The sequence below is a fragment of the uncultured Agrobacterium sp. genome (assembly GCA_913777615.1).
Taxonomy (GTDB): domain Bacteria; phylum Pseudomonadota; class Alphaproteobacteria; order Rhizobiales; family Rhizobiaceae; genus Agrobacterium.
This window is the reverse complement of the sequence record CAJYTK010000005.1, coordinates 113971-160183: the sequence shown is the minus strand read 5'-3', so window position 1 is coordinate 160183 and position 46213 is coordinate 113971. Positions and strand designations below refer to the sequence as shown.

General features: G+C 57.9%; 33 protein-coding genes and 1 pseudogene (1 of these 34 cut by a window edge). 21 read left to right on the top strand and 13 right to left on the bottom strand.

Features of this window, described 5'->3' with window-relative positions:
• Positions 1-163: 163 nt before the first annotated feature.
• The 6 genes from mnhG to QZ862_RS04440 are packed head-to-tail and all read right to left on the bottom strand — an operon-like array spanning position 164 to position 6173.
• Positions 164-517 (bottom strand): monovalent cation/H(+) antiporter subunit G, encoded by a 354-nt coding sequence (gene mnhG / locus QZ862_RS04465; protein WP_296018156.1) that lies wholly within the window; start codon positions 515-517, stop codon positions 164-166.
• Positions 514-795 carry a K+/H+ antiporter subunit F gene (locus QZ862_RS04460; RefSeq protein WP_296018158.1) on the bottom strand — a complete coding sequence of 94 codons (282 nt, stop codon included), beginning with the start codon at positions 793-795 and terminating at the stop codon, positions 514-516. Before QZ862_RS04460 ends, mnhG begins: the two co-directional genes overlap by 4 nt.
• Positions 792-1280, bottom strand: a complete 489-nt coding sequence (locus QZ862_RS04455; protein WP_296018160.1) for a Na+/H+ antiporter subunit E — start codon at positions 1278-1280, stop codon at positions 792-794. Before QZ862_RS04455 ends, QZ862_RS04460 begins: the two co-directional genes overlap by 4 nt.
• The gene (locus QZ862_RS04450; RefSeq protein ID WP_296097752.1) at positions 1277-2923 is read right to left on the bottom strand and encodes a monovalent cation/H+ antiporter subunit D; all 1647 of its coding nucleotides are present in this window, start codon (positions 2921-2923) and stop codon (positions 1277-1279) included. Before QZ862_RS04450 ends, QZ862_RS04455 begins: the two co-directional genes overlap by 4 nt.
• A complete protein-coding gene (locus QZ862_RS04445; protein ID WP_296018164.1) occupies positions 2920-3255 on the bottom strand; it encodes a Na+/H+ antiporter subunit C in 336 nt (111 codons plus the stop codon). Before QZ862_RS04445 ends, QZ862_RS04450 begins: the two co-directional genes overlap by 4 nt.
• Entirely contained in the window at positions 3255-6173 is a 2919-nt protein-coding gene (locus QZ862_RS04440) for a monovalent cation/H+ antiporter subunit A (RefSeq protein ID WP_296097750.1), read from the bottom strand. The genes QZ862_RS04445 and QZ862_RS04440 overlap by 1 nt, the downstream gene beginning before the upstream one ends.
• Positions 6174-7071: 898 nt before the next feature.
• On the opposite strand from QZ862_RS04440, the gene QZ862_RS04435 reads away from it, so the two are divergent.
• From QZ862_RS04435 to QZ862_RS04360, 16 genes are all read left to right on the top strand, one after another.
• Positions 7072-8757: a globin-coupled sensor protein gene (locus QZ862_RS04435; RefSeq protein ID WP_296097749.1), complete on the top strand. Its 1686-nt coding sequence runs from the start codon at positions 7072-7074 to the stop codon at positions 8755-8757.
• Positions 8757-9050: an STAS domain-containing protein gene (locus QZ862_RS04430; protein WP_296018169.1), complete on the top strand. Its 294-nt coding sequence runs from the start codon at positions 8757-8759 to the stop codon at positions 9048-9050. The genes QZ862_RS04435 and QZ862_RS04430 overlap by 1 nt, the downstream gene beginning before the upstream one ends.
• A 3-nt stretch (positions 9051-9053) precedes the next feature.
• Positions 9054-9419, top strand: coding sequence for a chemotaxis response regulator CheY1 (cheY1, locus tag QZ862_RS04425; RefSeq protein WP_062425087.1), 366 nt, complete (start codon positions 9054-9056; stop codon positions 9417-9419).
• A gap of 16 nt (positions 9420-9435) precedes the next feature.
• Positions 9436-11724, top strand: coding sequence for a chemotaxis protein CheA (locus QZ862_RS04420; protein WP_296097748.1), 2289 nt, complete (start codon positions 9436-9438; stop codon positions 11722-11724).
• A gap of 14 nt (positions 11725-11738) precedes the next feature.
• The gene (gene cheR, locus QZ862_RS04415) at positions 11739-12647 is read left to right on the top strand and encodes a protein-glutamate O-methyltransferase CheR (RefSeq protein WP_296097746.1); all 909 of its coding nucleotides are present in this window, start codon (positions 11739-11741) and stop codon (positions 12645-12647) included.
• The gene (cheB, locus tag QZ862_RS04410; RefSeq protein WP_296097744.1) at positions 12644-13699 is read left to right on the top strand and encodes a protein-glutamate O-methylesterase CheB; all 1056 of its coding nucleotides are present in this window, start codon (positions 12644-12646) and stop codon (positions 13697-13699) included. Before cheR ends, cheB begins: the two co-directional genes overlap by 4 nt.
• Positions 13699-14088: a chemotaxis response regulator CheY2 gene (gene cheY2, locus QZ862_RS04405; RefSeq protein ID WP_296018178.1), complete on the top strand. Its 390-nt coding sequence runs from the start codon at positions 13699-13701 to the stop codon at positions 14086-14088. Before cheB ends, cheY2 begins: the two co-directional genes overlap by 1 nt.
• Complete coding sequence (cheD, locus tag QZ862_RS04400) at positions 14085-14630, top strand: chemoreceptor glutamine deamidase CheD (protein WP_296018182.1); 546 nt, start codon at positions 14085-14087, stop codon at positions 14628-14630. Before cheY2 ends, cheD begins: the two co-directional genes overlap by 4 nt.
• A 14-nt stretch (positions 14631-14644) precedes the next feature.
• Positions 14645-15028 carry a hypothetical protein gene (locus tag QZ862_RS04395; RefSeq protein ID WP_296018184.1) on the top strand — a complete coding sequence of 128 codons (384 nt, stop codon included), beginning with the start codon at positions 14645-14647 and terminating at the stop codon, positions 15026-15028.
• Between the two features lie 349 nt (positions 15029-15377).
• Positions 15378-17429: a glycosyl transferase gene (locus QZ862_RS04390; RefSeq protein WP_296097742.1), complete on the top strand. Its 2052-nt coding sequence runs from the start codon at positions 15378-15380 to the stop codon at positions 17427-17429.
• Between the two features lie 18 nt (positions 17430-17447).
• Positions 17448-18602 carry a UDP-galactopyranose mutase gene (gene glf, locus QZ862_RS04385; protein WP_296081106.1) on the top strand — a complete coding sequence of 385 codons (1155 nt, stop codon included), beginning with the start codon at positions 17448-17450 and terminating at the stop codon, positions 18600-18602.
• A 201-nt stretch (positions 18603-18803) separates the two neighbouring features.
• Complete coding sequence (locus QZ862_RS04380) at positions 18804-26159, top strand: hypothetical protein (RefSeq protein WP_296097740.1); 7356 nt, start codon at positions 18804-18806, stop codon at positions 26157-26159.
• A 245-nt stretch (positions 26160-26404) separates the two neighbouring features.
• Positions 26405-28093 carry a flagellar basal-body MS-ring/collar protein FliF gene (gene fliF / locus QZ862_RS04375; RefSeq protein WP_296018190.1) on the top strand — a complete coding sequence of 563 codons (1689 nt, stop codon included), beginning with the start codon at positions 26405-26407 and terminating at the stop codon, positions 28091-28093.
• Positions 28094-28446: 353 nt separating this feature from the next.
• The gene (locus tag QZ862_RS04370) at positions 28447-29172 is read left to right on the top strand and encodes a helix-turn-helix transcriptional regulator (protein WP_296097763.1); all 726 of its coding nucleotides are present in this window, start codon (positions 28447-28449) and stop codon (positions 29170-29172) included.
• A gap of 55 nt (positions 29173-29227) precedes the next feature.
• Positions 29228-29929: a helix-turn-helix transcriptional regulator gene (locus QZ862_RS04365; protein WP_296097761.1), complete on the top strand. Its 702-nt coding sequence runs from the start codon at positions 29228-29230 to the stop codon at positions 29927-29929.
• 249 nt (positions 29930-30178) lie between these two features.
• Positions 30179-32032, top strand: coding sequence for a methyl-accepting chemotaxis protein (locus QZ862_RS04360; protein WP_296097738.1), 1854 nt, complete (start codon positions 30179-30181; stop codon positions 32030-32032).
• Positions 32033-32121: 89 nt separating this feature from the next.
• Here QZ862_RS04360 and QZ862_RS04355 read toward each other — a convergent pair whose 3' ends face one another.
• Positions 32122-35628 (bottom strand): PAS domain-containing hybrid sensor histidine kinase/response regulator, encoded by a 3507-nt coding sequence (locus QZ862_RS04355; RefSeq protein WP_296097736.1) that lies wholly within the window; start codon positions 35626-35628, stop codon positions 32122-32124.
• 243 nt (positions 35629-35871) lie between these two features.
• On the opposite strand from QZ862_RS04355, the gene mscL reads away from it, so the two are divergent.
• Together mscL and QZ862_RS04345 are read left to right on the top strand one after the other, a co-directional pair.
• Positions 35872-36300 carry a large conductance mechanosensitive channel protein MscL gene (gene mscL, locus QZ862_RS04350; RefSeq protein ID WP_296018198.1) on the top strand — a complete coding sequence of 143 codons (429 nt, stop codon included), beginning with the start codon at positions 35872-35874 and terminating at the stop codon, positions 36298-36300.
• Positions 36301-36423: 123 nt separating this feature from the next.
• Complete coding sequence (locus QZ862_RS04345) at positions 36424-37596, top strand: pyridoxal phosphate-dependent aminotransferase (protein WP_296097734.1); 1173 nt, start codon at positions 36424-36426, stop codon at positions 37594-37596.
• 197 nt (positions 37597-37793) lie between these two features.
• Here QZ862_RS04345 and QZ862_RS04340 read toward each other — a convergent pair whose 3' ends face one another.
• From QZ862_RS04340 to motA, 6 genes are all read right to left on the bottom strand, one after another.
• Positions 37794-38243 (bottom strand): hypothetical protein, encoded by a 450-nt coding sequence (locus QZ862_RS04340; protein WP_296018203.1) that lies wholly within the window; start codon positions 38241-38243, stop codon positions 37794-37796.
• A gap of 5 nt (positions 38244-38248) precedes the next feature.
• Positions 38249-39328, bottom strand: a complete 1080-nt coding sequence (gene flhB, locus QZ862_RS04335; RefSeq protein ID WP_296018204.1) for a flagellar biosynthesis protein FlhB — start codon at positions 39326-39328, stop codon at positions 38249-38251.
• A 331-nt stretch (positions 39329-39659) separates the two neighbouring features.
• Positions 39660-40706 (bottom strand): flagellar motor switch protein FliG, encoded by a 1047-nt coding sequence (gene fliG / locus QZ862_RS04330; RefSeq protein WP_296018207.1) that lies wholly within the window; start codon positions 40704-40706, stop codon positions 39660-39662.
• 27 nt (positions 40707-40733) lie between these two features.
• Positions 40734-41246, bottom strand: coding sequence for a flagellar motor switch protein FliN (gene fliN, locus QZ862_RS04325; RefSeq protein ID WP_296018209.1), 513 nt, complete (start codon positions 41244-41246; stop codon positions 40734-40736).
• A gap of 65 nt (positions 41247-41311) precedes the next feature.
• Complete coding sequence (locus tag QZ862_RS04320) at positions 41312-42268, bottom strand: FliM/FliN family flagellar motor switch protein (RefSeq protein WP_296097732.1); 957 nt, start codon at positions 42266-42268, stop codon at positions 41312-41314.
• Position 42269: 1 nt separating this feature from the next.
• On the bottom strand, positions 42270-43142 hold the full coding sequence (motA, locus tag QZ862_RS04315) for a flagellar motor stator protein MotA (protein WP_296018213.1): 873 nt from the start codon (positions 43140-43142) through the stop codon (positions 42270-42272).
• Positions 43143-43565: 423 nt separating this feature from the next.
• Between motA and flgF the strand changes: the two genes are divergently transcribed.
• The 3 genes and pseudogenes from flgF to QZ862_RS04300 all read left to right on the top strand — a co-directional run.
• A complete protein-coding gene (gene flgF, locus QZ862_RS04310; protein WP_296018214.1) occupies positions 43566-44300 on the top strand; it encodes a flagellar basal-body rod protein FlgF in 735 nt (244 codons plus the stop codon).
• A 102-nt stretch (positions 44301-44402) separates the two neighbouring features.
• Positions 44403-45710: pseudogene (gene fliI, locus QZ862_RS04305) on the top strand (flagellar protein export ATPase FliI); the annotation flags it as partial.
• 2 nt (positions 45711-45712) lie between these two features.
• A protein-coding gene (locus QZ862_RS04300; protein ID WP_296018216.1) for a flagellar protein crosses the window boundary here: on the top strand, positions 45713-46213 show its 5' portion. The gene runs 39 nt beyond the window's last position; 501 of the gene's 540 nt are visible here — the first part of the coding sequence; its start codon is at positions 45713-45715; its stop codon lies beyond the right edge, outside the window.

The window sequence follows — 46213 nt, the reverse complement described above, 5'->3', positions numbered from 1 at the left end:
GAAACGGGCCACCTGCTTGCCCGGACGGCTTGGCCGTATGCGTTGGCTACGGCACGCGCCGCCCGGACAATCAGTCGATCCCGTTTGAACCAACAGAACTGTTTCTATTTAACAAGGAAACGCTCTAGTTAGCTGCGTTCAACCCTGTTGCCGATCAGATGCGTCACAGCTTTTCCGGCTGGTTCGGCTTGCTTGGATTCTGCTCGGCGCGGTCGCGATAGAGAGCAGCACGACCGAGAAGCATCAATGAAACGGGCGTCGTCACTGTCATGAAGATGCCGATGAAGATTTCGTGGAAGACGAAGCGTTCGCCGGACACAGAGAAATAGATGATGGACGCCATGACGATGCCGCCCGTTCCCCAGCTCGTGCCGAGTGTGGGGGCGTGCAGTCTTTCATAGAAGCTCTGCAGCTTGGCAAAGCCGATTGTGCCGACCAGCGTCAGTGAAGAGCCGAGCAGGACGAAGAAGGCAACGAGAATGGCTGCCCAGAGCGGAAATTCTGCCGCGTCGATCATTCGATCACCTCACCACGCATCAGGAACTTGGAAAGTGCCACAGTCGACACAAAGCCGAGGATGGACATCAGAAGTGCGGCCTCGAAATAGATGTCATTGCCGGTGCGCAGACCAAAGGTCATCAAAAGCAACATGGAGCTGACATAGAGCGTGTCGACGCCAAGCACGCGATCTTGAGCCCGTGGACCGATCGCGATGCGATAAACGGAGATTGCCATGGCAATTCCCAGAAACAGTTGGGCCAGAGAAAAGGACCAGAAAAGGATAATCGAACTCATTCGAATATCTCCATCAGCATTTTTTCATATCGGTTCTTGATGAGATTGATCCATGCCGTCTCGCTGACATTGTCCAGTACGTGGATCAGCAATGTGCCTTGCGAGGAATTGTACTCCAGCCATGCGCTACCCGGCGTGGCCGTCAGAATGATGGACAGAACCGCAAGACCGAATGGATCGCGAAGGTCGAGTGGAACCGTCAGAAAGCCGGACTTGCTGTTTCTCTTCCGCCCGAAAAGAATGAGTGTAGCGACCGAGATGTTCGACCTTATGATGTCGTACAACACGATCGCGATGAGCTTGATGACCGCAGTCCAGCTACGGATGCGGGGCTTCGAAGGGCGAAGAGAGGCCATGGACCAGGAGGCAACAAGCGCCACCGCTGTTCCGAGGAGGAGATGTCCCGGCGAGAAGCTGTTGATCGTCATCCAGAAGACGATGAGCGACAAAGTCAGGACCGGGTAGGGGAGGATGCGGCTTATCATTGCGCGGACTCCCCGGCGTTACCCGCACGCGGTGCCGTCATTACGCCCTGAATATAGCTTTCCGGCAGGTCGAGGATGCGTGCGGTTTCCTGCATGTATCGCATGATCGGACCGGCCTGCACGGTCATGGCAAGCGTCATGGCCAGAAGCAGCATGACAGGTGCGATTTCGATAACGAATACACGAGGTACCGTTCCTTCGAGCGATCCCCAGAAAGTGCGAATACCAGCACGCGTCATGGAGATCAGCGCTGCAAGCCCAGAGAAAACAATAAGGAAGACGAGCCACCACGAAAGCGTCGACACCGTATTGTCGGCGCTCAATCCTTGCGGATTGAGGATGGCAGAGAGCATCGAGAACTTTGCGATGAAACCTGAGAGCGGCGGCAATCCGGCCAGCAAAATGCCGCATGCAGCAAAGCAGGTTCCAAGCACGGCCATCGTGCCGGGCATGGTGACGCCGACCTCGTCTTCCTCGTCATCGTCGTCGCCATCGCCATAGGCTTCCATGGTGACGGCAAGAACGTTGGCGCCCGCATCCTGTCCACGTTCCACCAGTTCGATCAGCATGAAGAAGGCGCTGATGGTGAGTGTGGAACTGACGAGATAATAAAGCGCGCCTGCGGCAACCATCGGGTTGCCGGTGCCCATGGCGGCCAGCAGCGTTCCCGACGAAACCAGAACCGAAAAGCCTGCAAGGCGCCCAAGTGCCTGCGAGGCAAGTACGCCGATCGTACCGAAGACGATGGTGGCGATCCCGCCGATCAACAGCGCGTCGTGGCCAAAACCGGCAGAATCTCCGGCTGTCTGGCCGAAAAGCAGGAAGGAAAGACGCGCGATCACATAGATGCCGACCTTGCTCATGATGGCGAAGATGCCGCCAATAGGTGCAGACGCCGCGCCGTAAGCGGAAGGTAGCCAGAAGTTTAGCGGCCACATGCCGGCCTTGACGAGAAAGGCGATGCCGAGCACCGCTGCACCGGTTTCCAGCAGCATGCGCTGGTCGGGATTGAGGCCTGCAATGCGCTGGGCCAGATCGCCCATGTTGAGCGTGCCGGTCACGCCGTAGATCAAGCTGACGCCGATCAGGAAGAACAATGCTGCGACGAGGTTGATCGCCACGTAGTGCAGACCGGCTTTTACCCTCAACTGCCCGGAACCGTGCAGCAGCAGACCGTAGGATGCAGCCAGCATCACTTCAAAGAAGACGAAGAGGTTAAAGAGGTCGCCGGTCAGAAACGCGCCGTTTACGCCCATCAGCATCAGATGGAAGAGGGAATGGAAATGCGCACCCGACTTGTGCCACTTGGCCAGCGAATAGACGAGCGACGGTATCGCCAATAGTGACACCAGAAGCACCATCAACCCCGAAAGACGGTCCGCCACCAGCACGATGCCGAATGGGGCGGGCCAGTTGCCGAGAAGATAGACGCCGGTGGAAATGATCGCGGCGATTTCGGTGTTCACCGTCGAATTGACCTCGATGAAGAGCCCAATGGAAACGGCGAGCAGCACCAGTGTCGAGATGAAGCTGATTGCTGCCTTGGTTTTGCGCTTGCGCTCATCGATGAAGAGCAGGATCGCGCCGGTGATCAACGGCACCAGAATGGGTGCGATGACGATGTGTGATGGGAATGAGTTCACTTGCTCTCCCTCCCGTCTACATGGTCAGTGCCGGTCAAACCACGCGCGGCAAGAAGCACCACGAGGAAGAGGGCAGTCGTGGCAAAGCCAATCACGATCGCCGTCAATACCAGTGCCTGCGGCACGGGGTCGGCCAGCTGTGAGGTTGCAACTCCGTCAAGCAGGACAGGCGGCGCGTTGGTCTTGATGCCGCCCACTCCGAAGATGAAGAGGTTGACGGCATAGGACAGCAGAGACAGGCCGACAATGACTTGATAGGTGCGCGGACGAAGGATGAGCCAGACGCCCGATCCCGTCATCACGCCGATGCCGATGGCGAGAATAAGTTCCATTACACATCCTCCGCTTTGGCGGCGTCGGGTGTGCGTAGCTTGTAGTTACGCAATGATTGGTGCGCCAGTGCTATCAAAATCAGAACCGTGGAGCCGACCACGAGTGAGAAGACACCGAGATCGAAGAGCAGGGCCGACGCCGTCGGCATTTTCCCGATGTAGGGAATTTCCGTATACTGGAAGTAGGAGGTCAGGAACGGATAGCCGAAATACCACGAGCCCATCCCTGTCGAGGCTGCCATCAGCAGGCCGAAGCCCATCCACCGCAGGGGCAAAATACGGATGCGATCTTCCGCCCAGCGCGTACCGCCTGCCAGATATTGCAGCAGGAAAGCGATCGCCATGGTGATGCCCGCGGCGAACCCGCCGCCCGGGAGATCGTGACCGCGCATAAAGAGGAAGATCGAGAAGGTAACGATGACCGGGAACATCCACTGCATGATAACCGAAGGCACGAGCAGATAGTCGCGCACCGTATCGCCCTTGCTGCGCTCCGGGCTTTCGGCATCAAAAGCATTCTGGATCAATTGCTGCTCAGGTAGCCCAACACTATCCTGCGCCGGACGGAAACGACGCAAAAGCGCGAAGACGGTCAAACCGACGATCGCTAGAACCGCGATCTCACCCATCGTGTCGAAGCCGCGGAAATCGACGAGGATGACGTTGACCACATTGGTACCGCCACCTTCGCTATAGGCTCGCTCGAGGAAATAGTTGGCGATGGTGTTCGGCACAGGCAACGTCATAACCGCATAGGCGATCACCGTCATGCCGATGCCGCAGAAGACAGCCAGCAGGAAGTCGCGCCCGCGACGGAGTTGGGCCGGCAGCTCGTTGTTGTTGTCAACCTTCACCATGCGCTTGGGTAGCCAGCGAAGACCGAGCAGGATCAGCACGAGCGTGACGATCTCGACAAGCAATTGGGTGATGGCGAGATCGGGCGCAGATAGCCAGACAAATGTCAGGCAGGTCACGAGACCGGAAACGCCCAGCATGACCAGGGCGGCGAGGCGATGATATTTTGCCTGCCAGGCAGCGCCCATGGCCGCGATCATGCCGATGCCCCAGAGAATCGCGAAGATCGGATCGAAGGACGTGACCCGCGGAAGGGTGAGTGAGAATTGCGAAGACACCAGCGGCGAAAAACCGGCAACGAGCGCGACAAAGATCAGAATGCGCAGCTGTGGCTGCAATCGTCTTGTGCCGAGCGTGCTTTCCAGCCAGCGCGCCCACTTCCACGATACGGTGACGATTATCCGCTCGAAGATACGTTGGCCCCTGAGATGCCGGAAGATCGGTGGGCCGTCGTCGCACTTGGAGAAGTAGTCTCCGAGAAGCGCGTAGATCGCAACGCCACCGATCAGTGCGACGATGCTCATGACGAGAGGCAGGTTGAAACCATGCCAGATCGCCAGGCTGTAATAAGGCGTTTGCGGACCGAGAACCGATACCACCGCCGAATGCAGGAAGGGACCGACGGATAGGCTTGGCACCACGCCGACGATCAGGCAGGCGAGCACCAAAAACTCGATCGGAAAACGCATCCAGCGCGGCGGCTCGTGCGGGTTCGGATTGGGAATGTCGCTGGGCGGCGGTCCGAAGAAGACGGTATGGATGAAGCGCAGCGAATAGGCGACTGCGAAGGCGCCGGACAGGGTCGCTACGTAGGGAAGCGCCTTGTCGAGCAGCGAGTCCGCATGGGTCTCAATCGCCTCGGCAAAGAACATTTCCTTGGAGAGAAAGCCGTTGAACAGCGGTACGCCTGCCATGGCGGCACTGGCGGCCATAGCAAGCGTCGCGGTTGCCGGTAGATAGCGATAGAGCCCGCTTAATCGCCGCATATCGCGCGTGCCCGTCTCATGGTCGATAATGCCAGCTGCCATAAAGAGCGATGCCTTGAAGGTGGCATGGTTTGCCATGTGGAAGATTGCCGCGACGGCGGCAAGCGGACTTCCAAGGCTCAACAATGTCGTGATCAGGCCGAGATGGCTGATCGTAGAATAGGCGAGCAGACCTTTCAGATCCTGCTGAAACATGGCGAAATAGGCGCCGAGCAGGAGCGTGGTAATGCCAGCGAAACCTACGAGCCAGAACCACTCCTGCGTGCCGGCTAGAACCGGCCAGAGCCTGGCCAGCAGGAACACGCCTGCCTTCACCATGGTGGCGGAGTGGAGATACGCCGAAACGGGTGTCGGGGCGGCCATTGCGTTAGGCAGCCAGAAATGGAAGGGAAACTGCGCACTCTTGGTCAGCGCGCCCATCAGGATTAGGATGAGTGTCGTCAGATAAAGCGGATGTGCCTTGACATCTGCCGCCTTCGCGATGATCGCGTCGAGATCGTAGCTTCCCGCAATGTGTCCCAAGACCAAAAGCCCAGCGAGAAGGCAGAAGCCCCCAATACCGGTGACCGTCAGTGCCATACGGGCGCCGTCTCGGGCGGTGGCATTATTGTGCCAGTAACCGATCAGCAGGAAGGAGAAGATACTGGTCATCTCCCAGAAGATCGATAAGAGAATGACGTTGCCCGACAGCACGATGCCAAGCATAGATCCCATGAACGACAGAAGAAACGCGAAGAAACGCGGGATCGGGTCTTCCGCCGACATGTAATAACGGGCGTAGAGCACGACGAGAAAACCGATCCCGGTAATCAGCATCATGAACATCCACGCAAAACCATCCAATCTCAGCGTGAAGTTCAGGCCGAGTTGCGGCAGCCATTCTACGTCATATTTGAGAACCGCGCCGTTGCGGACGTTGGGATAAAGAAAAACCGTAGCGACGAGACCGACAAGCGCAATGCCGCCTGCAAGGGCCGCTGGTCCACGCGCCGCGCCGTTGCGCGGCATCATGGCGGTCACGAGACTGCCAATAAAGGGAAGGGCGATCAAAATGGGTAGGATGACGTCAAGTCTCATAAATAATGGCAGTTTTCTCTGGCGTTAACACATTCCGTGGCTGCTTCCGCCAGAGATGCCAATCCTTTGATGGAGGAAAGGCGGTCCAGCGGACTAGGACAAATCGTTGATGGGAGGCCCGCGCGGCGCGGCCTGGCGGACGTGACGAACCGGATGGAGAAGAGTTCGCTCCGGTTCGAACCCAATCTGGGTTTTGAGATAGGGTCTTACCACCCCAGCGGCGGATAAAAATGTATCAACAAAGTCGTGAATGCTGACGGGTACGAAATGTCGGCAAGGGCTGATCTCCGGCTGGTTGAGCAACCTTTCCGGCGACGAGAAAATGCGTGCTTCATCCGAAAGGCAGGCTCGTTCCAGCCTTTGCAGCTTGACGGTCGAGCTTGAAATCGCCATTGCCGGCGTGCCGATAAATACGAGGATGCCTGCGAGGAGAAGGTTGACGAACCTGACAGGATGTCGCGGAACACCGCGATGTCGTCCCATCCATGGCAAAATCGTAACCTCCTTGTTTCTGTCGAGTCCGCTAGAGCATCACCGTAAAGCAAATATCATATTGATTATCTTAGGGTAATGGTAGAACGCTTGTCCAGCGCGTGACGTGTAAAAAAGATAAAAAACCGGCAGAGAACTCGACAGCGTCCAATGCGTGACTCGGTAACTCCCGCGTAGCTCCTGCAAATCAATGGCAAATTTTAATATTCGTTGCCTCAAACCACTATTCTTAACTTTCAGGCAAGGAATTAACCATAAAGATGTGACGTATTTCACGGCGAAATGGAGACACTCTCTCCTTTCAGGCATGATGCCGCGCTGCCGTACCGGGTCGATCCGGTATTCCGTTTGGTTGCAGAAGGCTCAGCTTACATGTGTGCGGCGTCCGTCAGAGACGTCCCATGTCGTGAACATCCCTCAAGGGTACTGGCATTCTCGAAACCGTTATCTGCCGGTCGTGCCGGCAAAGCTTTGGGGGCGTCACTTGGGGCAGGACCTGCCGACAGATCATTCGCGAAGGACCACGGGCGGTAGCCTGGGTGGCCGTTTGCGTTTCGCTGGTCTCGATCAGGACCAGTGTGATCTGTTGCGCCGCTACCGTACTATGCTCGAACCCCATCTGAAGGCTGGGCTTCGCGATCTGATGGTGCGCTTCCAGTCCATGCCGGACTGTTCACCATCTTTCGAAAGTGACAACCAGGTCGAACGGCTGCACGACATGCAGACGGCGCACTGGTCGGTACTGACCGATGCACGCTTCGATGCGGTCTATGCCGAGCGCGTCAAGGTTTTGTCCGACACTGAAAGCCGCATGGGTCTCGATCCTCGCTGGAGCGTTGCCGGACGCGCGGTCGTTCTGGAAAATCTGCTGTCGGGACTTATTGCACAACATCCGCCTCGCTCGCTGCTGCCAGGTGCGCGCAAACGTCATCAGGAACTGGCCGCGGCCGTTAAGTCGGTCGTCAGGCTGGTGATGGTCGATACTGAAATTGCGGTGTCGCTACGCTTCAACGAATTGCGCATCCGCCACAATCAGGAGCTTGCCCGTCAGCGGGAAGATGATCAGGCAGAGGTGACGAAGCTTTTTGGCGAGGCGCTGAATGCCTTCGCCGCAGGAGATCTCACCGCCCGCATTGGCGGCGAGGTGCCCGAAGCCTACCGCGAACTCGCGGACGCTTTCAATACGGCCATGGCCCGCATTGGTGGCTCCATGTCCGCCACGCGGGCGAGCGTGGAAAAGGCGCATAGCGTGGCTGAGCGTATGTCGCGCGAAAATGGCGGCCTTGCCTTCGCCTCCACGGAGCAGTTCCGTCGCCTCAGCGATGCCTCGCACCGCCTCGGTGACGTCATTCACAATGTGCGCGACAATAGCGAGCGGATTTCAGCGGCGGAGAGTGCGGTTTCGCAGGCCCGAAATGCGGCTACACAAAGCGGAATGGCTGTGGGTGAGGCGATCAGCGCCATGTCGGACATCGAACAGTCGGCTGAACAGATCGGTCGCATCATCGGATCGATCGACGAGATCGCCTTCCAGACCAATCTGCTTGCGCTGAACGCCGGTATCGAAGCGGCTCGCGCTGGTGAAAGCGGCAGGGGCTTCGCCGTCGTTGCACAGGAAGTGCGCGCCCTGGCGCAGCGTTCCGCTGACGCGGCAAGGGAAATCAAGAATCTCGTCAATGGAACGAAGACGCAGGTCGATGAAGGCGTGCGGATGGTTCATCGCACGCAGGAGGCCATAGAGGGTGTCGTGCGGCAGGTCACAGGCATCAGCGATATGATCGGTGATGTCGCCCGACGCACTGGCGAACATTCCGGCGACCTCAATCATGTTGCAGTGGAACTGGATGCCATCGGCATGGACGCCAATCGCGCCGCCGAGCGCCTTTCCTCCTCGGCTGCCGAAGCGGACGACCTGCACACAGTCATTCTCGAGCTAGGCCGCACGGTGCGCGAATTCCGTATTGCCCGGCAGGCTTATTCCGACGACGAGTTCGTCGCACAGCCGAGAAACGCCAATGCGACCGCCATGCGACCCGAGCGCATGGATTACGGCCATGCGCAGCAACAATATAAACGCCAAGGAGTCATTTGATGGCAGGCAGGACAGCAGCGCATTCGACACTGAAATTGTCACCTGTGCTGGACCTCACTCAAGCATCCGTCTTGTACGGCAAACTGAAGGAGCTCCGGGGCAAGCCGGTTACGGTAGACGCCTCCGAGGTCGAGCGCGTGGGCGCACAGTGCGTCCAGATTCTGATGGCTGGCATCAAAGCCTGGGAAGCAGATGGCAAGCAATTCACATTTTCAAAGGCCTCTGAAGCCTTCGATAAAACCCTTAAACTGATCGGCGTTGATATCGGTCATATGCTCCCGAAGGAGATATAGGAAATGAAGAAAAAGGTTCTCACAGTCGACGACTCCCGCACGATCCGCAACATGTTGCTGGTGACGCTCAACAATGCCGGTTTCGAAACCATTCAGGCCGAAGACGGCGTGGAAGGTCTGGAAGTTCTGGAAGGCTGCAATCCTGACGTCATCGTCACGGATATCAACATGCCGCGTCTCGATGGCTTCGGTTTCATCGAGGGTGTACGCCGCAACGAAAAATATCGTGCGGTTCCGATCCTGGTGCTGACCACCGAAAGCGATGCCGAGAAGAAAAACCGAGCCCGTCAGGCTGGCGCGACCGGTTGGATCGTCAAGCCGTTCGACCCCGTAAAGCTGATCGATGCCATTGAACGTGTAACTGCCTGATACGGGATCATTCACGATGGATATGAACGAAATCAAAGAAATCTTCTTCCAGGAGTGCGAGGAGCAACTTGCAGAGCTGGAATCGGGACTTCTTAAACTGAATGACGGCGACCGCGACCCGGAAACCGTAAATGCTGTCTTTCGTGCCGTTCATTCCATCAAGGGTGGAGCAGGCGCATTCGGTCTCGATGAACTTGTCGCCTTTGCGCATGTCTTCGAAACCACGCTCGATTGCGTTCGGTCCAATAAGCTCGATCCTAATCAGGATGTGTTGAAAGTCATGCTGAAGTCGGCGGACGTACTCGCCGACTTGACGAACGCTGCCCGCGACGGCGGAAGCGTCGAAGAAAGCCGCACGCGCGGTCTGGTCAAGGAACTCGAGGCTCTGGCCAACGGTGAGACGATCACGCCGTCCGCAGCCGAGCCGGCAGCCGCCAAACCGGCAGTCAAGGCAGCCGTCGTGCCGCCGCCTGCGCCTGCACCAGCGCCGACGGATGAGAGCGGCTTCCAGCCGATCGCTTTCTCCTTCGGCGACTTCGAGGACGCGGCCATTCCGCTGATGGAAACGCCGACCTACAACATTACCTTCAAGCCTTCGGAAGCCCTCTACTCCAAGGGCAATGAAGCTGCGCTTCTGCTGCGTGACCTTGCCCGCATCGGCGAGATGAGTGTCAACTGCGATATGAGCGCGCTGCCATCGCTCGACGATATCAATCCCGAAGGCTCTTATTTCGTCTGGAACATCTCGATCAAGACGGAAAAGGGCGAGGAAGGCATCCGCCAGGTTTTCGAATTTGCGGAATGGGATTGCGAACTTGATGTTACCGTAGTGGAAGACGCCTCGTCGTCCGATGAAGAACTGCCAATGATCCCGGTGCCCTTCGATCTTTCTGCTCTGGAAGAAGAGGTGCATGACGAGCCCGCCGTTCAGTCCGCGTCGAGCGATGAACCGGTGGTTGCCAAGGCCGTTGCCGCAGCATCGGTGGCATCCGAAGTTACCCAGGCCGTTGCCGCAGCCGTGGAAAAGCGCGAAGCGGCGTCTCCCGCTGCCGCATCGAACAACGCGAATGCCGCTGCTGCCGCCAACAATGCGAGCGCCGGCCAGACGATCCGCGTCGATCTCGATCGTGTCGACCGCCTGATCAACCTTGTGGGCGAGCTCGTCATCAATCAGGCGATGCTGTCGCAGAGCGTCATCGAAAACGACACGACTGGCACATCTGCCGTCAATATGGGCCTGGAAGAACTCCAGCAATTGACGCGCGAAATCCAGGATAGCGTTATGGCGATCCGTGCGCAGCCGGTTAAGCCGGTCTTCCAGCGCATGTCGCGTATCGTCCGCGAAGTCGCCGATATGATCGGCAAGCAGATCCGCCTGATCACAGAAGGTGAAAACACCGAAGTGGACAAGACGGTCATCGACAAACTGGCCGAGCCGTTAACCCACATGATCCGCAATGCCGTCGACCACGGTATCGAGACTCCGGAAAAGCGTGAAGCCGCCGGCAAGAACCCCGAAGGCACCGTCAAGCTGACGGCCAAGCACCGCTCGGGCCGCATCCTGATCGAACTGCAAGACGATGGGGCCGGTATCAACCGCGAGCGCGTTCGCCAGAAGGCGATCGACAACGATCTGATTTCCGCCGATGCAAATCTGACGGATGAGGAAATCGACAATCTGATCTTTGCGCCTGGCTTCTCCACCGCCGACAAGATTTCGGACATTTCCGGCCGTGGCGTCGGCATGGACGTGGTCAAGCGTTCGATCCAGGCACTTGGCGGTCGCATCAGCATTTCCTCGCGTCCGGGTCTTGGCTCGACCTTTACGATGAGCCTGCCGCTGACGCTGGCCGTGCTTGACGGCATGGTGGTCACCGTTGCCGGTCAGACGTTGGTCGTACCGTTGACCGCGATTGTCGAAACGCTTCAGCCGGAAGCGCAGAACATCCACTCCTTCGGAGCCAATCAGCGCCTCATCTCCATCCGCAACTCTTTCTGCCCGCTGGTGGACGTTGGTCGCATCCTAAACTTCCGTGGCACCCAGGCCAATCCTGTCGAAGGTGTAGCGCTTCTGGTGGAATCGGAAGGCGGCGGCCAGCGCGCTCTGATGGTTGATGCCATCCAGGGTCAGCGCCAAGTCGTCATCAAGTCGCTTGAGGCAAACTACACCCATGTTCCCGGTATCGCCGCCGCGACCATCCTCGGCGACGGTCGCGTGGCGCTCATTCTGGACGTGGATGCCGTTGTCGGCGCATCCCGCGGCCAGTCGCTGAAACAAGAAATGTCGCTCGCGGCAACAGGCTGAAAAGTTGGTGATGAATGACAGCGCTTAAGTTCAACGAACAGCGTGGACCACAGGATGAGGTGCTCGTCAGCGGAGAATATCCCCTGACGCGTCGCGACCTGGCCGATATCGCCGCAATGATCTATGCTGATGCGGGTATCTATCTCAACGATACCAAGGCCTCGCTCGTCTATTCGCGACTGTCCAAACATATCCGCAACCTTGGCCTCTCCGGCTTCAAGGATTATTGCGCGCTGGTGTCGTCCGAGCACGGTGCAGCCGCCCGCCGTGAGATGCTGTCGCATCTGACCACCAACTTTACGCGCTTCTTCCGTGAAAACCATCACTTCGATCATCTGCGTGATGAGGTTCTGCCAGGCCTGATCGCACGGGCAAAGAGCGGCGGACGAGTCCGCATCTGGTCCGCCGCCTGTTCGGATGGTCAGGAACCCTATTCGATTGCGCTGACCGTGCTCGGTCTCTTCCCGAACGCCACCGATTACGACTTCAAGATCTTGGCAACCGATATCGACCCCAAGATTCTCGCTCAGGCGAGGGCCGGTCTTTACGACGACGGCGCTCTCGAAACCGTATCGCCCGCCATGCGCAAGCAATGGTTCCAGGAAGTGGATGCCGGCGGACGCCGCAAGCACCAGATCAGCGACAAGGTCAAGCGTCTGATCACCTTCAACGAGCTGAACCTGATGGCGCAGTGGCCGTTCAAGGGCGGCTTCGACGTGATCTTCTGCCGCAACGTCGTCATCTATTTCGACGAGCCGACTCAGGTAAAGATTTGGTCGCGCTTTGCCGGCCTGCTGCCGCAGGGCGGTCACCTCTATATCGGTCATTCCGAACGCGTTTCCGGCGAAGCCAAGGATCAGTTCGACAATACCGGCATCACCACCTACAAATACATCGGCAAGTCCGCCGGGAGGAGAGCATGAGCATGCCCGCCCGCGTTCTCGTCGTCGATGACTCTCCCACCATGCGTGGCCTGATCTCCGCCGTCCTCCAATCCGACCCGGATGTCGAGGTCATCGGTCAGGCTGGCAACGCCATGGAAGCGCGCGCCGCGATCAAGGAGCTCAATCCGGACGTCGTGACGCTGGATATCGAGATGCCCGAGATGAACGGGCTTGAGTTTCTCGACAAGATCATGCGCCTGCGGCCGATGCCCGTCATCATGGTCTCGACGCTTACCCATCGCGGAGCCGACGCCTCTCTGGCTGCGCTGGAAATCGGTGCGTTCGATTGCGTCGGCAAGCCGGTGCCGGGCGATGCCCTTCCATTTCCCGACCTCGCGGACAAGGTGAAGGCGGCGGCTCGCTCTCAGCATCGGACATATCGCGGCGCTATTGCCGAAAAGCCTGCCGCGCCGCAGCCCACAGCGGTGACCAACTACAGCGTCGGGCGCAAGATCGTCGCCATCGGCTCCTCGACCGGTGGCGTGGAAGCGCTGATCGCCGTCTTGCAGAAGTTCCCGATCAATTGCCCACCGACGGTCATCACCCAGCACATGCCGCCGACGTTCACCAAGAGCTTTGCCGAGCGGTTGAACCGCTTATGCGCGCCGGTGGTGGAGGAGGCAACGGATGGTGCGCGCCTCCAGACCGGTAAGGTCTATCTGGCGCCTGGCGGCGACCGGCATTTGCAGGTTGTTAATCACGCCGCGCCATGCTGCAGGCTTGTCGAACGAGATCCTGTTAATGGTCATCGGCCATCGGTCGATGTTCTGTTCGATTCAGTGGCCGAACTTGCAGGTCGCAACGCCGTTGGGGCTATTCTGACCGGGATGGGCCGCGATGGAGCGGCAGGCCTTTTGAAGATGCGTCATGCGGGTGCCCGCACTGTCGGACAGAACGAGAAAACCTGTGTGGTCTATGGAATGCCGCGCGTGGCCTACGAGCTCGGCGCGGTCGAACACCAACTTCCGCTGAACGCCATCGGCGAAGAAATTCTGAAACTAACTGCTGCCCGAAAAGAAGGTTCTGACTAATGTCTCTCGCAGAAAAGATAAAAGTGTTGATCGTTGACGATCAGGTCACCAGCCGATTGTTGCTGAGCGACGCGCTCACGCAGCTCGGCTTCAAGCAGATCACTGCCGCCGGTGACGGTGAGCAGGGCATGAAGATCATGGAGCAACAGCCGCACCATCTGGTGATCTCCGACTTCAACATGCCGAAGATGGACGGTCTTGGATTCCTGCAGGCGGTTCGCACCAATCCTTCGACGAAGAAGGCAGCCTTTATCATTCTGACCGCACAGGGAGACCGTGCTCTGGTGCAGAAGGCGGCCCAGCTTGGCGCCAATAACGTGCTGGCCAAGCCATTCTCGATTGAAAAAATGAGGGCGGCTATCGAAGCCGTATTTGGATCGCTGAAATGATCGAAACCGCAGCCAAGCGCGTACATATTATTCAGGGCGAATATAAGATCGCCAATGATCCCGACGTGGTCCTGTCGACCATCCTGGGCTCGTGCGTGGCTGCGTGTCTCAGAGACCCCGTTGCGGGCGTCGGCGGCATGAATCATTTTCTGCTGCCGGGTACGGGGGGTATGGGGGGTGGTGATGCAACCCGTTACGGGGTGCATCTCATGGAACTTCTGATCAACGGTCTGCTCAAGCAGGGCGCACGCCGTGATCGTCTGGAGGCAAAGGTTTTTGGTGGCGCAAAAACCATTGCCAGCTTCTCCAATGTAGGAGAGCAGAATGCAATCTTCGCGATGCAGTTCCTGAGGGATGAAGGCATTAGGGTGGTCGGCAGCTCAACGGGCGGAGAGCATGGCCGAAAGGTGGAGTTCTGGCCGGTATCGGGCAGGGCGCGCCAGCACCCGCTCAGTGGTGCCGAAACCCAGAAAACGGTCGCGCTGGAAACACGTCCGGTTCCGGCAGCCAAGCCGGCCGCAAGCGATATCGAGTTTTTTTGACAACGGAGTTGCATATGACTATCGCTGAGCGCGCTGGAAACGACATTTTTGAAGAGGCGCTGCCAACCATCCTGATGCGGGTTGTCTCGGAGCTCCATGACGTTGCCTATCTGATCGAGCGCATCGAGCCGCAATTGCTGGAGGCCACTGATGGTGCGGTCTCCGACGATGGATTGAAGCTTTTGCAGGGAATCGACCTTGCCGTTCAGAAGGCAAGGGGTCTGGCAGAGTTCATCGACACCATCACCGGATCCATCCCGCTCGAATGGGCTGTGGATGTGACGACGGCGCTCAGCCTCGTCAAGCTTGCAGAGATGCAGAAGGCGCTGGGTGCCGGCTTGCGTCACGGTCATTCACAGCCGATCGACAAGGCATCGGGCGACTTCGATCTGTTTTAGCCTGAAAAGCCAAGAGCGCCGGACCTCCCGGCAGGATGCCCGAAGGCGATGGCGGTCTTCACGCTCGACGTGATTGACCTGCCGGAGCCGATGGTCCTCAGCGCTTCGACCCTGCCGGATCTTGACCTTTGATCTCACCCCAGGACACACGGGCCCGAAATGGGAGCGTCCGTCGGCGCTTGACCTGAAAACCGAACCCTGGTTTCGGGAAGGCACGATGCATCGCTTCGCCTGACGATCCGCACGCGTAAAGCGCCGCACAAGCTTCAATGTCTAGTCTTTCCCTCAGTCTACCACGGCCATGATGCTCGCTCCCACGCGGCGCGGCCGGCATGAGGGTTTGAATGCGATGAATGCATCGATTGGCGGCACAGTCCAGAATTCCATACTTCCAACCTTGCTGGAGCTTGCGAGAACGCAGCGCCTTGCCCTTGTCGATCTCCTGAAATTTGCAGAAAGCCTTACCGCTGAAGGCAAACCGCAGGAGGCGATCGAGCTCTATAAATCCTGGCTCGCCTTCAACGACGCCCATCCTGGCGCTCATATGGTTTATTTCAACTTCTCTGTCTTGTTGCGCCAGATGGATGACCTCGCAGGCGCGATCACTGCCATGCAGGCTGCGTTGAAAAACGATCCGCTGTTTGGGCCTGCTCATATCAATCTTGGTCGGGCCTTTGAAGACGCGGGCATGGCCCCTCTTGCGATCCAGCAATGGCAGAGCTTTGTCGGCAAGACGGCGGAAACGACACCGGACCGGCACACCTATCGGCACATGGCGTTGCAGCATATCGGTCGCGTCATGGAAAATGCCGGCTTGATGGAAGAGGCGGAGGAGGCCCTTTGGGCCGCGATGGAGCTTCGCCCCGACAAGCCGGAATCGGGTCAGCATTGGAGCGCGCTTCGCCAGCGCCAATGCAAATGGCCGATCCTGCAGCCGTCCGTTCACGTCTCCGCCCGGCAGATCATCGACGCCATGCCGCCTTTGACCCTTGGCTGCTACGCCGACGATCCGATGTTCCAACTGGCCAAAGCAAGCCAGTACGCAAAATTCCTTGCGGGACGACCGGACATCCGCAATTTCCCGCGCCCTAGCGTTCGGCGCAAAACAGGAACCGACAAACCTCTGCGCGTCGGCTACGTGTCATCGGACCTGCGCGATCACGCCGTCGGTTTTGCATTGAGAGAAGTGCTGGAACTGCACGACAAGGCGCGCGTCGAAATCTACGCCTATTACTGTGGCGATCCGGTGATTAACGACCCGACGCAAATCCGAATGAAGGCCGTGGTGGATTGCTGGCGAGAGATCGGTGCACTCCCCGATGAAGCCGCCGCACGCCAGATCGCAAGCGATGAGATCGATATACTGATCGACGTCAACGGCTACACCAAACATGCGCGCACGAAGATTTTCGCCTATCGACCGGCGCCTGTCATTGTCAATTTCTGCGGCTTTCCCGGTACCATGGGAACGCCATTCCATCACTATATGATTGCCGACGAGGTGATCGTTCCGCCGGACAGCGAAATCTATTATTCGGAAAAGGTCCTTAGGATCGCGTGCAATCAGCCGCTTGATCGAAAGAGGGTAATCGCGCCGCGTCCTACACGCCAGGAAGCCGGCCTGCCGGAAAACACCTTCGTCTTTGCCTGCTTCAACGGCATGCAGAAGATTACCGCCGCCACATTTGCGCAGTGGATGCAAATACTGAACGAAACGCCGGGAAGCATTCTTTGGCTGCTCACCGGCGGGGACAAGACCGATCAGCGATTGCGTGAGTTGGCGCAGGCAGCGGGTATCGCACCCGAGCGGCTCTTCTTTGCGCCTAAGGCCGGTAATCCCGCCCACCTTGCTCGCATTGCCCTGGCGGATCTGTTCTTGGATACCTATCCTTACGGCGCCCATTCAACGGCCGCCGACGCACTGACCGTGGGGCTGCCCGTTCTCACTTTCCCCGGCAAATCCTTTGCGGCGCGGTTCTGCAGCAGCGTGGTGGCGGCGACGGGCGTTTCGGAACTCATCTGCTCCGGCCCGGACGATTACGTCGCCAAGGCCATCGCCTTTGCGAAGAAGCCGGGTACCCTGAAAAAGCTCAGGGCAAAGCTTGAGGCCGGGCGCGAAAATAGTGTTCTGCGTGATATTCCCGGCACGGCGCGCAGGCTGGAAGATCTCTTTTGGCAGATGCAGGAAGAGGCCGAACGCGGTGAAACGCCGGTTCCCGATCTGCGCAATCTTGATGTTTATTACGAGATTGGCGCCGAACTGGTTGCGGAAAATCTGGAATATGTCGACGAGGCAGCCTACCGCAGCCGATACCGCGAGAAGTTGCAGGAATGGCACGCGTTCTCGCCCATCCAGCATGACAACCGCTTGTGGACGAAACAGGCATCCAATATCGCTTGAACCAAAGGCAAGGCGCGCGTGTCAGCACATAGGATTGCAGTTATCGGCGCTGGTCTTTCCGGCGCGGTCATTGGTCGTGAACTGGCTGAGGCCGGTCACCAGGTCGAGGTCTTCGACCGCCGCGATCATATTGCCGGCAATTGCCACACCGAGCGCGATGCCGATACCGGCGTCATGGTTCACGTTTACGGACCGCATATCTTCCACACCGACGATGTGGAAGTGTGGGATTACGTCAACCGTTTCCAGACCTTCAAGCCGTACAAGAACAGGGTCAAGACGACGAGCCGGGACCAGGTCTTTTCGCTTCCGGTCAACCTTCACACGATCAATCAGTTCTTCGGCAAGACCCTGCGTCCGGATGAGGCCAAGGCTTTCATCGAAGAGCAGGCCGACACCAGCATCACCGATCCACAGACCTTCGAGGAGCAGGCACTGCGCTTTGTCGGGCGCGATCTCTACGAGGCTTTTTTCCAAGGCTACACCCAGAAGCAGTGGGGTTGCTCGCCCAAGGATCTGCCAGCCTCCATCCTCAAGCGCCTGCCGGTCCGTTTCAACTACGACGACGATTACTTCTTCCACAAATTTCAGGGCATGCCGGAAAACGGCTACACGCAGATGGTCGAGCGTATCCTGGATCATCCGCAGATCGCGATCCGGCTGAACAGCAGTTTCGAGCGCGCGCAAAAGGACGATTACGACCACACATTCTATTCGGGCGCGCTGGATGGCTACTTCGATTACGCCAAAGGCCGTCTCGGATACCGCACACTGGATTTCGAGCGCTTTACCTATGATGGCGACTATCAGGGTTGCGCGGTGATGAATTACGGCGAACTCTCTATTCCCTATACCCGCATCACCGAACACAAGCACTTCTCTCCCTGGGAAAAGCATGAGGGTTCCGTCTGCTACCGGGAATTTGCCCGCGAATGCGGATCCGATGACATACCTTATTACCCTATTCGACTGGTGAAGGAGAAGGAACAACTGGCTGAATATGTCGCTCTCGCTAACGCCGAGACGGACATCAGCTTCGTCGGGCGGCTCGGAACCTATCGCTATCTCGACATGGACGTCACCATCCGAGAGGCACTCGATACGGCACGTCTTTTTCTGTCTTTGGAGGACGCAAACAGGCCTATGCCTTCCTTCCTCAATCCGCCTCTCTGATGGCTGTGTCGGCTTCGATCGAAGCACCGTGCTTTCCAAAAATTGCATCCGGATTGAGAGTCGTTGCTTGTGCGAAAAGCTGACAGTTTCGCACAAGCAACTACACCTAGGATTGCTAAGTCCGGACGTATCCGTCGAGTGGATACTTCCTTTGGTCGGACAGAGGCATGTCGCCCTTTTGAGCTTTGGTCAGGTTTGTAAATGACATCCATCGTATCGTCGCTGAGCGTCAACCAGATCAGAACACTCACGAACGCCGATATCGCCGCCTGGACGACGGAGGATATTCCCTTTCTGACCACGCAGCAGATCAAGGCCCTGTCGTCTGAACAGGTCGCTGCGCTGGAGGTGGAAGATTTCAAGCAGTTCAACACCAAGCAGCTTAGTGCCATTTCCACGAGCGCGGTCGTCGGTCTCACGCTCGAACAATTGGCGGTGCTCGAAAGCGTTTCGATCTCAAGCCTGACAAAGAACCAGGTCGGAGCGTTGACAACCGTCCAGGTCGAGGCTTTGACAACCGCCCAGTCTGAGGCGCTGACCTCGTCTCAGGTCAGCGCAATGACATCCGACCAGCTCGCCATGATGAGCCCGGATGATATCAGTACATTTTCGTCGGCGGACGTCGCCGCCATTTCCCGTCGCGCGATTGTCGGCCTCACGACGAGCGCGCTCGCCGCGCTTTCGTCCGATAAGATTGCCTCGATCAGCACTAGTGCCGTGTCTGCGCTGACTCCGGAGCAGGTGGCCGCTCTTTCGGACGCGCAGATCGCGGCGCTGACGAGAGCGCAGGTTTCGGCCCTCAGGGCCTCGCAAACCAGTTCTCTTGGTGTCTCAGCCGTCAAGGGGCTTACGACTGAAGCAATGAATGCGCTGAGCGTCAGCGCTCTCTCGGGCCTGAGCACGGAGGCTGTGAAGGCTTTGTCCGTCCAACAGATTGCGGCCATCAGCGAGAAGTCTATCGGTGGCCTCAGTCCAGATCAGCTTGAGGCTCTTGAGGCGACGCAGATCGGCGTTCTGACATCGGCGCAAGCTGCGGCGTTGAAACCCTCGCAACTTGCGGCGATCGACGCGGACAAGATCGCCCACCTGACGGCCTCGGCAATTGCAGGACTTGCAACGGCGTCCGTCGCCTCGCTTTCTACGGAACAGATTGCGACATTCTCGACCGCCCAACTTGCCGCTCTTACGACCAAGCAGGTCAAGGTTCTGACCTCGATCCAGGTCGCGGCTTTGGGCACGGAGGCTATCGCTGCCTTCACCAAGGAGCAGATTGCCACCTTGGGAACGCGGGCGATCACGGGCTTGACCAGCGAGCAGATCACCTCGCTGTCAACGCGGCAGGTCGAGGCTTTGGCGCCGCAGCAGGTCAAGGCACTCCGTTCGGATCAGATCGCCACGCTGACGGCGGAGCAGATCAATACATTCTCCACAGCCGATATGGCGGCGATGACCAGCGCCGCCGCTGCTGGGTTGAGCACGGATATCATCGCAGCACTGTCGACGTCCAACGTCGCCGCCTTTAGCACGGCAACATTCGCCAAGCTCGGTACAGACCAGGTCCTAGCCTTTACCTCGGCACAGCTGAAAGCGATCACAAGCAGCCAGATAGCAGCGCTGACGTCCAGTCAGGTGGCCGTCCTTGGGGCCGAAAAGATCAAGGCGCTCGACGCGTCTGCGATCGGTTCTCTCTCCGCCAAGGCAATGCCTGGTCTTGGCGCGGACGTCATCGCAGCCTTGACCCCTGATCAGATTGCAAGCCTGAGCACGACGATCATCTCGCGTTTGACATCCGACCAGATCGGAGTCCTTACGGTCGATCAGGTGGAAGCCCTGACCTCGGCACAAATCAAGATGCTAAACGCCAGTCAGATGACAGCGCTCGATGAGAAGGGCATCCAGACTTTTACGACAGAGGAAATCGCCTCGATCTCATCCAAAGCGATGTCGGGGCTGAGCACAGCAGCGATAAAGGGCTTATCGCCTGCGCAGGTCGCCGCCTTGTCCACCACGTCTTTCTCGGCTCTTTCCAACGATCAGCTGGATGTCTTGACATCGGACCAGCTTGCGTCGCTGACGGTCGCCCAGCTCAATGCCTTGAAGGCGCCACAGATCAAGTCGCTATCCACCGACTATATCGCCTCCCTGACGACCGCGCAGGTTGCCGCGCTCAGCACGGCGGGCGTTGCAAATCTGACGACTGCTCAGATCGGCAGCCTGACGACCAACCAGCTTGAGGCTCTGACCTCCGTTCAGGTCAGGGCCATGACCTCTGAGCAACTGTCGGTTCTAGGTTCAGCGGATATCAATGTCTTTTCAACAGCCGATATGAATGCAATCAGCACCCAGGCCATTCGGGGCTTGAGCACCAGCGCCCTGTCCGGATTGACGCCGGAAAAAATTGCCGCATTGGCGACATCGGTTGTGTCTGCGCTAACCACAGGTCAGATGGAAGCGCTTTCAGCAACGCAACTCGTCAGCTTGTCCTCCGCGCAACTTGCAGCATTTGGGTCGGATCAGCTTGCCGCGCTGAAGCCGGAACAGGTGACGGGCGTCTGGAAGACCGTCAACGAAAAGCCGGTTCAGGTGGCAGGTCTCTCTACATCCGCACTTGCCGCCTTGAGCACCAGAGCGGTCGCGGGACTTTCGACGGGTGTGATCGCAGCATTGACCACGCAACAAGTGGCAGCTTTGAGCACGAGCACGGTTTCGAAGCTGACGACCGATCAGATTGTGAGCTTGTCGAGCGAGCAGATACACGCTTTGTCGAACGGCCAGATCAAGGCTCTGGGTTCCAGCCAGATCGGAGCCTTGACACCAGCCTCGGTGGCGAAGCTTACGGGAGAGCAGATTGGATCGCTCAGCGGCGCTGCAATCAAGGGGCTCAGCTCGGAGCAGATTGCCGCTTTGTCGACAGTCCAGATATCAGCCCTGTCAACGGGCCAGATTTCGGCGCTGACGTCGACCCAGCTGGCGGGCCTTGGTCCGGAAGATATGGCAGTCATGTCAGTTGCGAGCATACAGGCCCTTGCATCGACCGCCGGGCTTTCCAAGGACGTGATCGCGGTGATGTCGTCGCAAAAGCTTGCGGCTTTGAGCACCGGGGCAATCGCGACATTGACGGCAGAGCAGATCGCTGCACTGTCCACGGCTCAAGTGGATGCTTTAACGACACGGCAGCTTTCTGCGCTCAGTTCCGCGCAGTTAGCGGCTTTCGGCCCCGATGACATTGCGACCTTCGACGCGGTCGATGTGGCTGCGCTGTCGGCAAATGGCGTCACTGGCTTGTCGACAGGGATCATCGCATCGCTGACGAGCGCGCAGATTTCCGCCCTCCCCACCTCAGCTGTCGCAGCATTGACCGCAGACCAGATCGAAGCGCTCAAGCCCACCCAGCTGGCAGAGCTGACGATCTCGCAGATTGCAGCGCTCACGTCCGTGCAAACCGCCGCATTGAGCTCGGCAGGCCTTGCAGCCCTTTCGACAGCTCAGATAGCGGCGTTGAAAGCGGGCGCCATTACCAATCTCCCGGGCGATCACATCTCCGCACTGACGAGTGCGCAGCTCGATGTGTTGTCGACAGCCCAGATCGCTGCGCTGACGCCATCCCAGATCGCCGCCTTGGGAACATTGCAGATCGCGTCACTTTCGACAGATCAAATCGCCGCGATCAGCACGGCGGGCATCGGTGGCCTATCCACAAGACAGGTCAATGCCCTCACGACCGGACAGGCGCAGGCGCTGACCTCCCTTCAGGTCGCAGCACTCTCTGCCGACCAGCTCGAGGCGTTCGGTACCGATGATCTCGCTCTGTTTTCCACCAGCGACGTGGCAGCGATCGGAGCGAGCGCGATTGGCGGCCTTTCCACACTGGTAATAGGCTCGCTCACGACCGATCAGGTCGCATCCCTCAGCGCTACGGCGTTTGGCGGTCTGACGACGAAGCAGATTTCCGCGCTTTCCACCCTCCACGCGAGCGCGCTGACCACCCGGCAGATCGCCGCTCTTTCGGCCGATCAGGCCAATGCGCTCGGTACCGATAACATCGCGGCGCTTTCTGCGGCTCAGGTTTCCGCGTTCAGCACAGGCGGCGTCTCGGGGCTGACCGCCGCTCAGATTGGCAAGCTGACCTCTGCTCAGGCAGAAGCGCTGACTGCCGTTCAGGTCGCCGCCCTGACCTCCGCGCAACTCGCAGCTCTGAGCGCAGACAGCATCAAGACCTTTTCCACCGCTGATATCGGTGCGATCGCGCCCGGTATGATCGGCGCGTTGCCAACCGCGACTGTCGCAGCCCTTAGCACCGGTCAGATCGCAGCACTCGGCACGGTGGCCGTGGCTGCACTGACGAAGGGTCAGATTGAAGCACTTTCGACAGGCTTGATTGCCGCTCTGTCCACCAGGCAGGTTGCGGCATTGACCTCGCAGCAGGTTTCAGCCCTTGGTACCGACGATCTGGCAGCGTTGTCTCCTGCCGCCATCGGCGCAATCAACGCATCGGCGGTTGCTGGCCTTGCCACTGCGACGGTTGCCGCGATGTCGACAGAAGATCTCGCGTCGATCAGCCCGTCGGGAATCTCCGGACTGACGACGGCCCAGATCGCTGCGCTGAAGACCGAGCAGTTGAAATCGCTCTCGATCCGCCAGGTAGCCGGACTGACTTCCAGACAGATCGCGGCCTTGGGCACGGCGGGCATAGCCGCGCTCGACGTCCATCAGATTGCTGCCCTGGATAAGGGGAGTATCATCGGTCTGTCGACGGACCAGATCGTGACACTGGCCACCGAGGTGGAAGCGCTGACGAGCGAGCAGGTCGGGGCATTGACATCCGCACAGGTCGCGGCGCTCTCGGTTGATCAGATCAAGGTTTTCTCCTCCAAGGACGTCGCAGCCTTGTCGGCAAGCGCGATTATAGGGCTGTCGACCGCAAAGATTGCGCTCCTGCCGACGGAGACGATTGCGGCGCTTTCCGCGACCGGCATCGCTGGCCTGACCACAGCGCAGGTCGCGGCACTTGGTGCAGCCCAGATCAGCAGCCTCACGACATCGCAAGTGGCTGCGCTTGGCTCGCGTCAGGTCGCCGCACTCGGAACGGCTGGCGTTGCCGAGCTCACAACCTCGCAAATTGCCGCCTTGAGTGAGGCCGGTATCCCAGGTTTGAGCGCAGAGCAGGTTGCCAAACTGACTACGTCACAGGTCGAAGCTCTCAAGACGTCGCAGGTGGCCGTGTTGAGCTCGACACAACTGGCCGCCCTCGAGGCGGACGATCTTGCGGTCTTTTCTACCGCAGAACTCGCCGCTCTGAGCTCAAGCGCGATTTTAGGGCTTTCAACAGAGGCACTTGGCAGTCTGTCGGCGGATCGCATCGCCGTCCTCGGCACGGCAGGCGGTATACAGGGTCTCTCGACAAGCCAGATCGCCGCCCTGACAAGTGCGCAACTTGCGAGCCTGACGACGGCGCAGATCGCCTCGCTTGGCTCCAGGCAGGTTTCCGCCATCTCCACGGCCAATGTGGCAGCGCTGACGACAGCGCAGATCGCAGCTCTCAGCACCGCCGGTGTGGCCGGATTATCTTCGGCGCAGATCGCCAAATTGAGCATAAGCCAGATCGAGGCGTTCAACGCCACGCAGGTCGCGGCCTTCACTTCCATTCAAGTCAGTGGCCTCGGGACCGATGCTCTCGGCGCATTTTCGACGGCAGAACTTGCTGCTCTGCCCTCAGCTGCACTCGCGGGTCTTTCAACCGTCACGCTGGCCGCTCTCTCGGCAGACCGGGTCTCAGCGCTTGCGCCGGGCAGCATTGCAGGCCTGTCGACAGATCAGGTCGCGGCCTTGACCTCGTCTCAGTTGGAAGCACTAACGTCCTCCCAAGTCGGCGCTCTTGGATCGCGGCAGTTGGCCGTCTTAAGCACTGCTGCGCTTGGTGTGCTCACCGCTGCGCAGATTGCTTCCATCAATCCCGCGGCCGTTGCCGGCCTTTCGTCGAACAGTATCGCCTCCCTGTCGGTCGCGCAGGTGGAGGCACTCACGCCTGCGCAGGTTGCGGCGCTGACCTCCTCACAGGTCGCAGCATTGGGAGCGGACGATATAGACCGCTTCTCGAAGGAGGATCTCGCTGCGTTGACCTCCAGCGCCATTGCAGGCCTTTCGACGGATGCCATCGCGATCCTGTCTCCTGAGAAGATGACTGCGCTGAGCGCTTCAGGGATTGCCGGACTGACGACGCTTCAGATATCAACGATGACCGTGGATCAGGTCGAGGCCTTCACGCCGGCACAGGTCGCAGGGCTCGGATCGCGGCAGATCGGTGCGCTCACTGCAGAGCAGTTCCAGGCCTTTTCGAAGGCCGATATCGGGGCCATCAGCGCTGCAGGCATCGCGGGGTTATCGACTGTAACCCTTAAGTCCCTTTCGATGGAGACGATTGCAGCACTGAGTACGCTCGGCATATCCGGTCTTTCGACCGGCCAGCTTGCGGTGCTCTCGCCAGATAAGTTCGCAGGCCTTTCCACGGCGCAGATAGGGGCGCTGTCCTCCACGCAGATCGTCGGTTTGAGAAGTGGCGATCTCCTGGCCCTTTCCACCGCTCAGATCCTTGCCCTTAGTACCGGCGCGCTGTCAGCTATGACCTCTCAACACGTAGGCGCACTCAGCCTCGAACAGGTGAATGCGCTTTCGACCGGGCAGATCAACGCGCTGTCTTCAGGCGGCGTCGCAGGTTTGACGTCGCAGGTCCTCGATACGTTCACGCCAGACAAGATCGCCGCGATCAACTCATCGGCCATTCCGGGCCTTTCGACCGGCTTCATCGCCGCTTTGTCGACCGGGGAAGTTGCAAGTCTTGCGACATCTGTGATCGCTGGACTGACGAGCAGCCAGATTGCCGCCATGACGCCCGGCCAGATCGATATCTTATCGACCGGGCAGATCGCGGCGCTGAGCGCCGATGGTCTCGCGGGGCTCTCGACCGCCGCCATGGATACCTTCTCGACGGCAGACATTGCAGCGATCAGCACTGCGGCCATCCGTGGCCTTTCCACCGGCATCATCGCGTCTCTGACGACAGAGGAAATTGCAGTTCTCGGTCCAAGCCATATCGGCAATCTCGGCTATAACCAGATCGTGGCGATGAGCACGGGGCAGATTGCAGCGTTGACGACGGCGCAGTTGCAGGGATTGAGTCTGATCCAGGCGGCTGCACTCGACACTGGCGATATCGCCCTTCTGTCCACCGACAAGATCGCCGCGTTGGGCACGTCCGCGATTTCCGGACTGACGACAGGCGTGATCTCGGCTCTCACCACCGCGCAAAGCGAGGCATTGTCGCCAGCGCAGGTCGGCGCACTGACAGCGGCGCAGGTCGCTTCCATTTCCAAGGAGAACATCGCCAAGTTTTCGACCGCGGATATAGCCGCCTTCAGTACCAGCGGCGTTGCGGGACTTTCTACCGATACGCTGGTCAGCCTCTCCAGTGCGCAGGTTGCCACCTTGCTCAACACTCACATGGGTGCGCTGACATCCGCTCAGGTCGCAGCCGTGATCTCCACTTACCTTGCCGCCTGAAAGCTGCGTTTCGGTTGTTTGCTTCGCTCCCTCTTACCAGGGGCGAAGTAAGCTGGAGGATCGGCTCAAAAATCGGAACCGAGTGGGGGAAAACACGATGCGCAGGTTGAAGAGGACATATCCTCCTTCGTGTGTCCAGTAGGACGCACCCCGCTCGATTGGGGAAATCCTCGCGCAAGCTTCGTTCTCTAGGGTGGCATCGGGACCAGAAGGTCTCGGACCCATGAATGACGGTGCGGAACAGAATGAATCTGTTAAATCAACTCCCTCAGGTTTTTAAAAACTTCGCGGCCTTAGGCCAGACGCGGCTTTTGGTGCTGGGTGGTGTGGGCGTTCTGTCCATGGCAATCATTCTCGCTGCTGCTCTTTATGTGAACAAACCTGCTTACGAAACGCTGTATGTCGGCCTTGAAACCATGGACATGAACAAGATCAGCATTGCGCTGGCCGAAGCCAATGTCGATTTCCAGGTCGGTGCCGACGGCACGAGCGTTCAGGTTCCCGTAGGAATGACGAGCAAGGCTCGTTTGCTCCTGGCTGAACGTGGCCTGCCCAACAGCGCGAACGCCGGTTACGAGTTGTTCGACAATGTCGGCTCTCTCGGCCTCACCTCCTTCATGCAGGAAGTAACGCGGGTCCGTGCGCTCGAAGGCGAAATCGGCCGCTCCATCCAGCAGATCGATGGCATTGCTGCCGCTCGCGTCCATATCGTGATGCCTGATGTCGGCAACTTCCGCCGTGGAGAGCAAAAGCCGACTGCCTCCGTGATGATCCGGGCAAGCGCATCTGCGGGCCGCAAGGCCGCCGCATCCATTCGCCATCTGGTTGCCTCTGCAGTGCCGGGGCTTGAGGTGGATGACGTAACCCTTCTCGATTCGACCGGGCAGTTGCTTGCTTCCGGCGACGATGTCAGCAACGGTGCGATGAGCAGATCGCTGACGCTTGCCCAGAACGTGCAGCAGGAACTCGAAACCAAGATCGACAAGGCGCTGGCTCCGTTCCTGGGAATGGACAACTTCCGTTCAAGCGTTACTGCCTCGCTCAATACTGACAGCCAGCAGATCCAGGAGACGGTTTACGATCCCGAATCGCGCGTCGAGCGGTCGGTCAGAACCACCAAGGAAGATCAGAAGTCTCAGGAAACGACGCCCGATTCCGCTGCAACAGTCGAGCAGAACGTGCCACAGGCCGCACCGCAGAGTGGTGGCGGCGGTCCCAAATCTTCCGACGAGTCTGCCAAGAAGGAAGAGCAGACCAACTACGAAATCAACTCCAAGACAGTTGCGACGGTACGTAACGGATACACGATCGATAAGATTTCCGTGGCTGTCGTTGTCAACAAGGGACGGCTTGCCAAGATGATCGGCGAGCCTGCCGATCAGGCCAAGATCGACGCTTATCTGGCGGAAATGCAGAAGATCGTCACATCTGCTGCCGGTACCTCCGCCGACCGTGGCGACGTCGTGACCATCACCGCGATGGACTTCTTGGAAACGCAGCTGCTTGACGAGGCCGTCGCAGGTCCAGGTTTCACGGAAGTGCTGAGCCGTAACTCCGCAGGCATCATCAACTCGCTCGCATTCGTCGCGGTCGCCTTCCTGGTCGTTTGGCTTGGTGTCCGTCCCGTCGTCCGCTCTATGTCGGGTGCTGGCGCTCCGGCCTCGGCAGAGCTGGCGCAGGATGCAGCCGGTCTGGAACTACCCGACTTCTCTCCTGCCATTGGCGGTGGCGCGGCAGGTGGTCTCATGGAAGGCTTCGGTGCGGACTTCGGTTTCGACAGCACGGACGATCTTCTTGCCGGAGGCGACGACGGTGGCGATTTCAATCGCCGGGTTCGCGAAGGGCCGGAACGCAGGCTCTCTCGCATGGTGGAAATCAGCGAGGAACGCGCCGCCAAGATTCTCCGCAAATGGGCTGTGGAAAAAGCTGCATGATAGAAAAGGCCGGGTCAAACCGGCCTTTTTTGTTTATTCGCACATTCTTGCTATGGGCCATCGACCCAGATGGTTTAGTATCTGTTCATCAAATCGTTTGATTCAGTCGTGGGATGCTGAAAAGGCGGATGTGTGCGAATGCAAACGCGTATATGCTCAAAGTTGTCCTAGGGTGCTAAAAAGAGTGGATAGGTCGTATCGGACCGATGGCATTTCCTTTTGCGTCTCCTAGAGTGTAATGATTCGGTCGCCAGCGCCGTTTTGTCTTCGATGACGACGGTGCTGTATGGAAATGAGTTCCATCCCGTTTAAGCATCTCCATCAGGGGAACGAAAGGGCGTAGGCTATTGAAAGTGGATGTCGATATTCGCAGGCTGTCGGCTACGCCTGCTGAAACGGCGGCAAGGCCCTTGCCGCGCAGCCAGCTCGTTCGCAAGATCGCTGCTGCGGCGGCTGAGGGTGATGTGACGGCTGCGATGGAGCATCTGACATCTTATGTCGGCGCTTCGCATTATCTCCTGTCCCGGGAAGATTTGTTGCAGGAGGCCAGCCTCAGCTTCATTGTGACATCAGACTGGCCTTTCGATCTGGTGCGCAAACTCGCCAACGAGTTGACCGGCACTCAAAGCCGTTCGAGCGAGATGGAAAAGTGCCTTGCTTTGCTTCGGCCCCGCTTGTTGACGCTTCCCGATGACGCGGTCGTGCCGGAAGGGACAGATCGCCAATACTGGACGCTGACTTTCTGCGTCGGGCGTTTGCGTTTTTCGCTTTTGTTGATGTTTTCCGAAGGAATTCTTCCTCCTGAGGAGAGGCTTCGTGAGGCAGGTATGCTCGCTGGCTACTTTGCCAGCTTCGGTATCGTCGAAGGCGCCAAGACGGAGCGAGATATCGATCTGACCGAAAGAGAGCTGGAATGCTTGTTCTGGATCGCCGAAGGCAAGACCAGTGACGAAATGGCGATGATACTCGGCATCTCGCGAAACACCATCAACAACTATATCACCAGCGTCATGCGCAAGACAGCAACCAAGACCCGTTCGGAGGCCATTGCCTACGCGGTCCGTAACAATCTCGTCTGAAAGGCGTATCATGGTTGTCGTCAAGGATATGGAAAACGCAGCCTATGGTCAGTCCATGGGCTCGAAGGCTGCTCCCTCGGTGACGCGGTCCGATCTTTTCCCAAAACTGGTCGCTATGCAGAGAAGCCTCGGTGCAAAGAACTTCATGGTTCTGCGCGCGGTCGCGGCGGGGTTTCCAAACAAGAGGAAACTGTCGTGCGAACTCGAAAATCTGGGTTTATCGGCAGGCGAGCAAAGCACGCAGCTGGTTCAGGTGCTTGGCGAAAGGCTGCTAGATCACCTTGAATCCTCTCTCCTGCCGGTGGCATGGATGAGCGACAGCGAAACTGGCTTCGCGGATCTTCCCGACGTTCCAGCGCTTCTCGTCCGGCTGGATAATGCCAGCCTTGGCTATTGCGGCGTTGGTTTTCCGGTGCGACTTGGCACGATGGGGAATGGGTTCGTCATCTTCTGTGGCGGAAACCTGCTGCTTGACAACGAATTGATGCTTGAACAGCACGTTAAATGCACGCAGATCATGGTCGATCTTCTGGCAATGGACGAGCGCCGCGTGTCCCCTTCAGAAGCTTTGAGCGAGCGAGAAGTTGCGTGCCTTCAATTGGCAGGTGATGGCCGGATCAGCGAAGAGATTGCGACCAAGCTCGGCCTCTCGGTTCATACCGTCAATGCCTATCTCGGATCCGCTACCATCAAACTCGATTCCGTCAACCGCATCCAGGCAATAGCCAAAGCCATTCGCCTCGGTTTCATTCATTGATGGTTTTGGCAGGTGATGCCGCGTGGCGGCACCATTGCCACCTCCCGTAGAGGCATTGTTTTCGGCGAGAGAGGGCTGGACTGAAGCTCAGTTCAGGTGCTGCGTTTCGCTCGCCCAAAGTATTTTTCTTTTAGTATTCAAGACTTACATGCCTGTCGTTCGTCATCAAGAATTTGGCTTTTGTAATATTCCCTGAATTTTAACATTTTTACGTCACGTTGCGGGAGTGGTTAATTTTGAGGACAAGCAATGTCGCGTTTTGTATCGAGATCAATTGTGGTCCAGATAGTATGCCTGACCCTCGGTCTTGTGATTCTTGGTATCATAGCCGTCGGTGCCTCAACCTATATGCGGTTGAAGCAGGATGTCATGCAGACCGCGATTATGGATACGGAAAGAGGAATTCGCAGCATGGCGATCCTCTACCAGCTGAAGGTCGGAGGCACGACGCTCGCTATCGATAATGACGAGCTTAAATCTGTAAGCCGTCCTAGCATCGGCACGCTCCTCGATTTCGATCTCGTCGACCGCACCGGCATGGCTATCGGTGGCGTGGCAACCGTATTTCAGGCACAGGGCACGGACTTCCTCAGAATCTCGACCAGTCTCAAAAACGAGAAGGGCGAGCGCGCTGTCGGGACAAAGCTTGCTGTCGACAGTCCCGCCTACCAGAGCATCACCAAGGGCCAGTCATATATCGGCCCGGCGAAGCTGTTCGGCAGGGATTACATGGCGGGATACATGCCTGTTCTTTCCAAGAAGGGAGATGCCGTTGGCATCCTTTTCGTTGGTGTACCTATGGAGTTCTATCAAGGACATATAGACGGTCTTCGCAACATGATGCTGATTGTCGGCGGAGCGGTCATCGTCATATTCAGCGTTCTTGGATACCTCATCATCAAGCGCAGCATGCGTCCACTCGGTAACCTGACGAGCGCCATCACATTCCTGTCTCAGGGCAGGCTCGACACAAACATTCCCTACGCGGAACGCAAGAACGAGTTCGGCGATATTGCGCGCGCGTTGGAGGTCTTCCGCGAGAACGCCCGTGAGAAGCTCCGCATCGAGGGCCAGAGCGCCGAAGAGCGGGCGCAGGCTGAAGCCGAACGGGCGCAAAACGATGTCGAGAAACAGAATACCGATCGCGAGATCGAATTTGCCGTCAACCAACTGGCCGGGGGCCTGGCTCTTCTCTCAAATGGAGACCTGACCCAGACCCTCGATGTGCCGTTCTCAGGCAGGCTTGAGCAGTTGCGGGTCGACTTCAACACCTCGCTTGCCAATCTGAAAGATGTGCTGCAGCAGGTGCGCGAGCGGACCTTCGTTATCCAGAACAATGGTTTGGAGATGCGCAAATCGTCCGACGAGTTGTCACGTCGCACAGAATCTCAGGCTGCATCGCTGGAACAGACGGCCGCTGCGGTCGAGGAAATCACTGTGACTGTCAAGTCTTCTGCCGAGCGTGCTCGCGAAGCCAATAAGGCCGTTCGCGCAACGCAGCAGAGCGCCGACAGCTCCGGAACCGTCGTGAAAAATGCTGTCGATGCGATGAGCCGCATCGAGGACGCATCCCAGAAGATCGAACAGATCATTGAAGTCATCGACGACATCGCCTTCCAGACGAACCTCCTTGCCCTCAATGCCGGTATCGAGGCTGCACGCGCAGGAGAGGCTGGCAAGGGATTTGCTGTGGTCGCCCAGGAAGTGCGAGAACTCGCCCAACGCTCCGCCGACGCGGCCCATGAGATCAAGGCGCTGATCAACCAGTCGACACAGGAAGTCAGCACAGGCTCGCTTCTCGTGCAGGAGGCCGGCCAGGTTCTCTCATCGATCAGCCAGCAGATCGTCACTGTCAGCCAACACGTGGAAACCATCGCTACGGCGACCCAGGACCAGGCATCCGCGTTGCAGGAAGTCAACGGCTCGGTAAACCAGATGGACCACATGACTCAGCAGAATGCGGCTATGGCGGAAGAATCGAGCGCTGCAAGCCAGATGCTCGCAGACGAAGTCGAGGCGCTTCTGGGCCTTCTTCAGCGCTTCCGCATGGAGCAGTCCAATGCGACAGGTGGTCGGCAAAACCACTATGGCCGCGCGGCCTGATCGAAGCATCACAATTGAAGACCGCTCTTCATCTCGAAGGGCGGTTTTTCTATGAGCGTCAGGACGCCTTATCCATCGAGTGAAGATGCTTATTCCGCGGCCGCCTGCCGGGTGTTGAAGACCTGTGTGACGTACGCGCGCAAAGCAGCCGGTCGAACCGGCTTGTGCTGAACCCCGATGCCGTGGCGTTCCGCTTCGGTGCGAACCTCCGGTGTCCGATCGGCAGTGACGAGGAGAGCGGGAAGCTGCGCTTTCGATGTTTCGCGCAGATGCAGGATCGCATCGATCCCTGTACCCTCGGCGAGATGATAGTCGGCAATGATCATGTCGGGAATGCCACCTCTGCTCAAAGCATCATCGAGGTCATCGACGCAGGCAGCCTGCGTCACCGTGCAGCCCCAGCCTGTCAGTAGAACGGCCATGCCTTCGAGTATTTTCGGCTCGTTGTCGATGCACAGAATGCGAAAGCCTGCGAGCTGCGTCTGTTGGAGTTGAGACACCGTATGCTCCGCCTGCCTGCTTTGTTTCCCATGCTGCGCTTCCCTCTGCACCTGCACGACAAAGGACGTGCCTTTGCCCACGACCGATGACAGTTGAACGGGATGGTGCAGAACCCGCGACAGGCGGTCCACGATGGACAGACCAAGACCAAGACCTGCCGCAGCCCTCATTCCTGCGTCGAGCCGTGTGAACTCCTTGAAGATCGTCCGAAACTTGGATGCCGGAATTCCCATGCCGGAATCGATCACCTGGATCATCACATCGCCGCCGCGCCGCCGCGCTCCGACGAGCACCTTGCCCGAGCTGGTATATTTGATGGCGTTGGACACCAGGTTCTGGATGAGCCGCCGCAACAGATTGATGTCTGAGCGCACCATCAAGGATGTGGGCATCACTACGAATTCAAGGTTCTTCTCGCGCGCCATCGGGGCGAAGTCTGTCTCGATCCGTTTCAGCAGATCGTTCAAAGGCACCGCTGCCATGCGCGGTTTCATCGCGCCTGTATCGAGACGCGATATATCCAGCACCGCGCCCAGGATCGTTTCCACCGATTCCAGCGCCGAATCGATATTTTGAACGAGGTTGCTGTTGTCCGAATTGCCGATGCGCTCGACCAGTGCGGAAGAGTAGAGACGGGCGGCGTTGAGTGGCTGCAGGATATCGTGGCCGGCAGCGGCAAAGAACCGGGTCTTGCCGATGTTGGCCTCATCTGCTGCCGCACGCGCCTCCACCAGTTCGCGATTGACCCGCAACAGCTCTGCAGTGCGCTCCGCAACGCGCTGTTCCAGGGTTTCATTGGCCTGCTTCAGCGCCTGGTCGCTTTCCACGCGCTGTGTAATATCGGTAAAGGTCGCGACCACACCCTTGTCCGGCATTGCGTTGGAACGAACTTCGATGATGCGCGCTCCCCCGCTCAGTTCCAGTGAAAAAGGCCGGTCCATGGCGAGAAACTGGTCGATACGCTCACTATGATCGCCGGGTGTAATATCCCCACGCTCTTCCAGTAGTGCAACGATCTCTCCGAGCGGCAGTCCAACCCGGCCGAAATGCTCCGGCAATTCCAAAAGCGTGCGGAAGCGCCGGTTCCATATCGTCAGTTGCAACGAACTGTCGAAGACGGCGATGCCCTGATCCATCTGTGCAAGAGCGGTCTGCAGCATGTCCTGATTGTATTGCAGCGCTTCGCTGGCCTGATCGAGCAGCCAGGCGGTATCGGCGCTGGTATCTTCCGCTTTCTGCAGAATGAGCGACAACACCAGCCGGGCAGAGGAAGAGCCGATCGCGCTGCCAAGCAACTGCTCGGAGAAATGAATTAGCGCCATATCGGCAGGCTGATCGTCCTCCAGCTTTCGCCCGGCCGTCTTCTCGTAGGCTGAAAGCGAGCGCAACATCCGCTCTTCGCCGAGATAGCGCGCCACCGCACTCTTCAGGTCGCCGACACTCACACGCGTCTTCCAGCCTCGTGTGGCGAATTGAGACTTGGAGTGGCGCTTGACGAAAATGCCAGACTGGATGCGTTCCACAGGACGCGGATTGCGCGAGAGGGAGCCAAGCACGAACGTCAGCGAATTGATGAGCAGGCTAAGCGTCACCGCATTGACCAGCGGATCGGCGCCGGGGCCGCTGAATATTTCTGTTCCCGGGAAAATGAAACTCAAGACCCCGGATGCAACATAGGCGTAGTCGGGTCCTCCCAGGCTTGGCAGGAAGAGGAGATAGGCCCAAACGATGAAGCCTGAACTAAGTCCGGCAATAGCTCCACGTGCGTTTGCCCGCCGCCAGAGCAGACCGCCAAACAGGGAAGGCGCCATTTGCGCGATTGCGGCAAAGGCAAGCAGCCCGATGGATGACAAACCTGATGTGCTGTCGGCTGCCCGGTAATAGCAATAGCCGAGCAGCAGCACGATGAAGATCGCGGTTCGGCGGATATTCAATAGTGTCTTGGCAAAATCATCGCTGTGAGGCGAGCGGGTCAGGAGTTTTTGCCGCAGAAAAATCGGCATCAGGATGTCGTTGGACACCATGATCGACAGCGCCACGGAGGCGACGATCACCATGGCGGTAGCTGCGGAAAAACCACCGATGAATGTGATCAGCGAAACGATCGGCACACCATGGAACAGCGGCAGTTGAAGAACATAAAGATCCGCGTCGCCATTGCTCCCCAATGTCAGTAGACCGGCGATTGCAATGGGCAGTACGAAAATGTTGATTGCCACCAGATAGAGCGGCAAAAGAAATCCCGCCGTTCGCAGTTCCTTTGCCGTTCGGTTCTCGACCACCGTGACATGGAACTGACGTGGCAGAAGGATGATGGCGAAGCCCGACAGGAGGGTGAGAATGATCCAGCGGCTGATTGGCGTCTGGTACGAGACCGCCTCCATCACCTGCGCGTTTTCAGAGGCAAGCCGCCAGAGCTGTGCTGGCCCGTCGAACAGAAAGAAAACGACATAAATACCGGCCGTGCAGATTGCCAGAAGCTTGACGACCGATTCCATCGAGATGGCGAGGATCAGCCCGTCCTGATGTTCTGTCGCGTCGGTGTGGCGCGTGCCGAACATGATCGCAAATCCAGACATCACCACCGTTACGATCAGCGGTAGATCGAGGAAGTAGAGATTTCCGCTGCCGATACCGTAGTCGCGCGGGTCCACCATGGTGGCCACTGAACTCGACACGGCTTTCAACTGCAGAGCAATATAGGGGATGGCGCCAACCAGAGCGATGACGGAGACGATCATGGCCACCGTCGGGTTCTTGCCGTAACGTGCGGCGATGAAATCCGCGACCGAGGTCAACTTTTCCGCCTTGGCCAATTCCACGATCCGGCGGATCACCGGCATTCCGAGAGTGAAGGCCAGGATCGGACCGATGTAGATGCCGAGAAATTCGAGCCCTTTTTCCGAGGCAAGGCCGACCCCGCCAAAGTATGTCCATGAGGTACAGTAGATCGCAAGGCTGAGAGCATAGACCACCGGTCGCCCGGTGTTGGGAGCGGTCTTCTGCCGGCTCTTGCGGTCGCCGTAACTCGCCACTGCAAACAGCAGCAGGATATAGGCGAAAGCCGAGACGAATATGATCCACCCGGGCAGCAATAGGGTCCCCTCCACGCGTTGCATGCAAGCTTATGACACTTCTGGGGAAATGAGAATTGGCCCCGTATTGGCATAAAGTTCAACGTGAGAGCGGTTGCGTCTGCGACCTGAGCTTCAGACGGTGGAACCGAATAGACTAATGCCGCGTCATAATACTGCGCATTGGCAACCGGAGTGCTATTGTGCGGCGGTCGGTGGCGTCCAGTCCCGACAGGTAAGAGGGCTTCAAAGAGGGACATCTTTATGCTTAATGAATTCAAGACATTCATCGCGCGCGGCAACGTCATGGATCTGGCCGTGGGCGTCATCATCGGAGCGGCGTTCAGCAAGATCGTCGATTCGGTCGTCAACGATCTCATCATGCCAATCGTCGGCGCAATCTTCGGCGGGTTTGACTTCTCGAACTACTTCATCCCGCTGAGTTCAACCGTCACTGCGCCCTCCCTTGCTGCTGCCCGCGAGCAGGGTGCGGTCATCGCCTACGGCAATTTCATCACCATCGTTATCAACTTCCTCATCCTTGCATGGATCATCTTCCTGATGGTCAAGGGCGTGAACAAAATCCGTGCTTCGGTGGAACGCGAAAAGGTGGAAGAAAAGAAGGCTCCAGCCCCGCCGCCAGAAGACGTCAAACTGCTGACCGAAATCCGCGACCTGTTGAAAACCCGCTGAAGCGGAAGGGTTTCTCGTCAGATCGATCTCTGACTCATCAGCAAAATCCGTGATTTCTTCACGGAATATCATGCCAGGCTGGTACGCAATGCGCTAAGAAGGCACTTGAACGGAGTGCCTTCTATGTCGGTTTTGAACAGTCTCAGCGCACGCTCTCTGGCAGCGCCGGAAAGTGGTATCGTCGAGGTCAAAAAATACGCCCACGATCGGGAAAATCTTCTTCCTTTATGGGTTGGCGAAGGCGATCTACCGACGCCAGCCTTCATCTCCAAAGCGGCGGCAGATGCGCTGAATGCGGGTGAGACTTTCTATACATGGCAGCGCGGCATTCCAGGTCTTCGCGAAGCGCTTGTGCGCTATTATCAAAGACATTTCAGCGCAACTCTTTCAACGGACCACTTCTACGTGACGGGCTCCGGCATGCAGGCCATCGCTCTCGCGGTCCAGGCATTGACGTCACCTGGCGATGAAATGATTTACCTCACGCCGACATGGCCGAATATCGTCGCCGCCATTGGCGTTGCCGGCGCGAACGCGGTCCCCGTTGGGATCGATTTTATCCAGGGCAAGTGGGAGATCGATATCGGCAAGCTTGAAAGCGCTATTACGCCGAAGACCAAGGCCCTCTTCATCAATACGCCGTCCAATCCAACCGGCTGGACGGCCACGAAAGACGATCTTCGCAACATTCTTGCACTAGCGCGCAAGCACGGGCTTTGGATCGTCGCCGACGAGATCTACGCGCTTTATTATTACGGCGCAGCACGCGCGCCGTCCTTCCTCGACGTGATGGAGGAGGGCGACCGAATCGTCTTTGCCAATTCCTTCTCCAAGAACTGGTCTATGACGGGATGGCGTGTCGGCTGGCTGGTTGCCCCTCCGGAAATAGGCCAGGTGATCGAGAATCTGATCCAGTATTCGACCTCTGGCGTGGCGCAGTTCATGCAGCGCGGAGCGGTTGCCGCATTGGACGAAGGCGATGATTTCCTGGCGCAGAATTTTGCCCGAGCAGCGCAGTCTCGCGATATTCTCTGCGAAGCGCTGATTGCGACCAATCGCGTCGAGACCTTGAAGCCGGATGGCGCTCTTTATGCATTCCTGAAAATAGATGGCATCACGGATACCCGCGCAGCAGCCTTCGATATCGTTGACAAGGTCGGCGTTGGACTGGCGCCGGGAACAGCGTTCGGCGCGGGCGGAGAATTGTTTTTGCGCGCCTGTTTCCTGCGCGACCCGGCACAGATAGCAGATGCGGCAGACAGACTGTCGGATTACATCCTGCGGAAATCCGCCTGACGGGTTTTCATTTTTCTGCGTAACGACAACGTGGAGCGTTTCCGCTCAAGACGGAAACGCTCCACGTCGTTGAACAACACCGTGCTTTCCGAAAGATCAGCAATGATTTTCGGAAAGCACGATGCTGTAGTTTCAAAGGCTTCGAGGACGCAAAGGGCGCGCTCAGAGCCAAACTATACGGGAGAAACGATCAGGATCTAGTGCGCTGCGTTCATCGCAGCGGAGTCCACATTCTTGTAGAAAGTGGCGTAGCGCAGGCTATCGGCCAGGAATGCGGTGTTCTCGTTCGGGTCGTTGGAAGGGTTCTGGAAGTTGATGTAGTTGATGTTGACGCCGGCATGGTCTTTGCCAAGCATCAATTGCGCGTAGATCGTGACACCTTTCGGCTTGATCTCAAGATCGAGCGTGATCGAAGGATAGGTGTCCCAGTCCAGCGTATAGTCCCCACCGATCCCGAAATGAACGGTACCTGGATGGAAGTAAAGTTCTGCCGCCGAATCTACGAGATCCGACAAGCTGTTGTAATATTCAAACTTTAAAAGAGATATTAGATCAGCTGCGTCGATAAGGCGAAGCTCGGCCGCTACGGGACCGATTGCGCGTGCAACTATTTCTTCTCGTTGAGCCGAATATGGGCATTTTTTCATGTCGATCAGTTTACCCGTCTTTTGTTCTGACGTGCGGCGTAAACCTTGTGAATGAGTTCCGCCACAGCCTTATAAAATACTGACGGGATGACGCTATCGACTGAGACTTGCGCAAACATGGAGCGGGCGAGTGGCGGATCCTCAAAAATAGGAATGTTGTTTTGGGTGGCGATTTCCCTGATGCGCAGCGCAATCAGATCCTGTCCCTTGGCAACCACGATCGGAGCATCGCTTTCCTCACGCACGTAACGCAGCGCCACCGCGTAGTGAGTCGGGTTGGTGATGATCAACGTCGCTCTTGGAACGGCATCCATCATGCGGCGGCGGGCGCGATCGCGCGCAATCGAGCGCTGGCGGGCTTTGACCACGGGGTCGCCCTGGGACTGCTTGTGTTCGTCCTTGACTTCCTGCTTGGTCATCTTCAGTTCGCTGTACCAGCGATGATGGCTCCAGAAGTAGTCGGCCACCGCAAGAATACCGGTAGAGAAGAGAATGACGATCATCATTTTCTTCAAGATTTCATAGCCGGTCGGAACGATCAGCTGCGGATCGGAGATCAGAGCTGTCAGCAGCTTGAAATAATCGTTCTTCAGCACAATCCCCATGATGATGGCGACGACGACCACCTTGAAGAGGGATTTGCCGAAGTTGACGAGACCGTTCACGCTGTAGATGCGCTGAAAACCTTTGACCGGCGAGATACGTTCGGCCTTGGGGGTTATACGATCGAGAACGAATTGCGGCATGTTCTGTGCAAAGGACTGACCCAGCCCGAAGATGATGAACATGATCGCTGCGGGCAAAAGCAGCGCACCCGCTTCCTTGGCCAGATGAAGGCCCAGAGAAACGAGATCTCCCGCAGTGTTGAGCCGCCATTGTTCCGGCCGTTCGATCACATCCTTTAGGGATTCGCCAAGGCGTTTTGCGCCGTCCGGTGCGAAGAAAACGAGATAGACATAAAAGGCGAGCGAGGATGCAAAGAGCGAGGCTTCGGTAGACGCAGGGATATTACCCTTCTCGACGGCGTCGCGAAGTTTTTTCTCTGATGGATCTTCTGTTTTACTGTCCTTGTCCTCGTCTGCCAAGGCAAGATCCCCCTAGAGCGCCGCACGTCTTTCAAGACGCGCGAAGGACGCTCTTCTTCTTGAATCTCCACATCGTGCTTTGCGAAAATCAGTTCAGATTTTCAGGCCGATGCTGTGGGCACGTCGCGCAAGACCGTTCAGTGATTTTGCGAAAGCGAGATACGTAGAAAAACACCTGAGGCATCAACGGCAGAGTTGAAAACATCGCCATGCGCTTCAAGTGAAAAAACCCGCCTTCTCAGGCAGGTCAACACGGACAGAGGCTACAGTCTTGATGCGCAGCCCGCAAGACGGCGTGGTCATGCGGCAGGTGTTATCAACCGGGAAGGTTCTATGCGGCTGCGGGCTCGCCGCCTTCTGTTGCCACTTCCTTGAGGACGATCTGGCCGGAGTTGGCCAGACGGATGGCTTCCTGTGCGACAGCGCGGCGGGCCACTGCGACTTCGCGCGTATTGATTGAGGCTGATGGCACGGCCAGATCGGACTCGATCATGCGGCGCTGGCGCGGACTGATGCTCGACAGCACACATTCCTTGATCTCCGCCGTGGCGCCACGTAGCGCCATGGTGAGAACATCGCCGGCAATGTCGTTGAGCAGTGCCACTCGGCTGCGCTGCGGCATATAGAGCAGGTCTTCGAAAAGGAAGATCTTCGGCTTGACCTTGTTGGCCGATTCGCGGCTCAGCGTCTCCAGCGAGCTGAGCAGGGTGTCGACCTGCGGCTTCTCCAGTTCGTTCATCAGGTCCGCGACCTTGATGGAACCCACTGCGTTGCGCTCCGCCTCGACCTCGGCAATCAGTGCCAAAACGCGCTTTTCGATGATCTGCGCGGCGGTGGGGCTGACTTCCTTCATGTTCACCGTGCGGTTCATGATATCCGCGCGCTGTTCGTCGGGGATGGTCAGAAGTACCTTGGCGCCGAAGGACGAAGGAAGCATGGAAAGAATATAGGCGATCGTCTGCGGATGTTCTCGCATCAGATACTTGCCGATGAATTGCGGGTCGGAATCCTGAAGCTGATCCCAGATTGAGGTTTCATAGGCCTGGAAGGTTGCACGGCGACCGAGAAGGCCGTCCACTTCTTCCGGAGTGAGGCCTTCTTCGAGAATCGCTTCGATGGCCTTGGCGTTGTCCATCAGTCCGGTGCCCTCGGTGAAGAGGTCTTCGAATTCAGCGACGATCTGGGCCAGTTCGTCCGGGGGGATGACACGGAGAGTCTGAGCGGAATTGATGATGGTCTGCAGCTCGGCCTGGGTGAAAAACTTCAACAGTTTTCCAGCCACGCCCTTGCCCATCGCCAGAAGAACGGCGGCGGCTTTTTCAGCCTGAGACAACGGTTTCCCTAACACCGGGTTACCGAAATCCTCAAAGTCCATCATGGTCTTTCCTCTCCGTCCCCACAGGGATCAGGTCTTCTTGGTACTCAGTACTTCAATAAGCTTGACGCCAAAACGCGTTTCGTCGTTCTCGAGAACGGTAATTTCACCGCGTGCGATGCAACGACCGTTCACCATGATCTCAACAGGTTCGCCGATTCGTCGATCGAGCGCAATTGTTGCTCCCTCTTCCAGGCCCATCAGACCCGATACCAGCATGCGGCTGGTTCCCAAAACGATCTGGACATCGATCGGGATGTCCATGATCAGATCCATGTTATCCGACAGGCCGCTACCAAGCGGCGGCGCTGCGGAAAAAGACATCTCGGCTGCGCCACCGAAGGCACCGAGATCGGCCCCCATCGCCATCGGGCTTTCATCGGCGGCGTCGAAATCGCCGAAGTCTCCAAAGCTGGAGAGCGAACCCTCAGCGTCGCTTTTCAACACGTCGCGCAGCCCACCGATAGCGTTGTCCAGATCGCCCGCGTCATCAAGCGAAGGCATCAGGTCGTCGTCGGTTAAAGGGGTCTTTTTCGTAGCCATGCGATAATTATTCCTTTTGAAACTTGCGTCAGCCTGCCTAAAACCTCTGATTGTATCGCGAGCGATCAACCCATCAGATGTCTTAGGATTTCGTCATCCGTCGAGACGTTGTTCTTGACCCGAACCATGTAGCGGTCCCCGGCTCGCCCAAACTCGCAATTATACATTTTTGCACCGTTTGCGCTTACTTCGACGCAGATATCATCCTGCTTCGCGTCCCGGAAAGGAATGACGTCTCCTTCCACGAGGCGTGAGATAGTCTTCAGTGTCAGTGTCTGGAGCCTGATTTTCGCCTCAAGCGTCACTTGTGAACGCTTGACCTGCTCGGAAATCATTTCCATCCACTCTTCCTGCTTCTTCAATGCGCCGGCCGAAGGCTTCGGCGCAACGATCGTCGTCTTGAGAAGCGTGCGCTGAGGCACGATCAGCGCAAAGTCGGAAGCAACCTTGCCGATTAGGATCTTCAGCCGGATCAGCATGCCGAACTGGCCGAACATGGCCTCTTCGTAGGCACTCTTTCCGGTTGCGTTGAAGGGCGGTTCTATGATGGCCTCGAAGCCGCCGGGCGCATTGACGGAAGAACGCAGCACACCAGCGATTCGGTCGAGCACCAGCGCGGCAAGATCGAGTTCGATCTGTGACAGAGGGCGCACTTCCGGCTCCATGATCGTATCGGGTGCCGCGCCCAGCATGCGCTCCATCAACGCCATGACGAAACCGTTGCCGATACCGATCATGAAATTGTTGCACCAGTTGCGAAGCGAGCAGTCCGAAACGGCGTAATCCTTGCCGAGCTTGGCCACGAGATCGGTCATCAGTCCGGATTCGCAACCCTCATAATCGACTTCGATGGAGAGGCTCGTCTGGCTATGAAAAACATCGGGAAGAAACGCGGTATAGATCTGACCGATGTCGGCACCGATCTTTCCGATTTTCTTGTTGTCGCCAAGACCACCGGTCAGCTTGGCCAGCAGAGCGGGGTCCATTGGAGCAATCGGGGTCTGTTCAGCAACGTCCGCCATATCAAGCCGCCTTCTGGTCGCCACCGGGGTTCATCATTTCCTGCTCGACGGCGTCGATTGATGGGCGCTCGTAGCCGGAGATGGTCTTGCGTCCATATTCCAGTGCGACCTGCGGCACGGAGCCGTTCATATAGGCGATCAGCGTCTGCTTCACGATGACGTAAAGCCTGTGCTGCTTCGAGCGCACGATCTTGACCTGGGATGCCAGCGGGTTGCAGATCGAATAGGAAAGAAGAATACCAAGCATGGTTCCGACGAGGGCCGCGCCGATAAGGCCGCCGAGAACGGCAGGGGGCTCGTTGATCTTACCCATGGCCTTGATAACGCCGAGAACGGCCGCGACGATACCGATAGCCGGGAAGGAATCGCCCATCGCGGTGATCGCGTTATAAGGCTTCAGCTTGTCGTAGAGGATCGTTTCGATTTCCTCGTCCATCAGCGCTTCGATTTCATGGCTGCGGGCGTTGCCGATGATGATCAGGCGGACATAGTCGCAGATGAAGGACGTCAGCTCCTTGTTCTTCAAGACCGACGGCGCGGTCTGGAAGATCGAGGATTCTTCGGGATTGTCGATATGGGCTTCGATCTCGTTTCGGGACTTTGTTCGCAGGTCGCGCATCAGCGAGTAGAGGACACCCAGCACGTCGAGATAGTGACGTTCCTTCGGCACGGCGAACTTGAAGGCTTCGCCCAGCGCTTTGCCGGAATCCTTCACCACCTTCATCGGGTTGGACATGATGAAGCCACCGAGACCGGCACCACCGATGATGACAAGTTCGAACGGCTGAACCAGAACGTCCAGATGGCCGCCCATGGCCATGAAGCCGCCGAGAATACAGCCGAAAGTAATAACCAGTCCAATAACGATATTCATCTGACGCTCACACCTCAGCCAATTTTTCTCCCGAATGGTTAGGCATCATGCCTTGCGCGAGGCTGGCTTGGTGTCCGTTTGGACATTCGACGGCGCTGGTCAGGGGAATGATTTTTCTGTCTCTCGGAAAGAAGATCGTAGGCGCTGCCGGCAGAGATCGGTCAGTTGCTTGAGATGGAAGAGGAGAGAAGGCATCGCCAGATCGCACTGGGCCGGATCTTCCGTCAGGCACTTCACGACGTCTCGTCGTTTCTTTTCTCATGTACGGCTTGTCGATTTGCGATCGCCTATTTTGGCTGGGTTCTGACCCCCGGGTGCCGCGGACCAAAAGTTTCGCGCAAGCAAACGCCTCTAGGCCTTGAGGCCATGATGTGGCGCATTCTGCCGCACGTCCTTGGTCTGAAGTCCAAACAGGAGAAGAGCATGCAATCTGGTTTATACGTGGGTATCTCGTCCCAGATCGCCTTGGAACGCCGCCTGACGACCATCGCGGACAACATCGCCAATATGAATACCGTTGGCTTTCGTGGCACTGAGGTGAAATTCAATCAGGTCATGGCGCAGACGAAGAACGATCTGCGTGCCAATATTGCCTTCGTAACACAGGGCAACGACTACCTTTCGACGCAGAACGGCGAGCTGGAGCGCACAGGCAACTCCTTCGACTTTGCGGTCAAGGGCGATGCCTGGTTTGCCATCAACACGCCGTCGGGACAGGTTCTCACCCGAGATGGCCGCTTCTCGATGTCGACCACCGGGCAATTGATTTCGACCAAGGGCTTTCCGGTTCTCGATTCCGGCGGTGCGCCGATCCAGCTCAATCCCGCTGCGGGAGAACCGAGCGTCGGTGCGGATGGACGTATCATTCAGGATGGTCGGACCATGGGACAGATCGGGCTGTTCACCGCCGATCCGAGCAAGGGTTTCATGCGCTATGAGAATAGTGGCGTGATCTTTTCCCAGGCGCCGCAGCCGGTGGTGGATCAAGGTGATGTCGGCATTGTCCAGGGCTATGTCGAGCAATCCAACATCAACGGCATTTCACAAATGACGCAGCTGATCCAGGTCAACCGCGCATTCGAGGGCATTTCGTCGATGATGAAGTCGACAGAGGACAATTTCTCCCAGGCGATCCGCACGCTTGGAGGCGGTCAGTAACCGGCATAGACCATGATGGATATTCAGCCGCAGCCTTCGCCGTTTCATAAACTCGATGCGCTTGCGCATATCGCGGCCTCGCAACTGGCGTCGGGCGTGCCCGTCTCACGCGGGGGGCGCGTGCGCACCATAGCGGCTGGCCACTATACGGTCAGTGGCCTTTCGGAACGTGTGCGGCTCGGTGAGTTCGTCGTCCATAAAAGCGCAACCGGTCTGCATCTCGGCGAGGTGGTGCGTGTTGAGCCGGACCTCATCTATGTCTGCCCCATTGAACCCGGCGATCCGATCGGCGTGAACGACGTTGTGCTGCGTGATGGAGAGTTTCGTGTCCAGCCCGATGATAGCTGGTGCGGGCGTACCATCAATTCGCTGTGCAAACCGATAGACGGCAACGGGCCGCTCTTGAAAGGCACGAAAAAGCGCTCGGTGATGACATTGCCGCCGCCATCCATGAGCCGCAGCCGCGTCGTCTCCGGTTTCCGTACCGGCGTGAAAGCGATCGATATCTTCACGCCGCTTTGCCTGGGTCAGCGTCTCGGGGTGTTCGCGGGCTCGGGTGTTGGCAAATCGACGCTTCTGTCGATGCTCGCCAGAGCAGATGCCTTCGACAGGGTGGTCATTGCGCTCGTCGGCGAACGTGGTCGCGAAGTCCGCGAATTCATCGAGGACACGCTCGGCGACAATATGAAGAAGTCGATTGCCGTCGTCGCCACCAGCGACGAGAGCCCGATGCTGCGAAAGATGGCGCCTCTGGTTGCCATGACCATTGCCGAGCATTTCCGCCATAAGGGGGAAAACGTCCTCTTCATCGCCGACAGCATCACGCGTTTTGCCCATGCCATTCGCGAAGTTGCGATTGCCGCCGGTGAGCCGCCGATTGCGCGCGGCTACCCCGCATCCGTCTTTACCGAACTTCCCAAGCTTCTGGAACGGGCAGGGCCCGGCGAGGAGGGGACCGGTACGGTCACGGCCATCATATCGATCCTTGTCGATGGCGACAATCATAACGATCCGATCGCGGATTCGACCCGCGGCATTCTCGACGGTCACATCGTGCTCGATCGGTCCCTGGCAGATGAGGGGCGTTATCCCCCGATCAATCCGTTGGCCTCCATTTCGCGTCTGTCCCACAAGGCCTGGACACCCGACCAGCACAAGCTGGTCTCGCGACTGAAGTCGCTCATTCACAATTACGAGGAAACCAAAGACCTGCGTCTGATCGGCGGGTATCGTCCGGGCGTCGATGCGGAGCTTGATATGGCCGTCAAGCAGGTTCCCTTCGTCTATGAAGTTCTCAAACAATCGCCGGGCGATCCAACGGTGATCGACGCCTATGCAGAATTGGCAAATGCGCTGAGAAACGCGCCGGTGAACAGCCAGATGGCAGCCGCACAGCGTCGGGGACCCTGATCATGAAACTTAGAAAGCGCAAGACCACCGAGGCGCAGTCAACCACCCAATTCGACAGAATGCTCACCGGTGGATTGATCGCCGTCGCAGCGGCCGCTGCCGCCTTGCCGTGGTACGTCTTCCTCAATCCGGAAAAATTCGGCATGAGCGGTCGTGGCTGGGAAGCGTTGATGAATGTCCCGCAGCGCGGCGGTGGCGGTGGCGATGCAGTCATGCCGCATGCCGACGATACCCTTGCAGGCAGTGAAAGCAAGGACGCCGCAGACACGGCACTGGACTCGGTCATTACGGCGACGGTTCCGGCTAACGGGACCAGCGACCTGAATGCCGACAACCCCATGAATCCGCAACCCTTCCCGGGCGGAGTGCAGTTCAAGCTGTTGCATGTCTCCAACGGGCGCGCGCTGATCGAAGATAAGTCCGGCATGTTCCTCGTCCAGATTGGGTCTGTCCTGCCTGATGAGAGCCGGCTGATTTCGATGACGAGAGATGGCGGACGATGG

Excerpts from the sequence above, each read along its gene's own strand:
- mnhG (WP_296018156.1), bottom strand. The coding sequence starts at position 517 with ATGATCGACGCGGCAGAATTTCCGCTCTGGGCAGCCATTCTCGTTGCC.
- QZ862_RS04460 (WP_296018158.1), bottom strand. The coding sequence starts at position 795 with ATGAGTTCGATTATCCTTTTCTGGTCCTTTTCTCTGGCCCAACTGTTT.
- QZ862_RS04455 (WP_296018160.1), bottom strand. The coding sequence starts at position 1,280 with ATGATAAGCCGCATCCTCCCCTACCCGGTCCTGACTTTGTCGCTCATC.
- QZ862_RS04445 (WP_296018164.1), bottom strand. The coding sequence starts at position 3,255 with ATGGAACTTATTCTCGCCATCGGCATCGGCGTGATGACGGGATCGGGC.
- QZ862_RS04440 (WP_296097750.1), bottom strand. The coding sequence starts at position 6,173 with ATGAGACTTGACGTCATCCTACCCATTTTGATCGCCCTTCCCTTTATT.
- QZ862_RS04430 (WP_296018169.1), top strand. The coding sequence starts at position 8,757 with ATGGCAGGCAGGACAGCAGCGCATTCGACACTGAAATTGTCACCTGTG.
- cheY1 (WP_062425087.1), top strand. The coding sequence starts at position 9,054 with ATGAAGAAAAAGGTTCTCACAGTCGACGACTCCCGCACGATCCGCAAC.
- QZ862_RS04420 (WP_296097748.1), top strand. The coding sequence starts at position 9,436 with ATGGATATGAACGAAATCAAAGAAATCTTCTTCCAGGAGTGCGAGGAG.
- cheR (WP_296097746.1), top strand. The coding sequence starts at position 11,739 with ATGACAGCGCTTAAGTTCAACGAACAGCGTGGACCACAGGATGAGGTG.
- cheB (WP_296097744.1), top strand. The coding sequence starts at position 12,644 with ATGAGCATGCCCGCCCGCGTTCTCGTCGTCGATGACTCTCCCACCATG.
- cheY2 (WP_296018178.1), top strand. The coding sequence starts at position 13,699 with ATGTCTCTCGCAGAAAAGATAAAAGTGTTGATCGTTGACGATCAGGTC.
- cheD (WP_296018182.1), top strand. The coding sequence starts at position 14,085 with ATGATCGAAACCGCAGCCAAGCGCGTACATATTATTCAGGGCGAATAT.
- QZ862_RS04395 (WP_296018184.1), top strand. The coding sequence starts at position 14,645 with ATGACTATCGCTGAGCGCGCTGGAAACGACATTTTTGAAGAGGCGCTG.
- QZ862_RS04390 (WP_296097742.1), top strand. The coding sequence starts at position 15,378 with ATGAATGCATCGATTGGCGGCACAGTCCAGAATTCCATACTTCCAACC.
- QZ862_RS04380 (WP_296097740.1), top strand. The coding sequence starts at position 18,804 with ATGACATCCATCGTATCGTCGCTGAGCGTCAACCAGATCAGAACACTC.
- fliF (WP_296018190.1), top strand. The coding sequence starts at position 26,405 with ATGAATCTGTTAAATCAACTCCCTCAGGTTTTTAAAAACTTCGCGGCC.
- QZ862_RS04365 (WP_296097761.1), top strand. The coding sequence starts at position 29,228 with ATGGGCTCGAAGGCTGCTCCCTCGGTGACGCGGTCCGATCTTTTCCCA.
- QZ862_RS04360 (WP_296097738.1), top strand. The coding sequence starts at position 30,179 with ATGTCGCGTTTTGTATCGAGATCAATTGTGGTCCAGATAGTATGCCTG.
- mscL (WP_296018198.1), top strand. The coding sequence starts at position 35,872 with ATGCTTAATGAATTCAAGACATTCATCGCGCGCGGCAACGTCATGGAT.
- QZ862_RS04345 (WP_296097734.1), top strand. The coding sequence starts at position 36,424 with ATGTCGGTTTTGAACAGTCTCAGCGCACGCTCTCTGGCAGCGCCGGAA.
- QZ862_RS04340 (WP_296018203.1), bottom strand. The coding sequence starts at position 38,243 with ATGAAAAAATGCCCATATTCGGCTCAACGAGAAGAAATAGTTGCACGC.
- fliG (WP_296018207.1), bottom strand. The coding sequence starts at position 40,706 with ATGATGGACTTTGAGGATTTCGGTAACCCGGTGTTAGGGAAACCGTTG.
- fliN (WP_296018209.1), bottom strand. The coding sequence starts at position 41,246 with ATGGCTACGAAAAAGACCCCTTTAACCGACGACGACCTGATGCCTTCG.
- QZ862_RS04320 (WP_296097732.1), bottom strand. The coding sequence starts at position 42,268 with ATGGCGGACGTTGCTGAACAGACCCCGATTGCTCCAATGGACCCCGCT.
- motA (WP_296018213.1), bottom strand. The coding sequence starts at position 43,142 with ATGAATATCGTTATTGGACTGGTTATTACTTTCGGCTGTATTCTCGGC.
- flgF (WP_296018214.1), top strand. The coding sequence starts at position 43,566 with ATGCAATCTGGTTTATACGTGGGTATCTCGTCCCAGATCGCCTTGGAA.